Source organism: Patescibacteria group bacterium, from assembly GCA_038063375.1.
Lineage (GTDB): Bacteria > Patescibacteriota > Minisyncoccia > Phycocordibacterales > JANLHH01 > JANLHH01.
This window is the reverse complement of sequence record JBBTVG010000002.1, coordinates 1-54,550: the sequence shown is the minus strand read 5'-3', so window position 1 is coordinate 54,550 and position 54,550 is coordinate 1. Positions and strand designations below refer to the sequence as shown.

Below are 54,550 nucleotides of genomic sequence, written 5' to 3'. Positions count from 1 at the left end.
GGCCTGCCTCGACTGACGCGAGTCAAGGCGGGCCCAACCGCTCACCAAACCTCTCTATCACCGGAGAGCGCTTTGTCACCCTGCCGAACAAAGCCACACTGACTGCCATAGCCACTGATGATGGGAAACCGGGAGGCGCACTCACCTACCTCTGGAGTAAAACAGGAGGTCCCGGTTCCGTTACGTTCTCCTCTCTCACCGCCAACACCACCACTCTCACCTTTAGCTCTACCGGCACCTATCAGATCACTGCCACTGTCTCCGATGGCGACCTCTTCGCTTCGTATACCATAGGGATTATCGCCGCTCCTGCCTCGCCGAGTCAAGGCGGGCCCGCATCTACTCCCGCTACGACTACTCCTCCCGCCACCACCACGACTCCTACACTCCCCGCGCCAACGCTCTCTTTTACGGCAACGAAAACCACGCTCACGAAAGGCACTGCCACCACCCTTACCTGGAGTTCCACCAATACCACTTCCTGCACCGCCTCCAATGGCTGGACAGGCTCCAAAACAGCAAGCGGTTCCACCACCCTCACTCCTGTAATCACCACCACCTATACGCTTTCCTGTAAAGGAGGCGCGGGAGACGTGGTGGCAAAGTCCGTGACGGTGGTTGTGACGGCGGTTGAACCTGCACCGAGTCCAATACCGCAACCAATCGCCGGCGCTGACCTCAATGGCTATGTCGCCGAGTACGAATGCCGGAAAGGGAATCCGAATTGCGATGTGGATATTGAAACACTGACGAAGAAATCCTGCGATACGATTGTCTATCCCTCCGACTCCGACTGGAGCAAAATTGAAGATCATCCAGAATATACTACCTATTGTATTGCGGCGGGGGATCATACCAACAAGAACGTTCTTTATCTTCTGTTCTCCGGAACTTCCAACAATCGTAAGGTGCTCAGATATTATGATTCGCCGGACGATGGAGCGCATCCGGTACGCCAATCTCCCAATAAACGCGCGCGTCTTTTTGCCGTGCAACTTAAAAACAGCGCGAGTTACTGGCTGGTTCATCGGCTCACCTTTGACGCAGGAGGCGCAAATGTAAATGCGTCTGTTCGTTTTTCGTGGGGGGATGGAAATAAAGGAAGCAGTTTTAATATTTTTGACAGATTGCTTTTCCAAAACGATGAAGCACATTTCTTTCAGATGGGTAATAACGGCCACCCCGACAACACGATTCAAAATAGCGTGTTGAGAAACCCGGTCATCAGTCGTCAGTTTGAAGCGCAGTGTATCAACGCGTCAGGCGGCCCGAGGCTTCATATCGTCAACAACGAAATATATAATTGTCAAAAAGGCATAGCTATTGGTGATGGTGTATGGACGCATGAAGGACTTATTATTGAAAATAACGACGTGTATGCCACCACTGCGGCATATACTGATTGCAAAGGAAACTATAACGGGACCGGCCCGTGTGCCATTACCGAAGATCTCATTTCACTTAAAGCGGGCGGTATTGCAGAGAACCCGTCGCGCATCTTCAATAACCGATTATGGGGTTCGCGCAATGGAGATGATAATCTTGGTTTAACGCTGAATGGAAGTGGTTCTTCAATTGGACTTAGTAATACCGGAGTCTCGGATGGATTACAGGTACAACAAGGTTATTACGGAGGTGATTATGTGCGCATAGATAAAAATATAATATTTGACAGTGGCGAGGGCGTATCTCCCGTATTTCCTGTCGCAGACCACATTTCTATCATTGGAAATATCTTCTGGAAGATCAAAGGTAAAAATTGGGATTGGAGTTTTGATACCGTGACACTAGACTTTGGCGCCACTAATCTCGCGGAGACCTACTTTAATGCTTTTATAGATTCAGGAGTCTTGCATCGGTTTGGATGGGGGAACACTCATGACACGCAATGTAACCAATTCATTAATCTTGAAGGCGTGGTTGATGGTGATTTGCGGAGTGGCGTGGTTATTACCAAAAATGCTTTCTATAACACCCCTGCGTTCACCACGGCTTCCCCAGCGGAGGACATCACTCGCTCATCCGCCTCTGACTCAAAAAACACCGAGTACTGCTTCTATCGCAAACTCCTGACCAATCCCGAACAAGTCTGTATTCCTTTGGGAAAAACAACCACGGCAAGTCCCCATTACAATCAGTGTGCGACAGGAGTTGGGCAGAGAGCCGGTTTGGGTATCAATGATAAAATATGGACATGGGCCGACACCCTCTTTAATTTCTAATGCATGAAAAAACTCCTCCCCACACTCATCATCACACTCTCTCTCCCGCTTCTTTTGGGCGCCGCCACTGTTTCCGATATTGAGTTGCGTATCGCTTCACTGCTTTCCGAATTGCAGATACTCCAAACTGAACTTCAAAATCTGAAATCCGGAGAAGCTGCAGTGTCTGTTGTGGAGGTTCAAACATCACCGTCTGCCACTTTCTTCACCACCACCTTGGGAAAAGGAAGCGAAGGGAGTGACGTTACAAAACTCCAACAATATCTCGCCAAGGATGGCACTCTCTACCCCGAAGGTCTCATCACCGGCTACTATGGCTCTCTGACCGAAGCGGCCGTCAAACGCTTCCAACAAAAGCACAATATCGTCTCTTCCGGCACGCCTCTTTCTACCGGCTATGGCACCGTGGGTCCCAAAACGAGAACAACACTGAACTCTCTCCTTGCCACCCCGTTAGAGCTCACGGCTCCAACGGAGCCTAGCTCTAACGGGGCAAGCCCCAATACCCCCGCCCCCAACCGCTCACCGAACCTCTCCATCACGGGAGACCGTGTTGTTTTCCTTCCCAATGGCGCATCACTCTCAGGTCTTGCCACTGACGATGGTGTCCCGGGAGTTCCCCTCGCATACTTCTGGAAAAAAGCTTCCGGTCCCGGTTCGGTTATTTTTTCCTCCCTCAATACCAAAGATACTATTGCCGCGTTTTCTTCTCCGGGCACCTATCAGATCACTCTCACCGTTTCAGATGGTGACCTTTTTGCCACTTATACCATTGCCGTATTGGTTAAAGCGGCTCTCTCAACGCCAACACCTCTCCCACCTCCCGCACCCGTTACTCCTCCCACTTCTACGCCCACACTTTCATTCAGCGCTACCTCTTCCTCTCTCACGAAAGGAGAGAGCGTGACAATCACCTGGTCCACCACGAATGTCTCCACCTGTACTGCGGGGGAAGGATGGTCAGGCACCAAAGCCGCGAGTGGCTCGGTTGTATTCTCTCCCACCCAAACCACCACCTACACCCTTCTTTGCACCGGTACTGAAGGCGACACCATCGCCAAAGAGATCACGATAACGGTGACGGAACCTCCTCCTCCCACACCGCCTCCTTCCACCACGCCAACACTCTCTTTTTCCGCCAACACCACCACCCTTACCCAAGGACAATCCACCACCCTTACATGGGTCTCCACGAATACCACATCCTGCACGGCCTCCGGTGGTTGGACGGGTACGAAATCGCTCCAAGGTTCCAGCGCCAAGATACCTTCTCAAACCACCACATACACGTTAACGTGTATGAACGCTACGAATGAGAGTGTGTCCAAGAATGTGACGGTGACGGTGACGGCGCCGAGCACTTCTTCATCGGTACTTGGTATAAGCGGAGATAAATTTACCATTAATGGCACGCCAACATTTCTCCTTGGCGTCAGCTACTTTGATGCCCTCGACTGGAGAACCTCCGATCTTGACGGACTCCATGCGCGCGGTTTTAACCTCATCCGTATCTTTCTGGATTGGAAGACTGATAACGGTAACGACGCCGAGAGCATCTTCGATATGGCCGGGAATCTGAAGCCAACAGAAACGCAGACTATCCGTGATCTCATCCATGCCTCCGCCACGCAAGGCATCATCGTTGATATAACCATTCTGCATGCCCTCAGCGTCAATCTCCTGGGAAGCGATATGAAGGTTGCTATCCGCAACGCGGTTTCGGCCTTCGGAACCAAACCGAACGTTTTTTTTGACCTCGTCAATGAGCACAACTGTGGCAGTTGGAGCAGATCACATTCTGCCATGGGAGACCTTATGAATACTGCGCGCTCCGCGGCGCCGAACGCCATTATTACCTTCTCGAGCGCTTGCGAGCCGCACATTCTCACTGGTGGTTGGAATGCCGACGGCGGAAATATTAACGGGGAGGTTGCAACGGGGATTGACCTTATTGCTCCACATTTCCTGCGTGTCAGCAATTGGTATGATCGTGTTGATCAAAATGTGGCAGCAGTGAAAGCGTATTTATCTTCAGTCGGGAGTTTGATGCCCGTGTATGTTCAGGAAGAGAATCGCAATGGCTATGACGGAGGATACTTCACTGTAGCAGAACTCATTCAAGCCGCTGTTGAAGCACATAATGCGGGTGCCGCTGGCTATATCTTTCACACGGCGGCCGGGTTTGATCTATCTTCGTCAAGTTTTTTTGATAACCTTGATAGTGTTGAGCGCGGGGTGGTTGACGGACTCTCGGCTGCTGTATTCTAATTCTCTCATTTGATAATACATTGATAATGTATTATCATTCCTTTTGTGTCTGTTTGCCAAAACAGCTGTTTTGGCAGAATCTGACTGGTTACAGAAAAAACATAACGCCAAGATAGCTGTTTTGGCCCGCCTTGACTCGCAAGGCGAGGCAGGTAGGTCGAAAGTTAAATACGCCAAGATAGCTGTCTTGGCAGAATCTAACGGGCTGCGGAATGGGTATCATGAAAGAAAGTGCGCGTGCGAGGCAAACAACGCGCCAAGATAGCTCAGTTGGTAGAGCACATCCATGGTAAGGATGAGGTCCCGGGTTCAATTCCCGGTCTTGGCTCCACATAAAGTGAAAAGTCCATAAAGTTTGTAAAATCTATAAAGTGAATGCAAGTGTATTTACTTTCAACTGCATAAACTTTTTAACTTGTAACTTTTTTGTGCTGACGTAGCTCAGTTGATAGAGTAATCCCTTCAATCTCCGACCACTTCTGAATTTGACACCGGTTGACAACCTTGATACGCTTGACTCATGTCAAACTCTAGAAAATTTAGAAAACCATGTCTCGTTTGTGGCAAGGAACCAGCCCGTGCAGGATATAAGTACTGCAGCAATGTATGTCAAATGGAGTTCCAATATCGTGTGTATATTGAAGAGTGGAAAGTTGGGAAAGCGGATGGATTACAAAGCATAGGGACCGTTTCACCCTACATAAAGCGATATTTACGCGGGAAATTCATGGATAAATGTTGTTTATGCGGATGGGCAGAGAAAAACAAAAAGACAGGAAAAGTTCCACTGGTTGCGGACCACATTGACGGTAATTGGCGCAATAATATCGAAAGAAATCTTCGCCTTCTTTGCCCAAATTGCGATTCATTAACTCCGACATATGCCGCCCTCAATCGAGGAAATGGCAGAAAACATCGGGCATTGAGTAATAGGGTGAAAGAAGCCCGATCTTTGCTTGAGAGGAAGAAAAAACAGTGATAGTGTGTAATTCGGGAGGAAAGCCCACGTAGCTCAAATGGTAGAGCAACGGTATCGTAAACCGTAGGTTATCAGTTCAATTCTGATCGTGGGCTCCAGCGATTCCCCCGCACAGTAAACTCGTGAGAGGGGAACACCTAAGCCAAGGCAACTGCTTGCCTTAGAATATTAAAGAAAGAAACGGCCCTGACAAAAGGCCGTTTCTTTCTTTTTGAAATTCCGGACTATTTTGGTATAATCTTTCCATGAGCGGCACACGGGAAAGCGGGAAAGACAGCACCAAGGAACGGGTAGAGGAGATTGAACAGGCCATGGCGCAGTCTGATTTCTGGTCTGACAAGGTGGCCGCGCAGAACATGGTCAAGGAACTGCAGGGCTTAAAGGATGCCCTGTCCGGACAAGGAAAATATGATAAGGGCGGCGCGGTGATGACCATATTTTCCGGTGCGGGCGGCGATGACGCCGAGGACTTTTCCGCAATGCTCTACAGAATGTACCTTAAATTTTTTCAGAGGAAAGGATGGGAAACGCACCTCCTCCACAAAAACGAGAACGACCACGGCGGTTATCGCAACATCACGGTTGAGGTGCGGGGCAGAGGTGCTTACGGAACGCTCAAGAATGAATCGGGAGTGCATCGGCTTGTACGCATCTCTCCCTTCAGTTCAAAAAAATTGCGCCACACCTCGTTTTCCATGGTTGAGGTCATACCGAAGTTTGAAGAACGAGGCGCGATTGAAATACCGCCGGCGGAATTGAGAGTAGAACTCTCGCGCGCGGGCGGTCCCGGCGGGCAGAATGTGAACAAGAGGGAAACCGCAGTGCGTGTTATCCACATCCCGACAAATCTTTCCGCGCATATTGATTCAGAACGCAGTCAGGCGCAAAATAAAGAGAAGGCCATTGAAATTCTGAAAGGAAAACTTTATAAAAAGAGGGAAGAAGAACAAAAACAGAAAGAGGCCGGGCTTTCTATCAGCAAAACAACGGAAATAGAATGGGGAAATCAGATCAGGTCGTACGTGCTCCATCCGTACAAGATGGTGAAGGACCACAGGACGGGAGTTGAAGTGCGTGACGTGCAGAAAGTGCTGGAAGACGGAGATATTGACGAATTCATTAATGCCGAGCAACATGGTTAATTTTGAAAAAGAAGACGCAATGATTTACTTTGATAAAGTTTCAAAAAAATACAACGATAACACAATGGCGCTTGACCAAGTGAGCTTCAGCGTCGCGCCGGGAGAGTTCGTTTCCATCGTCGGCCATTCGGGTGCCGGGAAAACCACGCTGGTAAAAATGCTTTTAGCGGAAGAGCGCCCGACGGAAGGGGCGGTGTTTTTTGAATCCGTTGACATACATACGCTCAATAAAAGGAGCGTCACCGATTTACGCCGGCGCATCGGCATTGTGTTTCAGGATTTTCGGCTTCTGCCGAACAAGACCGCTTATGAAAACATCGCCTTTGCAATGGAAGCGGCGGGACGCACCGACGCAGAGATCGCCTCGGATGTGCCACAAGTGCTTGAGCTTGTTGATCTGGGAGAGAAGGTGTGGAACTTTCCTCATCAGCTCTCGGGCGGCGAACGCCAGCGGGTTGCAATCGCTCGTGCGATCATCAATCAGCCCGATCTTTTGATTGCGGACGAGCCGACTGGTAACCTTGACCCAATCAACACGTTTGAGATCATTCAAATACTGCAGAAGATCAATGACATGGGAACGACGGTCGTGCTGACGACGCACAATAAAGGGGTCATTGACTCATTGGAGAAAAGGGTCATCACGATGGAAGGGGGGAAGATTATTCGGGATGATGAGAAAGGCAGATACGTGCTATAGTAATATTATTATGTTTCTAACCAACACACGACGCGTTATACGCGCAGGATTCATCAGCTTCTGGCGCAATAGAGTAATTTCTTTGGCGTCAGTGCTGATCATGACCGTAACGCTTTTTGTGATCGGGTTTGTTATTTTTCTCGGCGCTTTGTTCCAGAGCTCCCTTGAGCAAATAAGAGGCAAAGTGGATGTGAATGTTTACTTTGTCACCGATGCTTCAGAGGAAGATATCTTCATCCTGCGCGATTCCTTAAGCGAGCTTCCCGAAGTGGCCTCCGTATCATACACATCGCGCGAAGAAGCGCTCGCAAATTTCAGAGAGCGGCACAAAGATGATTACCTCACCATTCAGGCCCTTGATGAGCTTGACGACAATCCGCTCGGTGCCTCCGTAGGCATCAAAGCAAAAGAAACCGCGCAATACGAAAGCATCGCGAAATTCTTGGAAGAGCAAAGCGTTCTCGCGAAAGGGAAGTATTCCATCATTGATAAGATAAATTACAAGCAAAACAAGGTGGCGATCAACAGGCTCACCAATATCTTAGCCGGAGCCGAAAAGATCGGTTTTGCGGTGACGATATTTTTGGTGCTCATTTCAATCATCATAACGTTCAATACAATACGACTCGCCATCTACACTTCTCGAGATGAGATCGCCGTTATGCGGCTCGTGGGTGCCGGCAACAAATATATACAAGGCCCCTTCGTGGTGGAAGGTATTATGTACGGCCTCTTCTCCGCGGCTATTACGTTGATACTGTTTTATCCGATCACCCTCTGGCTTGGCGATGTGACTGATAATTTCTTTGGCGGAATCAACCTTTTTGAATATTACGTTTCAAATTTCACCCAAATTCTTCTGATCATCACCTCATCAGGAGTGGTGCTCGGAACCATTTCAAGCATGTTGGCAGTGCGGAAGTATCTGCGCGTTTGATAAAAGTGTAAGCGGAAGAGCAACGTGAAAAAGAAACATACAACAGGAGGAAAAAGTAAAAGCGCAACAAAAAAAATCAACCGCAAGTTTATCTTCGTCATCGGAGGCGTCATCTCCGGCGTCGGCAAGGGAATAGCCGCTTCCTCTATCGGGAAGATCCTGCAGGCGCGCGGTTTCAGCGTGACCGCTTTAAAAATTGACCCCTATGTGAACGTGGATGCCGGCACCATGAACCCCACCGAACACGGTGAGGTTTTTGTATTGCAGGACGGCGATGAAACGGACCAGGACATGGGGAACTACGAGCGCTTTTTAGACACGACCCTGACCCGTCTGAACTACATGACGACGGGACGGATATATCAGTCGGTCATTGAAAGGGAACGCAATCTTGAATACAAAGGAAAGTGCGTGCAGGTGGTGCCGCATATTCCGCTTGAGGCCATTGCCCGCATCAAGAAAGCGGCGGAGCGCGCGCGTGCCGACATTGCGGTCATAGAAGTCGGCGGTACGGTGGGGGAATATGAAAATATTCTTTTTCTTGAAGCGGCGCGCATGATGAAAGCGGCGCATCCGGACGATGTGGCGGTGGTGATGGTCAGCTATTTGCCGACTCCGCCGAAAGTGGGCGAGATGAAAACAAAACCGACCCAGCACGCGACGCGCCAGGCGCAGGCGGCGGGTATTCAGCCCGATGTCATTATCGCACGCAGCGAACTTCCCCTTGATAAAAAACGAAGAGAAAAGTTGGCGACCTTTTGCAACATTCTACCGCGCCAAGTGATTGCGGCGCCGGACGTGAACAGCATCTATGACATTCCCATCAATTTTGAAAAGGACAAACTGAGCGATATTTTGCTTTTGCGCTTGCGCCTCAATCCAAAAAAGAGAAAATCAAATCTTGAAATATGGAAGAAATTCGTGCGCAGGATTCGTTCACTGAAAAAAGAGGTTCGCATCGCAGTAGTGGGAAAATATTTTAATACGGGAGACTTCGTGCTCTCCGACTCGTATATTTCAGTCATTGAGGCGATCAAATATTCCGCGATAGAGGCTGGAAGGAAGCCGGTGCTCTCGTGGCTTTCCGCGGTGGATTTTGAAGACAAGAGCAAACTGCGCGAACTCGGGAAGTATGACGGCATTCTGGTTCCCGGAGGATTCGGCGAACGCGGCATTGAGGGAAAATTAAACGTGATAGAGTACGCGCGCGAGCACAAAATTCCCTATTTCGGGCTCTGCTACGGCATGCAGCTTATGGTCATTGAATATGCGCGCAATATCTTGGGATTGAAGGGTGCCAATACCGATGAGGTGAATCCACATGCCAAACATCTCGTCATTGACGTCATGCCCGACCAGAAACAGAAGATCAAAGAAGGTCATTTCGGAGGCACGATGCGGCTTGGCGCGTACAAAACGATACTGAAAAAAGGCACTATTGCAGAGGGTGCCTACGGCAAGCGCAAGGTAGAAGAACGCCACCGCCACCGCTATGAGGTGAACCCCGACTACATTAAACGGCTTGAGAAGGGAGGTCTCGTTTTTTCAGGCACTTCCCCGGACGGGAAGCTGATGGAGATCGCGGAATTGCCCCGCGAAAAGCATCCTTTCTTCCTCGGCACGCAGTTTCATCCGGAATTCCAGGCGCGTCCCCTCAAACCGCACCCACTCTTCACTGAATTCATCAAAGCGGCGATCAAAAGGGAGCAGAAAAAGAAATAGTTGCCATAAAAAAAGCCCGCTTGCATGCAAGCGGGCTTACTCGTTACTCTTTGTTCCGGAGACCCTGGCGCAACGTTCTCCGTATTCTACGGTAGATGTTTCTTCTGGTCTCCTGTTTATATGTAAGGATCTCACGGGCGAGATGAGAAGACAATGCTTCCAATTTCTCTATCTCAAACTGGAGAGATTCGTCCGGATATTTTTTTTCGTACAGTTTGTTGATCCCCACATACCCGAGCATCGTAAGAAACGAGGCGAAGGTTTCAGCGAGGATATCGATTGTGGTGTCCAACGATGCCGCCTGCGCGTTGACATGAGATGTTTCGTCCAAATGAGCGAGATCCCAGGCTCCTTCGAAAAATTCCCACAGCACTCCCGTGAACGCGACTGCCGTGACAATAGCCATGACCAGAAACTTCTGGCCTCCGAACAGAAACCATCCGCGCAACGTGTAATTTCGGTACAGATACAGAAAGGTCAGCGTCCCTCCAAATCCGAAGCACGCGTGTCCGAGCGTATCAAAGAGCCACCATTCGCTAAAGAGCACCGCGTCGTTCCATCCCCAAAATCCCCATAGGGAGACGAAGACGGACCAATAGACCACCAATCCTATTGGAATGATCCACGTGTGTCGGCCTAAGACGATATTCATGTCATGTATCTCCCTAAAAATGTTCAACTACCATTATTTCTATACCTTTTCGGCATAAAAGGGAAGCTTTTACGAAGAGGAGCGAATGTGGTATTATCCATTCATTAGACTTGGCTCTGTCCAAGTTTTATCATTGCGGGATCATCGAAGTGGTGGGGATGAAAAGCAAATCGCTTTGCTTTTCATCCGATTCTTCGCTTTGCGGAGAAATTCTCGTTGTTCTTTGTGTCTATAGTTGCGGGATCGTCTAATGGTAGGACATCGCCCTCTGGAGGCGAGTATCTTGGTTCGAGTCCAAGTCCCGCAGCTGTGCACGCAAAAACAGAGAATAGGGTTCTCTGAAAGTTGTCATCTTGGTTCGAGTCCAAGTCCCGCAGTCATATTGAATGGGAAAGGTTGCTGTCCCTCCTGAACAAAATCCGAACTTTTTACCAAACGAATCCCGACGAATGAGGCCGCCTCGCCGCCGCTCGCTAATGCTCGCCGCCAAGCAAAACATTCTTCACTTTTCTACAAGGCTTTCCTCTCTTAATAAGAGCGTTGTCCACAGTCAATTATTGTTTTTTTGAGGGGTGGGGTATAATAAAATTAATCTTCCTATTGAAGATAGAAAGTTTTTTAACCCCTTGAAAATCAAAATTTGAGGCATTTGTGTTTTTATTTATTAATAATTAACTAGATTGCTTATGTCAAAAATCAGCACTTTCTACAAAAGAACAGGTCCCGTTTCTGTAATACTCTCAGTTATATTTTCCGTTTTGTTTGTGGTCACGGTGGTTCAAGCTGCAACTACCATAGGCACCAACATCAGCACCGACGGTACCGTATCTGTAGCCGGACTCTCAACATTCGGTAACGCCTCCTCTACGCAATTCTCTGTATTCAATAATGCATACTTCGGGGCAACGGCAACATCCACGTTTTCCTCTACAGGAGCGCTAACACTGGCTGGCGCGCTTACTTTAACTACCGCCTCATCAACCGGGTTGGCAACGCTCGATAGCGTCAAGGTAAGTAGTGTTGGCGACACTGTGGCCGATATTCAACACGGCACATGTACTGTCACCATCGGCTCTATAACGGCAAGCACCACGGCAATGACTACCTGTACCGCAACGGGTGTCACTACCAGTCATAAGGTCTTTGTCACTCCCTATATCACCAATAACGGCATCTTCATGGTTAGCGCTTCTTCAACGGCCGATAACACTATCCAAATAGCTGTACACAATGTCGGGTATACAGGTGCGGTAAATCCTGCAGATAATCTCTGGTCATGGATGGCGGTGCGATAGTGCTCGGTTTATTTCTCTACTTTTTGTGAAAAAGGCCCTCATTACAATTTTGTCGCTGTTCCTACCCGTTGTGGTTTTTGCTGCCACGAACGATTTTGTTGCAAACGGCAACATCACAGTAGCTGGGATTACATTCGGCGCAGGTACTGCAGATATGCTGATTCTGAGTGGCTCCGAGTCAGAAAGCTGGTTATTTTCAAGCGGGACTTTTACTGTTACTAATCCGGGGTCTGTGTTCCAAGTCGGATCATCCGATAGTGCGGTGAAATCAATTCAAGTCACGCAGGGAGGCACTACGCTAGTTTGTTCCGAAAATTCCACGCCAGGAACCTCATATGCCACCCTTCCGACGACAGCGGGGACGTATACCGTATCGCCCTCTGCGACCACCCAGTGTACGAGTTTGTGTACAGCATTATCAAATGTTGCTTCGTATAATTCCTTTCCAACGTGCGGTGCGGCGAGTTGTAATGCCGGATACAGACTATCGGGCTCTGGCGGCAGCGCAACCTGCGTTCCAGTTGGCGGCGGGGGCATAATTGTGCCTTGTGGCCCCGGGTATACGCTTTCTGGCGGGCTCTGCCATCCGAATACATCTACTCCTAATGTAACAACACCTTCGGCAACTATTCCTTCTACCTCTTCTGTTGCTTTTCTGAAAAATTTGTCTCTCGGTATGTCGTCGGAAGATGTGCGCCGACTCCAAACATTACTTGCGTCCGATACAGATGTGTATCCTGAAGGTACTATTTCCGGCTACTTTGGTTCTCTCACTCAAAAAGCCGTGGGGCGATTTCAGGTAAAGTATGGCGTTGCTACTCCGAGTGATTTGGGCTACGGCAACGTTGGTCCCAAAACCCGCGCAAAATTTGAAGAAGTATTTGGCGCGGCTACTCCTACTTCAACTGGTTCTTCGGTTCCAGCCGTAACCGACAATGCTTTGTTTACGGAAAATCTCAAGTTTGGTATGCGTTCTTCTAATGTCTATAGGTTGCAACAACTATTCGCAACTGATAACGAGATATATCCGGAGGGCGTTGTCTCGGGGTACTTCGGTCAAATGACCAAAGAGGCGGTACAGAGATTCCAAATCAAACACGGCGTTGTAACTTCAGACGAGGACGCTGGTTATGGTTCTGTGGGACCGAAAACACGCGCGAAGCTTCAAGAAATATTCAAATAATTTTCTCAAGTAAGAAATCGAAGCTACGCTAATGTAGACAAACGAAGAGTGGTAATACTTTGAGGCGTATTGGTAACTATTCCCAAAAAGCATACCCGATGAGTCCGATATTCAAAACAAAAAACTGCCCATAGGGGCTTTTTGTTTATGGTGGTATAATTATTAAATCAAATTGGGACATGAGGTACGTACTTTATTATTTTGTATAAAACAATAAAACTATGATTAAAAAAACCTTTTTAACATCAGTGCTCGCCCTTGCTTTGTTTGTGAGCGGCACCGTTTTTGCACATGGGGAACAGGCTGTGCTCCCGAGAGCCGGCCTGACACCCGAAAGCACATTTTATTTTCTTGACACATTCGGTGAATTTTTGCGAGAATTTTTCAGCTTTAACCCGGAAGGCAAGGCCCGACTTCAAATTGCTTTTGCCGCGGAGCGTGTAGCGGAAATCAAAGTTGTTTTGGAAACGAAAGGCGTGGATGCGAAAGGCCTTGAAGTAGCTCAAGCAAGACTCCAAGGAAACCTTGAACGAATCAATGCCATCCTTGCCGATCAAAAGGCCGATGGAGAAGACGTAAGCGCGCTCGCCAAAGAACTTGACGATGACTTTGATGGTCCAAAATCCGCGCTCAAGGAGGCTTTCAAGGCAGAAAAGCGCGCACTTGAAGCCAAAGAAAAAGAATTAAAAGCAAAGATTGTTGAAGCGCGACAGGTTGGCAATACCACTCTTGTTGATTCGTTAGTAAAAGAACTTGATGAGCTCAAAGTGCAAAAAGAACTCTTGGAACTCAAAACGGACGAACAAGAAGAAGCGTTAGAGAAAGAAGAAGAGCGACTTGAGGAGGAAATGGAGGATAAAGAAGAAGCGCAAAAGGCTATCAGCGAAGCTGAAAAAAAGAAACAGGAGATATTGAATGAAGCCGCCAAGGAAGGTGTTGCTGTGCCTGCTTCCGCATTTGAGAAATTTGACCGACTATTGGCTCAATCCAAAGAACTTTTTGACCGCGAAAATTATCAAGGCGCCAAACAGCTTGCCAAACAAGCCAAGAAAAGCCTTGAAGTCGTAAAAGATGCCGCTGAAGATTTAAAAGAGGCGGAGGAACAAGAAGAGGAGCTTAAAGAAGGACAGGAAGAAAAAATAGGTGAAAGGGATGAGAAAGAATCAGAACGCTTGAAAAAAGAACAGGAGCGCGCCGAAGAGGCAACCCAAAAAGCTGAAGAGCGTTTGCGGGACATTGAGAACGAGAACTGAAAGGGGGCTGGTCACTGTGCAATAGAGAACCACGGAATATATGTATTATGTTTATCTTCTCCAATGCGGTGATGGTACGATCTACACCGGCATAACGACCGATGTTGAACGGAGATTCCAGGAACATAAGAATGGCAAAGGCGGACACTACACCAGCTCAAGAAAAGCGGTAAAACTTCTCTACACGGAGAAACAAAAAGACAGAAGCAGTGCTCAGAAGCGCGAAGCCGAGATAAAGGGATGGCGCCGCGAGGAGAAGCTCCACTTTGTGCGAGAAGCCGCCAAAAGGAAGGGATCTTCGCTGGGGACATTGTAGAGCTTGCGATCACTGTTAGATAAAAAGGACCGCAGGAAACCAAAGAAATGCTTTGATCGTTACCGCGGTTTTGTGGCCCATGATCCTTACTCTCGCTTTTCTCTTTCAAGGGTGTAGTACTGGTATTTTGTGGAAAACGGGATATAATTAACTATAATGAAGAAGATAATCACGATACTCATTGTTCTGACTCTTATTTTTCTGGGCGCGTTATATTTCCTTTTCTTTTTCCCAATCTTCTGGCAATTGACGGAATACAATTAACTGCCATGAAGAAGATAATCACGATAATCATTGTTCTGATTCTTGTTTTTCTGGGAGCATTATATTTCCTTGGCGGCACTCCGGAGAATGGGAACATTATCTCCGATCCTCGCAACGCGACCTATGTGATCAACGGGGAATCCGTTGCGCTTTCGGGCGGCGTGTCTGAGACTCCGGCCGCGCCCGGCTCGGCGTCAAAAATTATCACGCGATATTTTGGCAACGAGGTGCGCCACGATCTCAATGAAGACGGCAGGGAAGACGTCGTGTTTCTCCTGACGCAAGAGACAGGCGGGAGCGGAACTTTTTACTACGTGGTCGCGGCGCTTGATACGCCCGAGGGATATATCGGCTCCCAGGGGCTGCTCCTTGGCGATCGTATCGCTCCGCAGACGACGGAACTCAGCCAAAACCCAAATCATAAAAATGTCATTGTCGTTAATTACGCGGATCGAAATCCGGGAGAAAGTTTTGCTACACCACCATCGGCTGGAAAAAGCATTTGGCTGAAACTTGATCCGAAGACTATGCAATTTGGCGAAGTCGTTCAAAATTTTGAAGGCGAAGCCGACCCCAGCCGCATGACGCTTGATATGCACACATGGAAGTGGATCAAGACAACGTACAACAATGACACCGAGCTGGTGCCGAAAAAAACCGAAACTTTTACACTTACTTTCAGGGAGGACGGATCATTCTCTGCGACAACGGATTGCAATACTATGGGCGGAACCTATGAGGTCAAAGACCACCAGATAACATTTAAGGATATTGTCGCGACGCGAAGGTTTTGCGAAGGATCGCAGGAACAAGCGTTTTCATCAATGCTCGGAGAAGTGCAGTCGTTCTTCTTTACCAGCCGCGGCGAACTGATCTTTGACCTGAAGTTTGATAGCGGGTCTTCCGTTTTTCGCTAACAATTGTTGCGGCTATATCCGAGTTCGCCGCCGCCTTTGCCATAACCAAGCCGCACCTCAATGAAATATTGCCAGGCGTTGCCATATCGGTAGCGCTTATGACATAGCCGTAATTCAATAAATAAGAGACTGGCAAACAAGGTATATGTATTATGTTTATCTTCTCCAATGCGGTGATGGTACGATCTACACCGGCATAACGACCGATGTTGAACGGAGATTCCAGGAACATAAGAATGGCAAAGGCGGACACTACACCAGCTCAAGAAAAGCGGTAAAACTTCTCTACACGGAGAAACAAAAAGACAGAAGCAGTGCTCAGAAGCGCGAAGCCGAGATAAAGGGATGGCGCCGCGAGGAGAAGCTTCATTTTGTGCGAGAAGCCGCCAAAGGGAAGAAATAGAGGGAACCACACGAGAATGAGCTGCTCTCCATTTCGTATTTTCAGTGAAATAGGGTACAGTAGGGGGATAAACGCGCCTTTTGCCGGGCGTTTTTTAAACCCCCTGCGCAATAACCTTTTCTACTGCAATGAGGAATTTTCGGCTGCAAACAACTCATCGTTCGTCAATGAATACGCTGTATTCATCTTCTCGCGCTTCGCTGTTTTCGCTCGAAAATTCCTCATTTCGTTACGAAAAATTATTACGCAGTGGGTCTATTTATGTCACACGGAGAAGTTATTGTCAGATTTAATGAGGTGTCGTTTGAGTACGGCCACAACAAGCCCATTTTAGATGAGGTTTCTTTTTCCGTACGCCGGGGAGCGAAGATCACCTTCATGGGACAAAATGGCGCGGGAAAGAGCACCATCTTTCAGCTCATAACCGAAGCGCTCAAACCCGAAGGAGGCGACATCCACATTGCGCCACGACTCTCCATTGCTGTTTCAAGCCAGGTGATACCGCGCGACCAAATGAATCTTACGGTGCGTGAATTTTTTGAAAAAAGTTTTAAAGACAAGGTGTATGATATTGACCCAAAGATAGACAATGTCCTGGAAGTGGTGAACCTTCACGCGCCGCGCGACCGTTCCATCAAATCATTTTCCGGCGGACAGCAAGCGCGGCTCCTCTTGGCTTCCGCGCTTATACAAGACCCGGATCTTCTTCTTCTTGATGAGCCGACGAACAACCTGGACAAAGCAGGCATCGCGCATCTGACGAAGTTTCTTGTTGAATATCCGAAGACCGTGATCGTCATTTCCCATGATGCCGACTTTTTGAACGCGTTCACCCATGGCGTGCTGTATCTGGACGTGTTCACTCGAAAAGTGGAGCAATATGTCGGCAACTATTCCGATGTGGTAAAAGAGATTACCGCGCGCGTGGCAAAAGAGCGGATGAAAAACGCGCAGTACGAAAAACAGATCCAAGCGAACAAAGACAAAGCGAACTTTTTTGCCATGAAGGGCGGACAGATGCGTATGGTGGCAAAGCGTATGCGGGAAAAAGCCGACGAGATGGAAGAGGCGAAGGTGGACGTGCGCAGGGAAGACAAGACCATTCGGGATTTCACTATTCCCGCGCAAGGAAGCTTATCGGGGGAGATATTGCGCGTCACTTCTCTTTCGGTCATGAGCGACCACGAGCCGGTGGAGCGAAAAGCAGACATTTCTTTAACGAAGAACAGGCATCTCTTTTTGACCGGCCCCAACGGCATCGGAAAAAGTACCCTGCTTGAATCGCTCGCGCATGGGGACGCGAAAGGCGAGGCGATAGCAAAAGGCGTTACGGTGGGATATTACCGGCAGGATTTCTCTACGCTCAACTTTGAGGATACGGTATACAACGCGCTTCTCTCGGTGATGGAAAAACCGGATGAAGAGAAACTGCGCTCAACGGCGGCGGGCTTTTTGATCACGAGCGAGCTCATGCACGCGAAGATCGGCTCTCTCTCGGAGGGGCAAAAGGGCTTGGTGGCGTTCGCGCAACTCGTACTGCAGAGACCGGGCCTCCTCTTTCTTGATGAGCCGACGAATCACATCAACTTCCGGCATCTGCCGGTCATTGCAAAAGCGCTTGATCTATACGAAGGGGCGATGGTTCTCGTTTCCCACGTTCCGGAATTTGTGCGTCAGATCCGCATCGACGAAACTCTTGATCTGGAAAAATTAAAACCGATGAAGAAAGCGAAAAAAAGCGCCAAGTAGAAGTGCGTTGATACTCATTTCTTTTGCGCGTAGATGGAGATGCTGCGGCGTTTGAATGCTCGTCCGTCTTTGAGATGGCGGTGCGAACGCACTTTTTTATGAACTGTAAAAAGAGAACCAAGCATTTCAGTGAGTTCTTTTTCGGTGAATACGTGTTCGGTAACGCCAAATACAGGATGGATATATGACCCCGCTTCTTTTCCCGGGTGCTCGCGCAAGAAGCGCTCGGCATGGCGGTCTTCATCAAGGAGAAATGTTTTCAAAAAAAGCCAGCCGTTCGGTTTGAGAACGCGCGCTACTTCGCTTCGCAGACGCGCGCGTTCTTCATTGCTTAAAAAGTGCGAAACCATCATATCAAGCACGAGCGTTTGCGATTCATCAGGGAGGGGGAGAGGTTCGGTGACAGAGCAGGCGCTATATGCAAGGGGCAGTTTCCCGCTCTGCTCTTTTGCTTGAGCGATCGCTTCCGCTGATATGTCGTAGCCCACTCCGTGCACACCGAATGTTTGCGCGAGATAGATGAGATTTCTTCCATTGCCGCAACCGAGATCAAGTACGGAGTCGGAAGGGTTGAGGAAATCGCCGCCGTATTCGCGTTTGAGCCACAGGGTGAATTTCACAAGGTCTTCGCTCTCACGCGTGGAAAGCGCGAGGTGTTCTCCTTGCCGGTACTCTTTATTCCAGAATGTCTTGCCTTCGTTCTTGACCCCCCTTTGTTTCATTGGTCCATTACAGCATAGAATAGGCGGCTGGTAAATGAGCTGGCCTCGCTTTTGTTGCTCTTTTTGATATACTGTGGCTTTATGGCAGAACAAAAAACTTACATTTACGGGAAGCACGCCCTAAAAGAAGCGTTACGCCACAAGCCGGAAGCAGTGGAAAAAGTTTTCCTCTCCCCGCAGGTTGATGATACGGAGCTTCGTCTGCTTATCTCCCAGGCGGGCATTACGTGCGGAACATTTGAGCCGAAAAAGGCACCCGGGGGTGTTAGTCCTGACGCATCTCATCAAGGTGTCATCGCCTCAATTTCTCCCTCAAAACTCATGCGCTCATATCAGTCTTTTGCACACAATCTTACTGTCGGGGCTGACACCGCCCTTGTGCTTCTTGATGAACTGCAAGACCCGCATAACGTGGGGGCGGTGATACGTTCTGCGGCGGCATTCGGCATCTCCGGCGTACTCATTCCCGAACACAACCAGTCGCAGGTGAGCGGTGCGGTGGTAAAGGTGTCGGCCGGCATGGTGTTTCGCGTCCCGCTTGTTTCCGTGGGGAACGTCAACACGGTGATCCGCGACCTCAAAGATAGGGGCTTTTGGATATACGGTCTTGAAGGGGATGCGCCGAATAATATTACGAAAGAAAAATTTGACGCGCCGACTTTGTTTATCGTAGGCAATGAATCAAAGGGCATCCGTCTTAAAACGCGCGAACTTTGCGATGTGTTGCTCTCTATCCCTACCGATCCCCGTTGTGAATCGCTCAATGTCGCGGCCTCATCCGCAGTGGCGCTGTACGCGTGGAGCGCCGAACATCCGGGTGCGTTAAAAGCGAAAGAATAAATATGAGCGCGGAGCACGCCCACGCATTCATTCATATGGCCACCAAAAAAGAAAAAACATCGTGGGGAAAAGTTGCTACATGGTACGACGAATATCTGGAAGGAGAAAAGGACAGTTATCAACGTCAGGTAATCCTGCCTAACCTTGTGCGTCTTGTCGCTCCTCGCAAGGGTTTGCGGGTGCTTGATATCGCCTGCGGACAGGGTTTTTTCACGCGCGCATTCCGCGAAGCGGGCGCGACAGCCGATGGCGTTGATATCGCTCCCGAGCTTATCGCTATTGCCCGTGCGCGAAGTACCGCCGGCGGAATTTTTCACATTGCGTCAGCGGATGATCTTTCTTTCGCGAAAGACGCGTCGTACGATGTCGCAACCTCCGTGCTTGCGATCCAGAATATTAAAAATCTTGCAGGCGTATGTCGCGAAGCGGCGCGAGTGCTACTCCCCGGAGGACGTTTCATTATTGTCATGAACCATCCGGCGTTTCGCGTGCCGAAGCGGTCAGATTGGGATTTTGACGAGGCGGAGAAGACGCAGTATCGCCGCGTCGGAAGATATCTTTCGGCTTTTGAAACGAAGATAGACATGCACCCGGGCAAAAAAGGAAGCGCGCAGACCATTTCATACCACCGTTCTCTCCAGGACTATTCAAAGATGATGGCGAAAGAAGGTTTCGCCATCGCCAAGCTTGAAGAATGGATATCACACAAAAGAAGCGAGCGCGGTCCGCGGCAGAGCGCGGAAGACATTTCCCGCAAGGAGATTCCCCTGTTTCTTATGCTTGAGGCAAAAAAATGCTAACATTAAACTAAATTAAAAAAGATAAAAAATATGTCAGAAAAAGAACTGAGCGGGATTATCAAAGATTTTTTAAACGGCCATCGCAAGGCGGTGCTTTCAACGGTAGGGGACGATGAACACCCGACCACTTCCCTCATGCTCTACGCTATAGATGACGACTTGAACGTATATTTCGGCACTCGTAAGACCTTCGGCAAGTATTCGGTCATCAAACGCCACCCGTATGTCTCGCTTACCGTCGTGGAAGAAAAACTAGACCCGCTTAAGGCGATTGAAATTCGCGGCAAAGTTGAATTTATCCCGGAAGACAAAACAGCCGAAATGCTTGGCTTTTTTGAATCAAAAAATCCGAGCAAATATTACGTGAAAGGCGCCCCGGATTTCGTAATGTTTAAAGTGACTCCTTCATTTGTGCGTTTTCTTGACGCTTCTTCCGGAGAGCTTGTTCTGGAACATATGCCGGTTGGCGCAAAGAATTAATTCGTGACCACGCCCTTGTGTATTTTTGAAGGCGGTATTATAGAATATTGAGAAATGGAAAATAAATGCAAAAGCAAGAAATAAATACAGAAAAAGCGATTTTTGGCGGCGGGTGTTTCTGGTGCACCGAGGCGGTGTTTAAAATGCTCAAAGGGGTGCGCTCTGTCGCTCCAGGATATGCGGGAGGAACAAAACCAAACCCAACCTATGATGAGGTTTCCGACGGCACGACGGGGCATGCTGAAGTGATCCGTATTGAGTATGACCCCAGTGTAGTTTCTTTTCGCGACCTGCTCACGGTTTTCTTTGCGACCCATGATCCCGGAACCGTAAATCGGCAAGGCAATGATGTGGGTACCCAGTATCGTTCGATCATTCTCTATACCAATGAGACACAAAAAGAGGAAGCGCTGCGTTTCATAGAGGAAGTGAACGCGTCAAACAAAGAGGGCCTCCCTGCGGTGACCGAAGTGAAGCCGCTTCTCGTGTTCTATGAAGCCGAAAGTTATCATAAAGATTATTTTGAACGAAATCCGGAGAATCGATATTGCCAGCTTATTATTAATCCCAAGTTGGAAAAGGTGCAGAAAAAATTTGCGGAGCTTCTCAATGCTAACGAAAAAGAAAAGTAATATGAAAGACAAAAAACCAATGCCAAAGACGGAAGCAGAGTGGAAGGAGATGCTCACTAGGGAACAGTACGAAGTGTTGCGCAAGAAAGGTACGGAAGCTCCATTTACCGGCTCTCTCTTAAAAGAGAAAAGAAAGGGAATGTATACATGCGCCGCATGCGGAAATGCGTTGTTTTCTTCCGAGGTAAAATTTGAATCCGGAACAGGATGGCCCTCTTTTACCGACGCGTTACCGGGCAGTGTGAAATATGTTTTAGACACGAGTCATGGCATGAAACGCACGGAAGTGGTCTGCTCAAAGTGCGGTTCGCACCTGGGACACGTATTTGACGACCTGCCTCGCCGAGTCAAGGCGGGTGGCCCAGCCGAGAAAGGCGGGAAAAGGCACTGCATCAACTCTGTTTGTCTGGCGTTGGAAGCGGAGGCGTAAATCCGTCACTTCTGGTATACTTTTCCTATGTCTACCAAAAAGCTCATAATAATAGGTGTCGTCATTGTCGCGGTTTTAGCGCTGGGATTTTTGTCTGCTCCGCGTATTGCGCCGGATAAAACCATACCTCCGGAAAGCCAAGTGTTTACCTGTACGCCCGAGCAAAGGAATGCGGAGGTCTGCGCACAAATCTATCAGCCGGTATGCGCAACAGTGAACATTCAATGTATCACGACACCATGCGACCCGATACAGGAGACTTTTCCCAACGCGTGTAGTGCATGCGGTAATCCGCTTGTTTCGTCGTATATCGCCGGCGAGTGCTCGGGAACCGACAATACGACAAAATGAACCCTTTACTTTGAAGAGGACGCGTTATCGCGCTCCATCTCTGACTTTATGTCCGACAAATCGTGCTCTATATTTTTGAGCACGCCCTGAATATCTTTTATTTGAGACTCCTCCTCTTCAACCTCCTCTCTTGTTTTTTCATCAATTTTTTTAGCGCCGGAGAGACCGGTAATGATAAGCTTGTTCCCGATGAAGGTTGAAACAAATACACCCGTCATGAGAAGGATGACCGTACCAACGACGACTGATACGGGGCCGTTTAAAAACGCAATGGAATCCGCCGTGTGCCAGACTCCGCGCCAGAAAAGCACTAATCCCACGCCGCCGATCAAAGCATAGAGAAGCGGCGCACGGCTTAATCGTGCCCTTATTTTGTCCTCCAGTTTGTCAAAAAAGTGGATAATCTTTTTCATCATATTTTTCTTTATTAGCGACGTAGGGCGAACGATACGCACGTGAATGTTCCTTTCGGGAACATTCACGTGCGTATTTGAGCCGAGGAGCTAATACAGGTTCAATACCGCGTGACTCTGCCCCGAGAACCTTTATAGTACCATATATTATTCCTTGGGTGTAGCCTCGTTTGGTACCCCTCCTCGGGAGTGTTACAATACCCTCTATGAATCCCGTTAGAGGCCACGACCGCTTTAATACAACAGAAATCATGATGCGGAGTCAAACACAACATTATAAAAATAATCGAGCATGGAGCGGTATAACCGCGGCCTGCCTCTAACGGGATGAAGCAAAAAGAAGCGCTCAACATACTCAAGGCGGGGCGGAATGTGTATCTTACCGGGGCTGCCGGTAGCGGGAAAACTCATGTTTTAAATGAGTACATCGCGTATCTGAAACACCGCGGCGTTTCCGTAGGAGTGACTGCGTCAACGGGCATCGCGGCTACGCATATTGGCGGTGTGACCATCCATTCATGGTCCGGCATTGGTATCAGAGACACGCTTTCTGACGCAGAGATCGAGGCGTTGGAACAAAAAGAATATTTATGGAAGCGGTTTGATAAAGCGAATGTGCTGATCATAGACGAGGTGTCCATGCTTTCTCCGCGGATGCTGGATAGCGTGGAGCGGGTGTGTCGCGCCTTGAAGCGGAAAGAAGATCCTTTTGGCGGGATGCAGGTCGTGTTGTCGGGGGACTTTTTTCAGCTTCCTCCCATCGTGCGTGACGGGTCGGAAGTGGAATTTGTGAATATTTCGGACGCGTGGAGATCCATGGATATTCGCGTGTGCTACTTGGAAGAGCAGTTTCGCCACGACGACCGCACACTTGAAGCGATATTAAACGAAATGCGCACCGGCGAGGTGTCTTCCGCTACGCGGGCAATGCTCACTACGCTTGGCAAGAAGAAGATGAAGGAAGATATCGTACCGACGCGGCTTTACACGCACAATGCCGATGTTGATGCCGAGAACGACAGGGAACTCGCGAAATTGCCGGGCGCGCTCCAGGTGTATGAAATGAACACCAAAGGGCGTAGCAACCTCGTTCTCACGCTAAAGAAAAGTGTTCTTGCGCCGGAGACGCTCCGTTTGAAAAAAGACGCAATCGTGATGTTTGTAAAGAATAGTTTTGACGAGGGATACGTGAATGGGACGCTCGGCATCGTGGAGGATTTTGACGAGGGATTGCCTATCGTCCGGACATTTTCAGGCACCAGGATTTCCGTGCACACGACACGCTGGGAGATTGAAGAAGACGGGAAGACGCTCGCTCTTGTGGAGCAGTTGCCGCTTCGGCTTGCCTGGGCTATCACCATACACAAGAGCCAGGGCATGAGCATGGATGCCGCGGAGATTGATCTCTCAAAAGCATTCGTGCCCGGACAGGGATATGTGGCACTCTCCCGACTTCGCAATCTGGCAGGGCTCTCACTCGTGGGTATTAACGATACGGCGTTTGCGGTGCACCCCCATGTGGCCTTTCTTGATAAACATCTTCTTTCCGAATCCGCGAAATGGGAACAGGTATTAAAAAGGTTTTCAGACGAAGAGCTTCAGGTCATGCATAAAGAGTTTGTCGTCAAGTGTGGAGGTACTCTTGATATAAAAGAGATAGCAAAGAACAAGGAAAAAGAAAGCGCGTTGCCGGAGAATCGTATTCCCACCCATGAAAAAACGCGAGAACTCATAAACGAAGGGCTGACTCTTTCCGAGATTGCGACAAAGCGAGGCATGACGGAAGGAACTATCATTGCGCATCTCGAGAAGCTGAAGGAGTTGAAGGCCGAGATCAACCTCAAGCCATTCAAGCCAAAAGCGAAAGACCTTAAAAAAATAAAAGAAGCGTTTCAGGCAACGGGCGATACGAAGCTTACTCCTGTACACAAAAAGTTGGGCGGCGCATATTCTTTTGAGGACATCCGCCTCGCACGATTGTTTTTGTCGTAGATTGAGAGACCAAAAGTTTTCCACACCCGCAGGTCGCTACTTTTTTTTTAAAAAAATAATATATAATGAAGGCACAATCTGATTAAATCGTAGGGGATTTTATTGTCGTTTTACTACGATGATTTAAGAGAATGGGTCGATATTGTTAACCAAGAAGCACGCGTCGCGGTAGTCGACGTACCAACCATTATGGCGAAAGGAAGAGACAAGCAGAAGAAAGAAACAAAGAAACCAAAGAAAGCAAAGAAGTAGCAACCATCCGGCCTGTCCGGAGAGGTTAAAAAAGAACGGCATTATGCCGTTCTTTTTTAATATGCCACCACACACCACAGGAGTACTTCTTGTTCTCTAATTCGCTCTGCTCATAAGAAAACAATGTCGCGTGCGCCAGAGGGGCAAAAACCTTCACTTTGTGATATAGTTCTACGAAAGAGCATACAGTATACTATGGCATTTGTAGATGAATTAAAAATATACGCAAAGGCAGGCGATGGAGGAAACGGCGTTGTTCGTTGGCTTCACGTGAAGAGCAAGGAATTTGGAGGCCCGTCCGGCGGAGACGGCGGGCGTGGCGGCAACGTGTATCTTCGCGCTGTTCGGGATGTGCATTTGCTTTCAAAATATCGCACGAAGAAAGAATTCTTGGCGGAGAACGGGCAGAGCGGACAGAGCGATAGCTGTCATGGAGCTGACGGGAAAGATTTGGATATTTTGCTCCCGATCGGTTCAATTGTTACCAATCTGAAGACCGGTAAAAAAATATCACTGCAAGAGGAAGGGGAGCGCCTCCTCTTGTTGAAAGGAGGTTTTGGCGGTCGGGGTAATGAGTCATTCAAAAGTTCAACCAATCGCTCCCCGGAAGACTGGACTCCCGGGAGACCCGGGGAGGAGGGAGAATTTTATATTGAAGTTGAGCTTATCGCCGATATCGGACTTATCGGATTGCCGAACGCCGGCAAGACAAGTCTCTTGAACGCACTCACGAGCGCCAGAGGAAAGGTGGGAGATTATCCGTTTACGACTCTCGAACCGAACCTAGGAGAGTGTTACGGCTTCATTATTTCGGACATTCCTGGGCTCATTGAAGGAGCCGCGGAAGGAAAGGGGCTTGGGCATAAATTCTTGCGTCACGTCAGGAGGACGAAGATACTGGTGCATTTGATCTCGCTTGAAAACGAGGACCCGATAGAGACGTACAAGATAGTTCGTCAGGAGCTCAAAGCGTTTGATCCTGAACTTCTCAATAAAAAAGAGATTATCGTGTTCACTAAGACGGACCTTATTGAAGACCCGGCAATCCTCTCCAAAATACTCAAAAAAATGAAAAAGATTGCCCCCGTCGTGTTTGCCATTTCTTTGTACGATGATGTCGCGATCAAGGGACTCCAGGATGCGATCCTCAAAGAGGCGGCTGCTCAAAAAAACTCATAGGGTGTATGCTAGAATAGAAACACACAGAAACTTTATTCGTTAATTGTGTATCAATACCATGAAAGGATACGTAATCAATATAGAAAAAGAAACGAAAGGGAATGAATATTTTAGGCGCGTGCTCTACACTGCCAAGAACAGTCAATTGGTTGTCATGAACATAAAACCCGGGGAGGATATCGGCGAAGAAGTGCATCACCTTGATCAATTCATCCGGCTTGAAGAAGGAAAAGGGGAAGCCGTACTGGACGGTATCTCGCACCCGATTGAGGACGATTATGCGATTGTTATTCCCGCGGGCACCAAACACAATATCATCAATACGGGGGAGGGCGATATGAAGCTCTATACGGTCTATTCTCCGCCGGAACATAAAGACGGCACGGTGCACAAAACGAAAGCTGACGCGCTTGGAAGCGTTGAACACTTTGACGGGAAGACAACGGAATAAAGGGTATTCTTAATATCAGCGCGTATCTTTGAGTGCCAAGCTGTAGCGGAGCCCAAGAAGCATAACGCCCGCCAAAACCAAGAAGAGAAAACGATAGTCAATAACTGCGAGTATTCCCGTAGCGAATAGCGGAGCGATAATATAGGCAAGCGGATATGTATTTCTAAAAAACCCGAGCAGGTTGGCGTCAGTAGCGTCTATCTGTTTGAAAAAATAGCTTTCCGTCATTATCTCAACGATGCTCGCGCCGATGCGTGTTATGAAAAGCAGTGCCGTCCACAGGATAAAGTTCGCATCGGTAATAAAAGCGAGTGTTCCCACCGAGAATGCCATGATCACAAAACCAATGGTCAAAAACTCTTTTTCTCCCCATGTGGTGTCTGCGAGCTTTCCGATGGGCATTTCAAAAAGCGCGAAGGGGAGAAGCATGATGGTGAACATGATGCCGATCACACTCCACTCAAAACCGATATGCTCATGGAGATATATGGGGGTATAAATGACCATCCACGCAAAGAAAAATTTAAGCAGGAAGTTCGCCATGAATATCTTGTAGATATTTTTGTTACGCCATACTTCCTTGAGAGTACTCCAGAAGGGGACGCGCGCATATTCCGGGTCCTCATAGTGTTTCAAATTTGATATCAAGAGAAAAAGCACCACCACCATGAAGATAGCCGCCGCAAGATACACCTTCCAGTAATCGCCATCGGTGAGTATGAAGCCCGCTATCATAGGGGAGATTACCCAAGCGACATTCTTCGCGGTAAGATACGCGCCCCGGATGCTTCCTGTTTCGCCGTCGTTTGAGTAACTTTCCAAAAAGATATCCGCCGTGAAGTCAATCAGCATGATGGCGACCAGGGAGATGATGAATATCGGTACAACGAGAAAGATAGACTTAGAAAATGCCAGCCCCAAGAGAAGTAGTATTTGAACGAACGTGAGAAATGTGGTGACGCGATAATTTCCAAATCTGCGCAAAAATATGGGAATAATCGCAAGAGCGATAATGATCCCTACCGACGAGACGGCGTAAATGATGCCCACAAATCGTTCAGTCGCGTACCCGCTCAAAAAGGTTGAGTTGATATACGCAGGCAGGGCCATGTGAACCGTAAATATAAACCCGAGCAAGTAGAGGACGTAGAACGCGTTCTTCCCGTTTTGGAGTCTTTGATTCATCTTTCACATTATACCCCGAGAAGCACCGGGATGACTATGGGGCGTTTGGCGGTTTTTTGAAGGAGGAATCGGGCTATGTCGTCAGACACCTTGTCTTTTACGTATTCAAGGTTTATCGGATGCATACCCACAAGCGAGTCTTCAATAGTTTTCTTGACGATATGGCGCGCGTCATGGAGCAGTTCCTGTGATTCCCTTAAGTACACAAATCCCCGTGAAATAATATCGGGCGACTTGCGCAGTTTGCCCGTATTGATGTCCACCGTTGCGATGACAACAAAGATGCCGTCTTGCGCGAGCATTTGCCGGTCTCTCAATACGACATCCTGAATGTCGCCGACGGAAAATCCATCAACCAACACGATGCTCGATGGGGCGCTTTCAGCGAGCTTCACCATCCTCGTGCCATTTTCAATGATCTCAATGACCATGCTGTTGTCAGGAATGATGACATTTTGCTCAGGCATACCGGCTTCCTTGGCAATATCAGCGTGGACGCGCAACATGTAGTGATATCCGTGGATCGGGATGAAGAATTTAGGTTTGATCTTTTTATGTATCCACAACGTTTCGCCGTGATTTGCGTGCCCCGAAGAATGCACATCAGACACCTGGTAGTGAATAATGTGTGCTCCTTGGCGCGAGAGATTGTCTTTCAGTTTCTGCACGCTTCGTTCATTGCCGGGCACGATGGAAGAAGAAAGGATGATCGTGTCTTTGGGAGTAATTTTGAGCTGTTTGTGGGTTTTGTTCGCCGTCCTCATGAGCGTGGCGAATTCATCTCCCTGCGCGCCTGTTGCCAAGATAAGGATCTTGTTGGGATCATACGCGTGCATTTCTTCTATCGTGAGCAGTGTGCCGTCTTTTGCTTTCAATATTCCCGCCTCTTTTGCTATTTCCACGTTTGTTTTCATGCTTCTTCCTTCCACGACAACCTTTCTGCCGTACGTCTCCGCGCTCTCAATGATCTTCATGATGCGCTCAAGTTGTGAAGCGAACGTTCCGATAATAATGCGCCCGCTCGTGTTCTTGATGATTTCATCAATATTTTTGTTCACCATGTCTTCCGGAATGGAAAAACCCGGTCGTTCAACGTTGGTTGAATCGGCCATGAGCAGGAGCACATTTTCTTTCTCAAATTTTTTGAACTCGTCCACCTCTTTCTCCGTGGGTACGCCATTCACATGGTCAAGTTTCAGGTCTCCTGTGTGTACGATACTGCCATGCGGCGTTTGTATGATGATCCCCATGGCGTCCGGAATCGTATGGGTTACGGCGAAGAATTTTAAGGACATAGTGTCACTGATCCTGATCGTATCGTCTTTTTCAACGATGCGAACGTCTGGCTTCGGCACATGAGGAAATTCTTCCTGGCGTTTTTTGATCAGAAGTGTGGTCAAATTACGCGAGTAGATGGGCGGATTTCCGATTCTTCCCAGAATATAAGGAATACCGCCGATATGGTCTAAATGCCCGTGGGTAATGACGACCGCCCGTACCTTATGTTTGCGGTCCTCAAGGTACTTGGTGTTTGGCAGGATATAGTCAATGCCCGGCGTGTCCGGCTCTTTGAATTGAAATCCCATATCAACCACGACGATGTCATTCTTATATTCAATGACCGTCATATTGCGCCCGATCTCTTCAACGCCCCCAAGAGGGATGATACGAATACTATCGCCGATGTCCGGTATGATATCTTCCTTTTTTGTAGACGTTTTCGCATACAATAACTTTCCGTGCGGTGTGGGTTTCCGCGATCCGCCGCCATGTGTTCTTCGCCGCGAACCAGCGCCTCCCCCAGTGGCTCCTCCCGCCTCTCTTCGCGGGTGATGTTGTCCGGTTTGCCCTGCGCGCGCCGCATGCACCGGCTTCCCGCTGCTACCTCTTCTGTGCCGAGCACTTTTGTGGCCGGATGGTCCCGGATTTCTTCCCGTGTTTTTGTCTTGGTTGTTCATAGGTATGTTGCGAATGCGATTCCCTCAGGGTTGTATGCCTAAAGAAACGTAAAAATTAATAAATAATATGCTTATAAATAATAAAGAATTGAAACTGTAGCTAGCGTACTCTCTACTTCACAAAAAACTTCCATATGTGATCGGTCTCAATGAACCACAAAGGTATGTTCAGAAATCTTTCCGACGGTGTCTTTACCGGACCGACGGTGATTCCTTGTATCTTTTCAGGGAGTACGTATATAAAGTCGGGAGCATAAATAAATACAGCCGGTATATCCCGCGCGATCTCCTTCTTGAATTCCTGATATTTTTTGATCCGTTCATCGGTGTCCGAAATGGTGCGCGCTTCTTCAAGGAGCTTGTCAGCGGTAATATTGGCGTACAATGCGACATTAAGCCCTGGGTCGTTTCTTTGTGACGAATGCCAAAAAGAAAAGAGGTCGGAATCGCGCCCAACGATCTCTCCAAACAAGAGCGCGTCATATTTTCTCGGTCGGATGACATTTTGGTTAAGGTCTCCTGTCCCGAATACTTTAAGATCAACGCGCGCGCCTATCGCTTCCCACTGTTTTTTCACGAGCTCGCCGGTCTCTTTCAATTCAGGGACGTCAGATGTGGAAAGCGCGAACGCGAGTTCGGTCGTTCCTGTCTTGGTCTTTTTCTCCATAACCCCTTTCTCTTCATTAAACGTCCATCCATTCCGTTCAAGAATGGCGCGCGCTTCCGCTACTCTCCCCGGTGTTTCGGGAGAACTCTCCGCCTCCACCTCTGCCAGAGTTTTGCGGCTGTCAGGGGCGGTATACCCGATGGATCCCGGTGGAATTGGGCTGTCTATCGGTGTGCCGTAACCGGAGAGCACTTCGTCTATGATACGTTCTTTGTCAACCGCCACGGAGAGTGCTTTCCTAACCGTAAGGTCGGTAAAAAGAGATGCTTGGTTTTGATTGAAGAAAACGCCAAATATGCGGGGAAGAGAAGAACGCTCTATGCGATACCCCTTTTCCTTCAGTGCTTCCGCGGTCTTGGGGGAGATCGCGTTAATGCTTTCAATCTCTCCTTCTTTGAAAGCATTGGTCAACTCTTCTTCGTTTGCGTAGAATCTGATGTGGAGTTCCGTAATATAGGGTTTCCCCTGCGCGTATTTTTTGAACGCGCGGAGGTCATAGGATGCCGGTATGCCGGAAGAATCTCTTTCAATGTTATCTACGGTATAAGGTCCCGATCCGACAGGAGTGATGTTAAATTGACTGAAACTGAATTGTTCCGGATCGGCTTTCTCCCAGATGTGTTTAGGCAGTATTCCTAACGTGGTGTTCTCCAAAAAAGGAGCATACGCTTGCTTGAGTCTGAATATAACCACCTTATCGCTTTCTTTTTCCACCACGACCCCGTCCCAATTGGCGCGTTTCGGACTTTTTAACACGGAGTCTTGCGCTTTGGTGACCGTAAAGACCACATCGTCAGCGGTGATGGGGGTGCCGTCGTGGAAAAAAATATTGTCTCGCAGAACAAAAGTATAGGTCAATCCGTCATCTGAAATGGAATATTCTTGCGCAAGGTCGGGAACAAGCGTTCCCAGAGCGGTCGCGCGCAAGAGACCCGAGTACGTGAGTATGGTAAGATCCCTGTCCGCATCGGAAATTGCCAAAAGCGGATTGATGAAACGAGGCGCTCCGATAATGCCCTCGGTGAGAGAGCCGCCATCCGCCGGAATCTCTATCAAAAATGCTTTGTTAATGTTCCATAATAGAACAAGGGAACCTATGGCGAAGATCCAAACGAATAGAAAAAACGCAATTCGTTCAATGTACGAAAAGGATGCAATAATACGGGTTATTTTTTGCACGAATGCGCTGGAGCGCACAGGTGAGTTGAAAAGATGATTGTTCACTATGGTAGGAAGAGCAATTGAGTAACGACCGTGTATTCTACCCACTGGAGACTTTTTGGGATAAAAAGCGAGCGGTCGTGGTCTTTAATTGCTCAAGATAAAAAGTTACACGATGAGAGCTAAGAGAGCCGAGGCGGCAAAAAGAATCGCTATGATGATTGTAGCGTAAAAAAGCACTTTCTCTGCGCCTCTGCGAGTGTGAAAACCGGTACTGTTGTCTGATCCTCCGAATGCACCGCCAAGATTTGCTCCTGTCTGCTGAAGCAAGATGGTCGCTATGAGAAGCACAGAGAGAGTAATTTGTGCCCACGGCAATATATTAGTTACCCATTCCATTTAAAAAGCATTATAGCAGGGTTTACGGGAAACGCAATGGGGACTGCGGATAGAAAAAGGGCGACACTCTGTGCCGCCCGTAAACCCGATTTGAACTATCTTTTGCCGCCACGCCAATGCCTGAATGTACCGCCTACCTCCGGACGCTCTGCAAGAGCGGTAACCTCTTTGGAGAATGCTTCTCGCTTCCGTTCCTCCTCGTACGCTTCTTCGGGAATCACGTAGTTGGGATTGATCATTTTTTCGATCTCGTGAGAGAAACACTTAATGTTCAAGCAGTGCTCCGGACACCAGAAGATCGGATTCTCCGAAAGATTGGGCCGGGGTCCTTCTTTTCCTCTCGTGGTATCTCTGCACACTCCGCAGATACAGCTCCCAAAACGTTCGTCTTGCCAGAAGTGTTTACTGTGGATCCATGCGAGGAGAACGAATGCTTTGACTAGATGCTGGGGAATTTCCTGCGGACTGTGATAGCTGTCTTTGGTACCCACAATCACCTCAATTCGCAGCATTTCCGCAAGGTTGGTGATCTTTTGTCCCTCGTTTTGCGTAGAGAAAGCTTTGACCTTGAGCACGTTTTCACGGACAAGGTGTGCGAGCATTTCTGTGAGCACTGTTCGCAGCCCGTCTTTGTTTTCTCCGAGTTTGGGGATAGAAAAACGCTTACCGTCCACAAAGATCCAAGAATCTTCCTGATTTTTCGCGGTTACCAATATTTTATAGGAAATCATTTCCAAATCCTCCTGTAGTGGGATGAGTGGGGTTTTGTATCTGTTGCTACAATAGCATGTCCGAAACGTGTTGACTATAGCCCAAAATGCCGTATAATTTTTCTACTTTTAGACTTTTAGCAATTTGTATAATCTTCGGCATTATGAGTATGAAAAAGATCAATGTTCTGCCGCTCGGTGAGAGGGTTTTGATAAAACCAAAGTCTGATGGCAGCAGTAAGAAAACGCTATCTGGTATTATCATCCCCGAAACGGTTAACAAGGAAAAACCCGAACAGGGTGTTGTCATCGCAGTAGGCGAGGGTCACAGAACGGATGAGGGCAGATACATTCCGCTTACCGTAAAAAAGGGGGACGTGGTGCTCTTCTCAAAATACAGTCCCGACGAAGTAAAGATTGACGGAGAAGAATATTTCATTATCAGCGAGTCAAACATACTGGCAATTATTAAGTAATCCTGCCTGCCGGCAGGTCTGTGGAGAATCACGTATGAGCAAACAAATTCGTTTTCACAAAGATGCGCGCGCCTCACTTTCCAAGGGGGTCAATATCGTTGCCGATGTGGTGAAGATCACGCTTGGGCCGCGAGGCAGGAATGTGGTGCTTGAAAAAAGCTACGGCGCACCGGTCATTACTAACGACGGCGTGTCTATTGCCAAAGAAATTACGCTTCCCGACAAATTTGAAAATATGGGAGCGGAAATCGTGAAAGAGGTCGCGAATAAGACCAACGATATTGCGGGAGACGGCACAACCACGGCTGTGGTGCTTACCCAAGCAATCATAGAAGAAGGACTTAAGCAAACCAACAAAGGAGTGAACGCGATGGGCATTCGGCTCGGCATTGAGGCCGCGGCAAAGGCGGTAGTAGAGGCACTGCGTGCTAGTGCCAAGGAGATCAAAAAATCCGATGAAATAAAACAAGTTGCCACCATATCCGCCGAATCGGAAGAGATCGGGACCATTATTGCCAAAGCGATCGGGAAGGTGGGGAAAGACGGCGTGGTGACCGTGGAAGAGTCGCAATCGTTCGGCATTGAATCCGATGTGGTGGAGGGAATGCGTTTTGACAAAGGATATGTCTCGCCGTACATGATCACCAACGCCGATCGCATGGAAGCGGAATATACCGATGCGTCAATTTTAATTACGGACAGAAAGATATCAACCATAAAGGAAGTACTGCCGCTCTTGGAAAAACTTGCAGGTACAGGCAAAAAAGAGTTGATCATTATCGCCGACGACGTGGACGGAGAAGCACTCGCGACATTTGTGGTGAACAAATTACGCGGTTCTTTTTCCATTTTGGCTCTGAAGGCGCCGGGATTCGGTGACAAGAAAAAAGAAATGCTCACCGATATCGCTATTCTGACTGGCGGAAAATTGGTCTCGGAGGATCTGGGTATCAAGCTTGAGAACGCGGAAGTTTCCATGCTCGGGAAGGCAAGCAAGGTGATTGCAACCAAGGATCACACGACCATTATTGGTGGCAAGGGCAAGAAAGCGGACATCAAAGAGCGGGTGGCGCAATTAAAGAGCGCGCTTCTCAAAGCCGAGAAGTACAGCAAGAACGCGCTCTCCGAGCGTATTGCAAAACTTTCTGGCGGTATTGCGGTCATTCGCGTCGGCGCGGCAACTGAAACGGAGATGAAGTATTTGAGAGATAAGGTTCTGGACGCGGTCAATGCGACCCAAGCGGCCATTGAAGAGGGTATCGTGCCGGGTGGCGGCACCGCGCTCGTAAAAGCGGCAGAGCAGGTGGCAAAGAAAAGACCGAAACCCCTACTCGCAAGTTTTGAAAAGGAATTTGAAATAGGCGTGGATATTTTATTGAAAGCGCTTGAGTCGCCGCTCCGGCAGATCGCGGAGAATGCCGGGAAGAGCGAAAAACAGCGCGTGGAAATTGTTGACCGCGTAAAGAGCGGCAAAGAACAAGCTGGCTACAATGCGCAGAGTGATGAGGTTATTCCCGATATGATCGCCGCCGGCATTATTGATCCGGTGAAGGTGACACGGAGTTGCGTGGAGAACGCGGCGTCCGCGGCGGCAATACTTTTGACGACCGAGGTGGCGGTTGCCGAAGAACCGAAACAAGAAAAAGAAGGCGCAATGGGCGGGGGTATGTCGGGCATGGGATATTAAAGAGCGCCTGCCTATAGACAGGCGCGGAATATTTAATTTAAAAAAACGCTCGACACAGGTGTCGAGCGTTTGGAGTTTATGGAGCGGAAAGCATTAGGTGAGCCGCGTCATTTTTGGATCACATTCGTGCGTATTTTTTCCCCGAAGCCGCCTGCAAATGGGGCATAGATCCCCGGCAGGGTGCGAGAGGGTCATCGTCTTACGTGTAGCGAATGTTGGACAAAAAACATGATAAAGCCCGGTATTTTCCGTGTCCGAGACCTCTTGCGTCTTCGGTGGCTGAAATCTCTGCGCTGTCATGAGTAGGTTCCTTATAATGGATGGTCTGTATCATGGAAACAAAGAACAAAAACTGTCTGCAGGATAACATGACACTTATATTTCGTCAAAATGTATTTCATTGCTAAAGAACGATTTGTTGTTGTATAATATAAAAATTATCAATATTTAATACTCTCTATTATCATCTATGGAACTCATCTATATTCTTGCGATCGCCGCCGTTATAATTCTATGGATCATTGCCGTATACAACAGTTTTATCCGGCTTATTACTCGTGCCGGTGAGGCATGGGCGGATATTGATGTCCAACTCAAGCGCCGCTATGACCTTATTCCCAACCTTATAGAATCAGTGAAGGGGTATGTGTCCCACGAGCGAACGACACTGGAAAAAGTGACCGAAGCGCGCACGAAGGCAATGGGCGCGCAGACGGTTGCCGAACACGCCGCCGCGGAGAATATGCTCACCGGCGCATTAAAATCCCTCTTTGCTGTTTCGGAGAGTTACCCTGATCTCAAGGCAAGCCAGAACTTCGTTGAGCTCCAGCGCGAACTTTCCGATACGGAAAATAAGATTCAGGCGGCGCGCAGATTCTATAACACCAACGTGCGCGATCTGAACATTAAAGTGGACACATTCCCTTCAAACCTCATCGCGAACATGTTCAAGTTCACAAAAAGAGAATTCTTTGAGTTGGAAGAAGGCGCGGAAGCAAAAGAGCCGGTGAAAGTAAGTTTCTAAATGCAGAAATACCATAAACTCGTACGCGATAATATTCCTGACATTATTCGTTCAAACGGAGAACGGCCGGTTACGCGTAAACTATCCGCAATTGAGTATAAAAAAGAACTTCTTAAAAAGCTTCAAGAAGAGGCAAAAGAAGTTTTTGAGGCAAAAGGAAAATTAGAGACAGTAAAGGAATTGAGCGACGTGCAAGAAGTACTTACCGCGATCTATAAAGCATTTGATATTGCGCGCGGCGATGTCACTAAAATGGCTCGCAAGCGAAGGAAAGAACGAGGGGCATTCACTCAGAAAATTTTTCTTGAACGAACTGAATAAATATGGCGACACTCTACACAGAACAAGACAGGAACATCAGAAAAACGTGGATGTTGATGACCGCGTTTTTGATCGTGGTCATCTTTATCGGGTGGGCGTTTTCTTATATTCTCCAAGCGCAAGGAATTCTGTATTTCGCGGTGATCTTTGCCGTCTTCATGAACGTATTTAGTTATTGGTATTCCGATAAAATTGTCTTGAAGATCTCCGGCGCAGCACCCGCTCCAGAGAGAGAGTATCGCGAATTGCACAATATCGTGGAAAATCTTGCTATCACCGCCGGGCTTCCGAAACCGCGCGTGTACATTATTACTGATCCGGCGCCGAATGCGTTTGCCACCGGACGCGACAAAGAACACGCAGTGGTGGCGGTGACCACTGGTCTTTTGGCGATATTGAATCGCACCGAACTTGAAGGGGTGATGGCGCATGAGCTTTCCCACATCGGCAACAGAGATATTCTTGTTTCCACTGTCGTAGTGGTGCTTGTCGGATTCGTGACGCTTCTTTCTGATTTTTTCATTCGCTCTACTTTTTGGGGGGGAGGCAGGGGAGGAGATCGTGATGGACGTGCGCAGGCAATTTTTATGATCATCGGCATTGTGCTCGCAATTTTGGCGCCCATTATCGCTACTCTTATCCAGCTCGCCATTTCGCGCAAGCGTGAATTTCTTGCCGATGCCTCGGGTGCGCTTCTGACGCGCTATCCGGAAGGGTTGGCAGCAGCGCTCCAAAAGATTGCCGCTGACAGTACAGAGATGCGGCGCGCCAATCACGCAACCGCTCATCTCTATATATCCAACCCATTCAAAGGGAAAAAAGCGGCAAGCTTTTTCGGCAAGCTCTTCATGACACATCCGCCCGTAGAGGAACGGATCAAAGCTTTGCGTAGCTAGTAGTAGGAATACGGATTTTCCTTTCGTTATTTTTTGCATTCGTCATTCCCATAGTGTATAACTTGATGATTGGAGGAGTGGCTGAGCGGTTTAAGGCGCATGCTTGGAAAGCATGTGAGGGTTTACGCCCTCCGCAGGTTCAAATCCTGTCTCCTCCGCCAGATGTCCTACTTTGAACCAAAGCAAATAAGGACATTTCAAATATATGGAAAAGAAAAATATTATTATTGGCATACTTATACTTTTATTGGGTATTTCTCTGTACTTAGCTCTTCAAAATAAAGGAGAGATTCTAACGACAACCACAATCATCACGCCCAGCGAGTCATTAAGATTTGCCTATGAAGAATCTTCACAACATTCCGCAATGGCAGATATCGCGGAGCTTTCTTGTTTCCCGGCAAGTCGGTTTGATTGCGGTGGAGGTAGCTGTACGGCTTCCGTTCCAGCAACTTACTATTTCGTAGATTATGGAACAGAGAGTGGAACCTATTTTAGGTGTGATGCTAAAGGATGTGATTCATACCCAGTTGAAGTAAATATTTCTGGAGAATTTACGCAATTTACTCCATCGCAAGGTCAAGCAATGATGTTCAAGGTTGCCACCGGAGATGTTCTGGATAACAAAGGAGAATTTATTGATATTGCTACACTCGGAACAGGAGTGATAGTATCTTCTGGAAAGTGCGAATTTAGAAAATAGTTTCTCTATGAAAAAGATCGTCTTTTATTCTTGGCAGTCAGATTTACCTAATGGTACAAATCGTACTCTTATTGAAGGTGTTTTGAAGGATGTTGCCAAAGAAATAGGGAGTGATGAAGATACTAATATCGAGCCTGTTATCGACAGAGATACTCAAGGTGTAGCTGGTGCACCAAATATTGCAACAGCCATTTTTAAGAAAATTGATTCAGCGGATATATTTGTTGCCGATGTCTCCATTATTGGAAGTGCGAAAAAGCGTGCAGTACCTAATCCGAATGTTTTAATAGAATTGGGGTATGCCCTGAAAGCATTGGGGCATGAGCGTATAGTGTTGGTTTTTAATACTGCGTTTGGTAAGATAGAAAAATTACCATTTGACTTAAGAATGCACAGAACTATCACGTATGAATGTTCTGAGTCTCTTGTGGACCGTTCTTCAATTAAAAAAGAATTGGCTAAAGATTTTAAGTCAGCATTACTTTCGGGTTTTTCCCATGAGATTCCAAGAGAAATATCTCCCAGCATAATTGATGTTATTAAAAATAACGTTCCAAGTAAAAAAATTGATTTACGGAAGTATCTGTCTGATTTATTGGTTAGATTGGAGAAGTTGCAACCTCCAATGTTTCGAGACGGTGGAACTGTGAAGGAATTGTTGTCAGCTATACCAACAACAGAAAATGTGGCTATAGAATTTGCAAGACTATCTGAAACAGTGGTGCTCATGAATGATTCTGAATCGGCAATGGAAATATTTCAGTGGTTTGGAAAGATTCTTACAAAATATGACCCTCCTGCAAATACATCAGGGAGAACATCAAACGCAGATGGTGATTTTTTTCGATTCCTGGGACATGACTTGTTTGTTTCTTTTGCAGTGCCTTTTTTGAGAGAAGAAAAATTCAAAGAATTAGGAATACTTTTAAAAGAGAACTTAAAAGTTGGTCCGACAAGCCACTCTCCGCAAGAAAGAAAAGAGAGATGGAATGAACTGGCACATTATTCTCCTCTACTTTCTGAGGAGAGTAAGAGAAGAAATCCACAAAGAGTATCACTGCAAGCTGATTTATTAAAAACTCGGCATGAAAAAGAAGAACTCTCGACCACTATTCCGTTTAAAGATTTTATGCAAGCAGATTTTTTTCTGTACTTACATGGCAAAGGAACCTCAAATGGTGAATATTATTTGAAATGGTATCCTCATTCCGTTATATACATGCAAGACACTCCAGTCTTTATATCAGAAGCTGTTGATTATCCGAAAGCAATGCAGTTATGTCATGCTTTGGAAATTACTGATACTGATGAATTAAAAAGACGACTCACTTCTTCACAAAAACTTCCGGATGTAAGGTATTCCGCAATTACTGATAGGGATATACAAGCTATTGGTAGCACGGGTGGTGCTCAAATTATTTACCCATCTGAGGAATAGTTGCTAAGTTATTTTTTAGTTAAAAAGTTGAGTAGATGACTTCATTCTTTCCCTTACCAAACTTTGGCTTCGACACTTCAAACCATTCAGGATGAACTTTGAATATAGCCCGTAATTGCTTTATAATCGGATCAAGGGTCCTGAAAGTTAAGTGTTTTATAAGAAGTTTTGGTTCAAAGTTTAGGACACCCTCTCCGCACTGGCTATATTAACCATACCGAATACTTGGAGGTATGGTTAATATAGCCAGTCGATTGTGGGGGGCTGGATTTGAAAGACGGAGGCGGAGAAAAATTTGAAAAATTTTTCATACCGCCGAGTCAGGGTCGTGAGCCGTATAAAATTAATGAGCGAAGTGAATATAATTTTAACGGATTCCTGACCAAATCCTGTCTCCTCCGCCACGTGTGTGAAAGCGAGTAAGATATATCAAGGGAAGATCTCTCCGTAGAGTAATTCTTTTTCTTGCGAACGCGACCGGACAAGGTCTCTTCCGGAGGGATCAATAATGCTTGAGACGCCGGTTTTCATGGCTCGCAAAAGATACTTCCGCGTGGAAACCGCGGCGAATTTTGCGATGATGTGATTTTGTTCCGCAACGAGAGGACTGTCAAACACGCCGTCGGTTCCTATGGCAACAATAAAGCGAGATGTATCGCTCTTGATAAGTTTAGGGAACAGAATTTCCGAACAGATGAGAGCTGAAACAGCATCTCCCTTTATGGTTATCCCTTTGGCGTTTTCTCCCTCCGCAAGCGCTCCGACTGTCTTAAAGGGAAACCAAGCGACTGACCGTTCTGAGAACGGGAACAGTATTCTTTTGTGATAGATACTTGTGATATGCCCACCCTCCAGCACTACCAGAGAGCTGTAGCGGGATTTGTCTTGCATGCTCACTAACCCAACAACGAACGAAGTGTCGGAGTACGTTTCCGACAGATCAATGAGGTGTTGATATGAGCTCCTTACCGCCGGTTGTGTTGTTTCCGTGTGTTTTTGAGGTTCCCCCGTATCTTCGTTGAGGAGAATTGAAGGAAAAGCACTTTCGGGAATGAGTATCATCGCGGGGTTTTTCCTCAGTGCTTTTGTGATATCTCGCAAGACGCGTGGCTCATTTTCGGCAACATAATCACGTCCCGGCTGTACGAGAGCAATGGACAGATAAGATTGAGGCAGTATGGTTGGGAGATTTTTTATTGAGAAGTACCCATACACGTTCGCAAAGAGAATAATACCTATGAAGACGTAGAGATGAGGATTCCGAAAGAAAGAGCCGCACATCGCGTGGAACAAATTGACGCCTTTCATTTTGCCGATATGATGCAGAGTTTCTCGGGCAATGAAAAAAAGAATGATATTCACGAAAACCACCAAAACACTTAACACGTAGACTCCTCCGAAAACTGAAAGCTGGAGAAGAAATGGAGAATCATGAAGCGCGTAGCCGAGATTTCCCCATGTGAATCCGAGGGATATTTTTGCTCGCAGGTATTCGAACAAGATCCAACACAGTGGCAGAATGGTCAGGGGGGCAATCGGAGAAAAGTCTTCCCGCGTGATCCTCTTAAAGAGAAGGGAAAAAAGTCCCAACAGTATGCCGCTGAATAAAACTGCCGCAGAGAGGATAAGAAAGAGGATCAGTATTTTGTTCTCCCAGAGGATTCCGCTGACTTTAAGCCACCCCCACGCGTTGAGCGAAAGGAGAGGGTACGTCACTTTTCCGAAGTAGATCACTCCGGCGACCACTCCGCCCCAGAATACTTTTTTGGAAGAAATGCCTGAAGTATTGATGAACAGAAAGAGAGGAATAAGAGAATACCACACCAGCCACGTGAGATTAAATGGCGGCAAAGTAAACGCGAGAAGAACGCCGGAAATGACAGGAAGGATAAATAATTTTCCGCCACCAAGTTCTTTAATGGTATGCATAATATATGAGAGCAATTATATCACGCGTGAATTTCACGCTCAATTCACTCTTGAAACATCTGCTTTCAAAAGCTCCGCACAAAGGATATAATACCTCAACAATACCGAAAAAAGCCCCGCGAACGTCCATGACCACAAAGAAAACAAATAAAACAAAAGGAATTTCTGCCAGAGAGGGATATACCTACAAAAGGTCTGCCGGTGGGATCGATGAATACACATTGAATTCAAATGGTCTTCGAGTGCTTTTGAAGGAAGATCATTTTGCTCCCGTGGCAACGGTGATGGTCACCTATCATGTGGGCTCACGCAACGAGGCCCTCGGCCATACCGGCGCGACGCATCTCCTTGAACATCTCATGTTTAAGGGATCCAAAAAATATAACAAGAAAAACAAAAAACAAATTTGGAATTTATTGCAAACCAAAGGGGCGAGATTGAACGCGACCACATGGCTTGATCGCACCAATTATTTTGAAACAGTACCGGTGCAGTATGTGGAAACCGCGATCGCGTTTGAAGCAGACCGGATGCGCAACGCCTTCATCAAAGAGGAAGACCGGCAGTTGGAAATGACCGTCGTGCGCAATGAATTTGAGCGCGGAGAGAACAACCCCATTGAAGCGGTTGATAGGGACATCTGGGCTTCCGCGTACCAAGCGCATCCATACCACCATCCGACCATCGGATGGAAATCGGACATTGAACATGTTTCCATTGAACGGTTAAAAAAATTCTACGACACCTTTTATTGGCCCAATAACGCGACGGTCACGGTCATCGGCGACATTGATAGAGTGAACATTTTGGCGCTGGTGAAAAAATACTTTGGCGTACACAAACGCGCGCCGCATGAAATTCCGGATGTGTATACCAAAGAGCCGAGGCAACGAGGGCAAAGACGGGTCAGAGTGGAACGTCAAGGACAGACGAACATTGTCGGTGTCGCGCACAAAACTCCCGAAGGCCTGCACAAGGACACGTGCGCGCTTTTAGTGCTCTCGCAATTGTTGGGAGGAAGCAAGGGGAGCAGGTTGTATCGCTCTCTGGTAGACAAGGGATTTGCCACGAGTGTGGATATGTCCGACCATCCATTTCGTGATCCGGGTTTATTTATCACGTACGCTTTTCTTACTCCAGGGACGTCTCCCAAAAAAGTAGAGGATGCGGTAGTGCGGGAGTACGAAAAAATCAAACACGAGGAGATCAGTTCTTCCGAGCTCAAGCGCGCCATCGCGCAGTTGCAATCAAGTATTTTATTTGCTCGGGACGGATCATACACGATGGCGGGAAGTCTCAATGAAGCGCTGGCAATAGGGGACTGGACATTCTTCACGAATCTTCCCGCAAAGATCGGCGCGGTGACCGCGAAACAGGTAAGAGATGTTGCAAGAAAATATCTCACAGACGATCAAAGCACGATTGGATATTTCGTTGCAAAATAACAGGTTTTTATGAAAGATCAAGCTACACAATCGCATAAAGGGGGAGTGCATATCTCCGAGCACATCAAGGAAAGTACTCCCGTGGAAGGAATGCACCTCTTTACCCTGAAAAATAGCGCGGAAAGGATCGTCATCATCATGGGGAGTATGTTAGGAGGGCGCATGTATAGCCCAAAAGAAAACCCCGCACTTGCTGACCTGGTGGTGGCGATGCTTGACCAAGGTACCGTAAAAAAAGATAAAAACGCCATCAATGATGAACTTGAACATTTTGGCGCGTCCATTCAATTTTCTTCCAGTGAGTTCAGGGTGAATTTTACGGTAAGGTGCATGAGCAAGGATATTGAAAAAGTGCTCGCACTCCTCTCCGAACAACTGCGCTCTCCAAAGTTTGGAGCGGCCGAGTTCGCGATCATACAAAAGCGGTTGATCGCGGAGCTCTCGCTTGCGAAAGAAGATACGGAAAAAGTCGGGGCTATCGCTCTTTCTCAATCGTTGTTTCCCAAAGATCACCCAAATTATCAATTAGGTATTCCAGAATTAATAACAGCGATCAAGCAGACAAAGGTGCACGCGCTCAAAGAATTTCATAAAAAGAATTATGGATTTGGATCAGGCAATCTTGTTGCTGTTGGCGACGTGTCCCATAAAGAAGTAGAAAAAAAAGTGAAACATATCTTTAGTGGATGGCGGCAATCCCCACTCGTGCCGCTTCAGGGTTCCTACCAGAGAAAAATTGTATCTCGCGGAAAAAAAGAGAGAGTGTATATTCCCGACAAGACAAGCGTGAATGTATTGATGGGGCAGTCTGTCGGTATTAATAATACTCATCCCGATTATTATCCCTTATTGCTTGGCGTGCAGGCACTTGGTGGAGATTTTTGTGCACGCTTGATGATGGAGGTACGCGAAAGACAGGGGTTAACATACAGTATTTATTCACGGCTTGTCGGTACCGAGAGTGGTGCTGACGGTTTCTGGTTCATCAATGGAAGTTTTGCTCCAGCATTGTTGCAAAAAGGAGAGGATGCGACAAGAGAAGAGCTCTCTCACTTTGTGAAAAAAGGAATAAGTGCCAAAGAATTGCGTGAACGCAAAGAAACCATAATAGGTTCTTTTGATGTGAGTCTTGAGAGCACGCACGAATTGGCCGCTCTTGTCTTAAACAACAAAGAAGAGGGCAGAGAGAGGGGTTTCCTTGACCATTTTCCAGCTCTCATCAACGCTATCACGCAAAGCCAGGTGAATCGCGCCATTTTGCGATACATGAACCCGCAACATGTGGTCCAGATCACCGTAGGGACGATCGGTTCAAAAAACAAGAAAAGGTAATGTCTTCAAAAACCGATGCGAATAACGCAAACAGAACAATGTGAAACAAAGAGGCGTCTTTACAGACGTCCCTTTTTATCTTTTGTCACTCATTTTTAGAGTTATCCACTTTTTTTACGGGAGCAACCTGCGATACAATGAGTGTACGAAACTCATTAATAATTAATTCTCGTCTGTTCAGTGCTCCTCATCCTTTCCGGGTAGTGGGGTAAGGGGAAGACACTCAAAAAGTATGGTCAAAGGCGTGGAGGCAGCGAAAAATATCACGAAGCTCTTAAAAAGGGTCAAAAAACGAGACGGCACTGTTGTCTCGTTTGATATCACAAGAATTTCCGACGCCGTTGGGAAAGCGATGAAAGTTACCGGGGAAGGAAACGAATTTGACGCGCACCGGATCGCTGAAAAAGTGGTGCTGCACCTTTATAAATCCAACATCAAAGACAGCCTCTACACTCCTTTGGTGGAAGAGATCCAAGACACGGTGGAGCGTGAGCTCATTTGGGAGGATTTTGCCGATACCGCAAAGGCGTATATCTTGTACCGCGAGAAAAGAGCGCAAGCGCGCGCGGAAGGGATCGCTGTTCCCGAGCACGTGCGAAAACTTACCGAAGAGAGCAGTAAATATTTTCGCAACCAACTTGCCGAGTTTGTTTTCTATCGCACCTATGCGCGATGGATTGAAAATGAGGGGCGACGCGAGACATGGATAGAAACCGTGGATCGCTACATGGACTTCATGAAAGAAAATCTTGGTAAAAAGCTCGAGCCGAAAGAATACAAAGAAGTACGCGAAGCGATTCTCAATCATGAAGCGATGCCGTCCATGCGACTACTTCAGTTTGCGGGACCTGCCACGCGCAGAACAAATGTGTGCGCCTACAACTGTTCGTTCATCGCGCCCACTAAACTGCAGGATTTTGGCGAGATCATGTATATTTTGATGTGCGGTACGGGCGCCGGATTTGCCGCCGAGAGTTATAACGTACAGCAGCTTCCGCAGATCAAATTCCAGACGAGCAAAAAATTACCGACTCATGTTATTCCGGACACGAAAGAAGGGTGGGCTGATTCGCTCGTGTATGGCATGAAGACGTGGTTTGGCGGCAAAGACGTGGACTTTGATTTTGGGAAGCTCCGCGCGGCGGGTGCGAAATTAAAGACCATGGGCGGGCGCTCTTCCGGACCCGAACCTCTGCGAAGCGTGCTCTCCTTTACGCGCGCGAAGATACTGAATAAACAAGGAAGAAGACTCTCCAATATTGATGTACACGATATTATCTGCAAGATTGGCGAAGTTGTTGTTGCCGGCGGCGTGCGCAGAAGCGCGCTTATCTCTCTTTCCGATCTTGACGACGTGAAGATGCGTGACGCGAAGAAAGGCCAGTTCTATTTGACGGAACCGCAACGCTCTATGGCGAACAACTCTGCCGTATACATGGAAAAGCCAACGAATGAGGAATTTCTGGACGAATGGATCGCGCTTATGAAAAGCGGTTCAGGCGAACGTGGTATTTTCAACAGGGGGAGTTTGCACAAAACGCTCCCCGAACGCCGCTTGAAGGCACTCAAGGGGGATGTGCGACCTATCGGCACCAACCCTTGCGGCGAGATATTGCTGCAGTCAAAGCAGTTTTGCAACCTCTCGGAGGTAGTCGCTCGTCCCGAAGATACCAAGGAATCTTTACTTCGGAAGATACGAGTCGCCACCATTTTGGGCACCTATCAGTCAACATTGACGTATTTTCCTTACCTTTCAAAAGAGTGGAAAGAGAATTGCGAGAAAGAACGACTACTCGGTGTCTCCATCACGGGGCAGTGGGACTCTCCGGTAGCGCGTGATCCGGAGGTATTGGCGAAACTCAAAGAGGAAACGATCAAAGTAAATAAAAAGTACGCAGAGCGTTTTGGCACCAATCAATCAACATGCATCACGGCTGTGAAGCCTTCAGGCACGCTTTCACAGCTTGTGGATTCCTCTTCAGGCATGCACCCGCGACATTCCGAATACTATATTCGCCGAGTGCGCATCGCCGCTCATGATCCGCTTTTCGCCATGATGAAAGAGCAGGGGGTTTTGTACTATCCCGAGGTTGGACAGTCAATGGAAACGGCAAATACCTATGTGATTGAATTTCCGGTCAAGGCGCCCGCACATTCCATCTTTAAAGATCACTTGTCGGCTTTTGACCAGCTTGACCACTGGAAAAAAGTGAAACAAAGTTATACCGAGCACAACCCTTCCATCACTATCTCGGTTGGAGAAAACGAATGGGTGGGAGTAGCCAACTGGCTTTATGAGAACTGGGATCTAATCGGCGGTCTTTCATTCCTCCCGCGTGATAATCATGTCTATCAGCTTGCGCCGTACGAGGCCATTGATAAGAAGCGATATGATGAAATGGTGAAGCGCTTCGGCACAATTGATTTTTCAAAGATCGTTCTCCACGAAAAGTCCGACGCCACGGAAGTGAAAAAAGAACTTGCTTGTGTTGCCGGCGTGTGCGAGATATAGATCAAAACGCAACATAGCGATATCAGCAAAAACCTCCGCCTTGCAGCGGAGGTTTTTGATAGTTATGTGTTGTATCTATAAGCCGAATTCTGTACCGAGCACCATTTAGGCACTATGTAGTATTGGTAAGACAAAAACGTAATAAGTTGTCTTGATACCAAAACTATATAAACGCACAAATGGTGCTCGGCGACAGTTATTTATCTGGGCCACGCATTACTGCGCGGCTCAAGCGGCACCCTCCGCTCTTAAAACAGCGGAGTACGGCCTTGCACCCGGGTAAGGATTTAGCCGTTTCACCCGAGCACCATCTCTATCTCTTGTGAGAGAGACACAGATGGTGCTCGGCTACGCTTCCTTATGGAAGCGCCCACACGCCTTTCGTTGTGTGGCGTCTCTGCTCGCACCTCTCGGATTGCTCCGGACGGGGATTACCCGCTACCTTGCTCCCCGTCTAAGACGGGGGAGTGTTCGGACTTTCCTCCCCGACAATGTCGGGGCAACTGCCCGATACAACGTAAACATTATACAACAAGATATGGAAATTGCAACTGTGTACAATATTACCGCTTTGCTCCGCACTTATATTCTTGTATAATGTACACATTACCTACGTTAATTTTTACAGGAAGATACCATGAATAAACAGAATAATTCATTTTTTCCCTTAGACGCGATTGCTCTCGGCTTACTCATCATCGCAACGTTCCTGCTTCCTGTTTTCTTCCTCTCCACCAACAGTTTTTCCGTTGATTTTGCCAAAGGGGGTCTTTTGGCGATACTGGTCTCCCTCTCTTTTTTCTTGTGGCTCATTGCGCGCTTACGAGAAGGGGTACTTGCCATTCCGAAGAGTTTCATTCTCTTCAGTATGGGCGTCGTCACCGCGGTATTTCTTGCTTCATCCTTGTTTTCTCCCGCAGTGAAAATCTCACTGCTTGGGCTTGGTCATGAGACGGGAACTTTTGCCGTTTTCCTTGTCTTATTCTTGCTTATGTTTCTTTCCTCCGTATTTTTCCAAAACATGGACAAGATACTGTACGTTTATTCGGCTCTCGTGATGTCTGCTTTTGTATTGGCATTGTATCAAGGCGCTCGCCTCATATTCGGTATTGATTTTCTTTCATTTAATACTTTCACTTCTTCCGCCGCCAACCTCTTTGGGAAATATAACGACATGGCTCTCTTTTTTGGGCTTACGGCAGTTTTTTCGCAAGTGACGCTTCAGTTGCTCACACTCCGCGGCAGTATGAAGGTAATCCTTCACGCCCTCCTCTTCGCCTCTTTGTTTTTCCTTGCTCTTGCCAATTTCTCCCTTGCATGGATATTGGTGGGGACATTTTCCGTAGTGATCCTCGTCTACGGACTCTCGTTTGAGAGAAGGCGTGCGCAAGAGACAAGCGATGTTCCCACAGCGGTCAACCACATACCATTTACCCCTCTTGCCGTCGCGATCGTTTCTCTTTTATTCTTGTTGCCGGGTAATCTTGGAAATATATTAAGTACGAGCCTCGGTATTTCGCAGGTTGAAGTGCGACCCTCGTGGGAAGCAACACTTGAAATTACTTCACGCACGCTTTCTCTCAATCCGGTGCTTGGGATTGGTCCGAACAGGTTTGAACAGCAGTGGTTTTTCTTGAAACCGGACGGCATCAACGATACGCCCTTTTGGGATACGGGATTTGCGTTTGGTATCGGCATGATACCAACCTTTGCGACAACGCTTGGTATAGCGGGAATCCTTGCGTGGATGCTGTTCCTGCTCTCATTTTTATATACGGGCGCAAAAGCGCTCGTTACTCCGCATAAGGACAGGATCACCAACTACTTCATTTTCTCATCCCTTTTGTTGGCTCTCTACTTATGGATCGTGGCGGTGTTTTATGTCCCTAATATCGTCAATCTGAGTCTCGCTTTTCTGTTTACGGGAATATTCGTGGCAATGTTCATTAAAGGGGGCCTGGCAAAAAACTACAGAGTATCAGCCATTGATAATCCCAGAATCGGTTTTATCATAGTCCTTCTCTTGATCATCATGATCGTTGCGTCTGCCGTTTTGGAATACTTCTTCGTACAGCGGTTTCTTTCCGTGCATACGTTCAGCAAAGGAGTTACGACATTTAATGTGAGCGGGGATATCAATACCGCAGAATCACATATGCTGCGCGCCAAGGAACTCTACGAGTATGACCTGTATCTCCGCTCGCTTTCCGAGCTGCAAACCGCGCGTTTAAGCAACATTCTTTCCACAAGCGACGTGAGCGAAGACGTATTGCGCGCGCAGTTTCAGAATGCGCTCGGCGAAGCCATCGCCTATGCGCGCCGGGCAACCGAAGTGGATGCCACCAACTATTTAAACTGGGTATCACTCGGAAATGTCTACGCTTCCGTTGTTTCGCTTAATATTGAAGGCGCGTACGACAACGCACTTGCCGCCTACGAGAAAGCATTGGAAAGAAATCCCAAGAGTCCGGCGCTCTATCTCACTCTCGCGCGTCTCGAGGTTGCGCGCGGCAATATTGAAACAGCGCGCGCACGCATAGAAGAATCACTCGCGCAGAAGCAGGACTACGCGCAAGCGATCTTCTTTCTTTCGCAGATCGAGGCAAACGAAGGAAACATCAAAGCGGCAATTGAATCCACGGAGCGCGCGTCTTTGATCGCCCCGAACGATATCGGCGTGTTCTTCCAGCTCGGATTTTTGAAATACAAAGACGGAAATTATGGCGGAGCTATTGCGGCGCTTGAACGCGCGGTCACGCTTAACCCTGTGTACGCGAATGCGAAATATTTCTTGGGATTAAGCTATGACCAGGTAGGGAGAAGAGAGGATGCGATCACTCAATTTGAAGGTATTGAACAGCTCAATCCGGAAAACAGCGAGGTGAAGAAGATTCTCAAGAACTTGCGGGGGGATAGAGAGCCATTCACAGACGTGGCACCCCCGCTTCCTCTGCCGGAAAAACGGGACACATTGCCAATAGAAGGAGAATGATAATAAAAGGCGTGGTTACTGTTGAGTAGCTAAGCGACCAAAGAGAGATATCAAACAGAGAACCCTAAACGCCCTGAGCCGTGGTTCAAAGAATTTTAAACATTTTCAATAAAGAGTTTACAGGGCTTCACCAAGCGGCATACCTGCTCGGTGCCTTTGCGCTCCTTTCCCAAGTGCTCGCGCTTTTCCGCGACAGACTACTCGCGCATGTCTTTGGAGCAAGCACTACCTTGGATGTGTATTATGCGGCATTTCGTATCCCTGATTTCATTTATATTTCAATTGCTTCGTTTGTGTCCATTACGGTTCTCATACCGTTTTTGGTGGAAAAAATAGACCAGAATTCAGAATATGGAGGGGAGCGCGCCCGTGCGTTCTTGAGCGACGTGTTCAGTTTCTTTTTTCTCACCATTCTTTTTGTAAGCGGGGTCGCTTTTTTCATGGCACCGTTCCTTGCGGGTTTTATTGTTCCGGGATTCTCCCTGGAAGAGAAAAAAATATTCGTTGATCTGACAAGGATCCTCTTGGTATCACCGGTACTGCTCGGTATTTCAAGTCTCTTGGGGTCCGTCACGCAGACATACCGGAAATTTTTTGTATATGCCGGAGCGCCGGTTCTGTATAATCTGGGCATCATTACGGGAATTATATTTTTTTTCCCGTTATTTGGCGTTGTCGGCATGGTGATGGGCGTTATTTTCGGAGCCCTCCTGCATCTTCTGGTTCAATTTCCCGTGGTCATGAAACACGGGCTCGTTCCGCGATTTAAATGGCACATGAACTTCTCCGACATAAAGCGAGTGGTGGTATTATCACTGCCGCGCACCATTGCTCTTTCATCCAATCACATCTCCCTGATCGCACTCATTGCCCTTGCCTCATACATGGTGGAAGGATCCATCGCTGTTTTTAACTTTTCTTTCAATCTTCAGTCGGTACCGCTCTCTATCATCGGGGTTTCATATTCTGTCGCGGCGTTCCCGACATTGACCAGACTTTTTTCAAACGGGGAACGAATGAAATTCGCGGAACATATTGTAGCCGCGACAAGGCACATCGTGTTTTGGACAACCCCCGCCATTATTCTCTTTATTGTTCTTCGCGCGCAGATCGTGCGAACCATTCTGGGCTCCGGAGAATTTGACTGGTCAGATACCCGTCTCACGGCGGCGGCGCTTGCCGTGTTCTCGGTTTCCATACTGGCGCAGGCGCTCGTGCTTTTGTTCGTGAGAGGATACTACGCGGCGGGAAGAACAAAAATTCCGCTCGTGATGAATACTTTTTCATCGGCGTTGATCATCATATTTGGTTTTGTGTTCATGAAAATGTTTCAAACAAACGAGATGTTCCGCTATTTTATGGAATCCCTTTTGCGAATTGACGACATTCCCGGAAGCGCAATCGTCATGTTGCCGCTGGCATATTCAATGGGGATGATCATAAACGCCACTCTGTTGGGACTGTTTTTCAGCAGAGATTTTAAGGAGTTCTCTCTTTCTTTGAAACGAGTCTTTGCGCACATCTTTGCGGCGTCGGTCATTATGGGTTTTGTGGCATACCGCTTTCTCTCGGTGTTTGGCAACATGTTTGATATCAACACGTTCTGGGGTATTTTCCTGCAGGGACTTTTTGCCGGAGGGCTTGGTGTTGTTGCCTGCATCGTAGTTCTCAAGATGCTCGGGAACAGAGAACTGGAAGAAGTGAGCGCCAACCTCAAACGCCGTCTCTTTAAGGTGCGTGTCATTGCGCCTGATCAGGAGGAACTGTAAGATGCCGAATGTGTTGACTTCTTGCAGATAGTGTGCTTTAATGGCGTTAGCACTTTGTTCTCACAAAAAGGAGGAGACATGAAAGACACGAAAGACGCAAATAAGCTGGCCACATGGTGTTCGTTGTTGTCCATCGCCAGTATTATGACCTCTGTCTGGTTTTTTTATGAAAGGCTTCATAAAAGCGGTATTGTACTGCTCGCCATTGCGCTCATCTTTTTTTTCGCAGCTGTCTATTACCTGTCCAACTCGGACAAAACAAAAGCCGACCGAAACGTTTTTAAATAGCGACTACGGAACCTTTTTACTTTTTAAACGGCGCGTTTCGCGCCGTTTTTGTTTGCATGTATCTATGATATGCTTGGTAGATATTATGAAGAATATAAGAAATTTCACCATTATTGCCCACATTGATCACGGCAAATCAACGCTTGCTGACCGCATGCTTGAGCTGACGGGCACGATTGAGGCGCGCAAAATGAAAGAGCAGGTCTTGGACAATATGGACCTTGAGCGCGAGCGCGGCATCACCATCAAGATGCAGCCGGTGCGTATGCGTTACAATTCCCATGGAGAAGAATATACGCTCAATCTTATTGATACGCCCGGACACATTGATTTTTCATACGAGGTATCCCGCGCGCTCAAAGCGGTGGAGGGATCCATTCTCTTGGTGGATGCCACGCAAGGCGTGCAAGCCCAGACATTGACCGTGCTTGCAATGGCACGCGAGCTGGGACTTGTCATTATTCCTGTTATCTCCAAAATTGATTCACCCCTTGCTCGCATAGAAGAAGTGAGAGGGGAGGTCGCGAAACTCTTGGAATGCGATAACTCCTCCATTTTTGAAGTATCCGGCAAGACCGGACAGGGGGTAGAAAAGCTTTTGGAGGAGGTCATCGCGCGCATACCGCCCCCGCATGAAGCATTTCCGGGGACAGACAGCGCACGAGCGCTTATCTTTGATTTCCAATATTCAAACCACAAAGGCGTTATTGTTTTTGTGAGAGTGTTGGACGGCACGATTGCCAAAGGATCCTTACTTACACTCATTCAGACAAAAGAGCATTTTGGAGCGATCGAGACAGGAATTTTTTCTCCCGCCCCAATCCCGAAAGACTCATTATCTGCGGGAGAGATCGGTTACATAATAACGGGGATAAAAAAAGCGGGGGCCGCGTCGGTGGGAGATACGATTACATTGACCAAAGCGCCCCTCCCGGCCCTTCCCGGATATATGAACCCGCGGCCTGTCGTGTGGGCGTCCATTTATACGGAGAGTCAGGATGATTTTCCGCTCCTTCGGAGTGCTCTCGGAAAACTTAAATTATCAGATCCGTCGCTTTCGTACGAGGAAGAAACGTCAGGGACGCTCGGCCGCGGTTTCCGGTGCGGTTTTTTGGGTATGCTTCATCTGGAGATTATCTCGGAACGTTTGAGAAGGGAATTTGACCTGGATCTCGTGGTTGCAACCCCGTCTATCACATACGAGGTGGAATATCTGGACGGCAAGAAAAAAATAGTTTATTCTCCCGCTTTATTTCCCGACCACGGAACATACAAAGAAGTGCGCGAGCCGTGGGTTTCGGCGCGTATCATTACTCCCGGTACATATTTGGGCGGAATCATGCAAATACTCCATGACCATGAAGCGGAAATGGGGAATTCGGAAACGTTCGGCGATAATCGTGTTTCCCTTGAGGTAGTTATGCCGCTTCGGGAGCTTATGCGGAACTTTTTTGATGAGATGAAAAGTGTTTCTTCGGGATTTGCGTCCCTCGCCTATGAGATCATAGATTCACGAAAGGCGGACGTGGCACGGCTTGATATTTTGGTTGCCGAGGAGGTTATGCCGGCATTTTCCCGCGTAGTGTCTTCGCGCCGTGCCGAAGAAGAAGCCAAAGAAGCGGTAGGGCGCCTCTATAAAGTGCTTCCTCGCCAATTATTTGTCGTAAAGATCCAGGGCAAAGTGCTTGGACGCATCGTCGCTTCAGAGACGATCTCCGCACTGCGAAAAGATGTGACGGCAAAGCTCTACGGAGGTGATATTACGCGAAAAATGAAATTGCTTGAAAAACAAAAAAAGGGAAAGAAAAGAATGAAGCAAGGAGGCAAGGTACACATTCCCCAAGAGGTGTTCCTGAAGATGATCCGAGGAGGGAACGACAGCTAACCTTACAGAGTCTTAAAGGAAGATAGGGCTGTAGAGAAGCACCATGCTAATAGCAATAAAAATGGCCAGAATTGACCAGATGACCTTGATGGTTTTTTTGTGTTTCTTGTTGAACATAAGGGAGTATTAAATGTATAGTATAAGATATACTATATAATATGCAATAGATATTTACCATGTTAGACTTCCAGCAAAAAAAGAAATTACGCAAAGCGATGTACTCAAAAGTGGTGCTATTCATATTGAGTATCGTTGCTCTGTTTCTGGGGAATGCGACATGGAATGTCTATCAGAAATACAGTGAAGCGCGGCAGAACGAAGAGATCGTCTCAAACGAAATTCAAAAGCTACAAGAGCGGGAACGTGACCTTTCTGTTGACATAGCGCGACTGAATACTGAGCGGGGCGTTGAGGAAGAATTGCGGAAACGGTTTGGGGTTGCCAAGAAAGGGGAAGAAGTGATGGTCATCGTTGAACCGACCGTTCTTGATGGGCAAAATATTGTCGACAATGAAGGGCAAAAAAAAGGATTTTGGCGTTCTCTCTTCTATGTGTTTACCGGTGGCGAGTGAGACATAATGGAATACGCGGATATAGTTTAGTGGTAGAATGGATGCTTCCCAAGCATCGGACGGGAGTTCGATTCTCCCTATCCGCACCAAAAGAGTACTTTTTGCAAATATAACGGCTGTGCTATAATACAAATCTATTAACAAATATTTAAAATGCATATGAAGAACGTAGCAATATACAGTACACCGACATGCTCGTACTGCAGGGCGGCAAAAGAATTTTTCGACGAAAATAAAATAGCATATACAGAATATAATGTTGCGTCTGATGCACAAAAGCGCAGTGAAATGATAGAGAAAAGCGGCCAGATGGGCGTTCCGGTGATTGCCATAGGTGACGAGTTGGTTATTGGTTTTGACCAGGAGAAACTCTCAAAATTACTCGGGCTCTAATCCTTCTTACGTATCAAAAAAACCGTTCCGATTATATCGGAACAGTTTTTGATTGTGGTGCCCTCGGCAGGACGCTTTGCTATCGAACTCGTCGCACGGCTCCTCTTTAAAAACCCGCGGTTTTTAATATTTTCCTCCACGGGGAACTTCCGTTCCCCGACCCCCTCCCGTTCGATTCCTGCCGAGAACAGTCGCTCACATGCGTTCACTTTATGCCCTCGGCAGGAATCGAACCTACATCGAGCCCTTAGGACGGGCCAGTTC

48 protein-coding genes, 5 tRNA genes and 1 other RNA gene are annotated in these 54,550 nt (G+C 47.7%); 44 read left to right on the top strand and 10 right to left on the bottom strand.

The features are described from left to right. The 8 genes from AAB523_00330 to AAB523_00295 form a co-directional block, all read left to right on the top strand. Window positions 1-2,222 (top strand): hypothetical protein (locus AAB523_00330; GenBank protein MEK7555714.1); only part of this gene is annotated, 2,222 nt, incomplete at its 5' end. Between the two features lie 3 nt (window positions 2,223-2,225). Then, window positions 2,226-4,490 carry a peptidoglycan-binding protein gene (locus AAB523_00325; GenBank protein ID MEK7555713.1) on the top strand — a complete coding sequence of 755 codons (2,265 nt, stop codon included), beginning with the start codon at window positions 2,226-2,228 and terminating at the stop codon, window positions 4,488-4,490. 255 nt (window positions 4,491-4,745) lie between these two features. Continuing rightward, a tRNA-Thr gene (locus tag AAB523_00320) sits at window positions 4,746-4,821 on the top strand. Window positions 4,822-5,491: 670 nt separating this feature from the next. Next, window positions 5,492-5,567, top strand: a tRNA-Thr gene (locus tag AAB523_00315). Between the two features lie 147 nt (window positions 5,568-5,714). After that, the gene (locus tag AAB523_00310) at window positions 5,715-6,611 is read left to right on the top strand and encodes a PCRF domain-containing protein (protein MEK7555712.1); all 897 of its coding nucleotides are present in this window, start codon (window positions 5,715-5,717) and stop codon (window positions 6,609-6,611) included. 19 nt (window positions 6,612-6,630) lie between these two features. Further along, a complete protein-coding gene (ftsE, locus tag AAB523_00305) occupies window positions 6,631-7,311 on the top strand; it encodes a cell division ATP-binding protein FtsE (GenBank protein ID MEK7555711.1) in 681 nt (226 codons plus the stop codon). Further along, the gene (locus AAB523_00300; GenBank protein MEK7555710.1) at window positions 7,283-8,248 is read left to right on the top strand and encodes a permease-like cell division protein FtsX; all 966 of its coding nucleotides are present in this window, start codon (window positions 7,283-7,285) and stop codon (window positions 8,246-8,248) included. Before ftsE ends, AAB523_00300 begins: the two co-directional genes overlap by 29 nt. A gap of 24 nt (window positions 8,249-8,272) precedes the next feature. Further along, a complete protein-coding gene (locus AAB523_00295) occupies window positions 8,273-9,970 on the top strand; it encodes a CTP synthase (protein ID MEK7555709.1) in 1,698 nt (565 codons plus the stop codon). 43 nt (window positions 9,971-10,013) lie between these two features. On the opposite strand, the gene AAB523_00290 is transcribed toward AAB523_00295, so the two are convergent. Beyond that, the gene (locus AAB523_00290) at window positions 10,014-10,622 is read right to left on the bottom strand and encodes a hypothetical protein (protein ID MEK7555708.1); all 609 of its coding nucleotides are present in this window, start codon (window positions 10,620-10,622) and stop codon (window positions 10,014-10,016) included. 236 nt (window positions 10,623-10,858) lie between these two features. Here AAB523_00290 and AAB523_00285 point away from each other — a divergent pair. The 8 genes from AAB523_00285 (at window position 10,859) to AAB523_00250 (ending at window position 18,002) form a co-directional block, all read left to right on the top strand. Continuing rightward, a tRNA-Gln gene (locus tag AAB523_00285) sits at window positions 10,859-10,929 on the top strand. A 379-nt stretch (window positions 10,930-11,308) separates the two neighbouring features. Continuing rightward, window positions 11,309-11,917 (top strand): hypothetical protein, encoded by a 609-nt coding sequence (locus AAB523_00280; GenBank protein ID MEK7555707.1) that lies wholly within the window; start codon window positions 11,309-11,311, stop codon window positions 11,915-11,917. A gap of 676 nt (window positions 11,918-12,593) precedes the next feature. Continuing rightward, complete coding sequence (locus AAB523_00275) at window positions 12,594-13,100, top strand: peptidoglycan-binding protein (protein ID MEK7555706.1); 507 nt, start codon at window positions 12,594-12,596, stop codon at window positions 13,098-13,100. A 221-nt stretch (window positions 13,101-13,321) separates the two neighbouring features. Beyond that, a complete protein-coding gene (locus AAB523_00270; protein ID MEK7555705.1) occupies window positions 13,322-14,353 on the top strand; it encodes a hypothetical protein in 1,032 nt (343 codons plus the stop codon). Between the two features lie 40 nt (window positions 14,354-14,393). After that, the gene (locus AAB523_00265; protein ID MEK7555704.1) at window positions 14,394-14,669 is read left to right on the top strand and encodes a GIY-YIG nuclease family protein; all 276 of its coding nucleotides are present in this window, start codon (window positions 14,394-14,396) and stop codon (window positions 14,667-14,669) included. 269 nt (window positions 14,670-14,938) lie between these two features. Beyond that, on the top strand, window positions 14,939-15,850 hold the full coding sequence (locus tag AAB523_00260; protein MEK7555703.1) for an META domain-containing protein: 912 nt from the start codon (window positions 14,939-14,941) through the stop codon (window positions 15,848-15,850). Between the two features lie 145 nt (window positions 15,851-15,995). After that, window positions 15,996-16,253: a GIY-YIG nuclease family protein gene (locus tag AAB523_00255; protein ID MEK7555702.1), complete on the top strand. Its 258-nt coding sequence runs from the start codon at window positions 15,996-15,998 to the stop codon at window positions 16,251-16,253. Between the two features lie 261 nt (window positions 16,254-16,514). After that, window positions 16,515-18,002: an ABC-F family ATP-binding cassette domain-containing protein gene (locus AAB523_00250; GenBank protein ID MEK7555701.1), complete on the top strand. Its 1,488-nt coding sequence runs from the start codon at window positions 16,515-16,517 to the stop codon at window positions 18,000-18,002. A 14-nt stretch (window positions 18,003-18,016) separates the two neighbouring features. Here the strand turns inward: AAB523_00250 and AAB523_00245 are convergent, their stop codons facing one another. Continuing rightward, window positions 18,017-18,724 (bottom strand): class I SAM-dependent methyltransferase, encoded by a 708-nt coding sequence (locus tag AAB523_00245; protein ID MEK7555700.1) that lies wholly within the window; start codon window positions 18,722-18,724, stop codon window positions 18,017-18,019. A gap of 81 nt (window positions 18,725-18,805) precedes the next feature. Between AAB523_00245 and rlmB the strand changes: the two genes are divergently transcribed. The 6 genes from rlmB to AAB523_00215 all read left to right on the top strand — a co-directional run bounded on the left by rlmB (window position 18,806) and on the right by AAB523_00215 (window position 22,257). After that, window positions 18,806-19,564: a 23S rRNA (guanosine(2251)-2'-O)-methyltransferase RlmB gene (rlmB, locus tag AAB523_00240; GenBank protein ID MEK7555699.1), complete on the top strand. Its 759-nt coding sequence runs from the start codon at window positions 18,806-18,808 to the stop codon at window positions 19,562-19,564. A gap of 2 nt (window positions 19,565-19,566) precedes the next feature. After that, on the top strand, window positions 19,567-20,364 hold the full coding sequence (locus AAB523_00235) for a methyltransferase domain-containing protein (protein ID MEK7555698.1): 798 nt from the start codon (window positions 19,567-19,569) through the stop codon (window positions 20,362-20,364). 30 nt (window positions 20,365-20,394) lie between these two features. After that, a complete protein-coding gene (locus tag AAB523_00230) occupies window positions 20,395-20,844 on the top strand; it encodes a pyridoxamine 5'-phosphate oxidase family protein (GenBank protein MEK7555697.1) in 450 nt (149 codons plus the stop codon). A gap of 65 nt (window positions 20,845-20,909) precedes the next feature. After that, window positions 20,910-21,476: a peptide-methionine (S)-S-oxide reductase MsrA gene (gene msrA / locus AAB523_00225; protein ID MEK7555696.1), complete on the top strand. Its 567-nt coding sequence runs from the start codon at window positions 20,910-20,912 to the stop codon at window positions 21,474-21,476. A gap of 1 nt (window position 21,477) precedes the next feature. Next, window positions 21,478-21,906, top strand: coding sequence for a peptide-methionine (R)-S-oxide reductase MsrB (gene msrB, locus AAB523_00220; protein ID MEK7555695.1), 429 nt, complete (start codon window positions 21,478-21,480; stop codon window positions 21,904-21,906). A 27-nt stretch (window positions 21,907-21,933) separates the two neighbouring features. Continuing rightward, on the top strand, window positions 21,934-22,257 hold the full coding sequence (locus AAB523_00215) for a hypothetical protein (GenBank protein ID MEK7555694.1): 324 nt from the start codon (window positions 21,934-21,936) through the stop codon (window positions 22,255-22,257). 5 nt (window positions 22,258-22,262) lie between these two features. Here the strand turns inward: AAB523_00215 and AAB523_00210 are convergent, their stop codons facing one another. Continuing rightward, the gene (locus AAB523_00210; protein MEK7555693.1) at window positions 22,263-22,673 is read right to left on the bottom strand and encodes a hypothetical protein; all 411 of its coding nucleotides are present in this window, start codon (window positions 22,671-22,673) and stop codon (window positions 22,263-22,265) included. Window positions 22,674-22,997: 324 nt separating this feature from the next. Between AAB523_00210 and AAB523_00205 the strand changes: the two genes are divergently transcribed. From AAB523_00205 to AAB523_00190, 4 genes are all read left to right on the top strand, one after another. After that, a complete protein-coding gene (locus tag AAB523_00205) occupies window positions 22,998-24,662 on the top strand; it encodes a helix-turn-helix domain-containing protein (GenBank protein ID MEK7555692.1) in 1,665 nt (554 codons plus the stop codon). Window positions 24,663-24,764: 102 nt separating this feature from the next. After that, on the top strand, window positions 24,765-24,914 hold the full coding sequence (locus tag AAB523_00200) for a hypothetical protein (GenBank protein MEK7555691.1): 150 nt from the start codon (window positions 24,765-24,767) through the stop codon (window positions 24,912-24,914). A 195-nt stretch (window positions 24,915-25,109) separates the two neighbouring features. After that, a complete protein-coding gene (gene obgE, locus AAB523_00195; protein ID MEK7555690.1) occupies window positions 25,110-26,093 on the top strand; it encodes a GTPase ObgE in 984 nt (327 codons plus the stop codon). A gap of 58 nt (window positions 26,094-26,151) precedes the next feature. Next, window positions 26,152-26,544 carry a cupin domain-containing protein gene (locus tag AAB523_00190; protein MEK7555689.1) on the top strand — a complete coding sequence of 131 codons (393 nt, stop codon included), beginning with the start codon at window positions 26,152-26,154 and terminating at the stop codon, window positions 26,542-26,544. Window positions 26,545-26,559: 15 nt separating this feature from the next. Here AAB523_00190 and AAB523_00185 read toward each other — a convergent pair whose 3' ends face one another. From AAB523_00185 to AAB523_00165, 5 genes are all read right to left on the bottom strand, one after another. Next, the gene (locus AAB523_00185; GenBank protein ID MEK7555688.1) at window positions 26,560-27,729 is read right to left on the bottom strand and encodes an MFS transporter; all 1,170 of its coding nucleotides are present in this window, start codon (window positions 27,727-27,729) and stop codon (window positions 26,560-26,562) included. A gap of 8 nt (window positions 27,730-27,737) precedes the next feature. Next, on the bottom strand, window positions 27,738-29,687 hold the full coding sequence (locus tag AAB523_00180) for a ribonuclease J (GenBank protein ID MEK7555687.1): 1,950 nt from the start codon (window positions 29,685-29,687) through the stop codon (window positions 27,738-27,740). A gap of 112 nt (window positions 29,688-29,799) precedes the next feature. Next, window positions 29,800-31,578 carry an ABC transporter substrate-binding protein gene (locus AAB523_00175; GenBank protein ID MEK7555686.1) on the bottom strand — a complete coding sequence of 593 codons (1,779 nt, stop codon included), beginning with the start codon at window positions 31,576-31,578 and terminating at the stop codon, window positions 29,800-29,802. A gap of 105 nt (window positions 31,579-31,683) precedes the next feature. Continuing rightward, entirely contained in the window at window positions 31,684-31,914 is a 231-nt protein-coding gene (gene secG, locus AAB523_00170) for a preprotein translocase subunit SecG (protein ID MEK7555685.1), read from the bottom strand. Between the two features lie 95 nt (window positions 31,915-32,009). Then, window positions 32,010-32,645 carry a hypothetical protein gene (locus AAB523_00165; GenBank protein MEK7555684.1) on the bottom strand — a complete coding sequence of 212 codons (636 nt, stop codon included), beginning with the start codon at window positions 32,643-32,645 and terminating at the stop codon, window positions 32,010-32,012. A gap of 149 nt (window positions 32,646-32,794) precedes the next feature. Between AAB523_00165 and AAB523_00160 the strand changes: the two genes are divergently transcribed. The 8 genes from AAB523_00160 (at window position 32,795) to AAB523_00125 (ending at window position 39,169) form a co-directional block, all read left to right on the top strand. Then, window positions 32,795-33,100: a co-chaperone GroES gene (locus tag AAB523_00160; protein MEK7555683.1), complete on the top strand. Its 306-nt coding sequence runs from the start codon at window positions 32,795-32,797 to the stop codon at window positions 33,098-33,100. Between the two features lie 34 nt (window positions 33,101-33,134). Next, a complete protein-coding gene (gene groL / locus AAB523_00155; protein MEK7555682.1) occupies window positions 33,135-34,787 on the top strand; it encodes a chaperonin GroEL in 1,653 nt (550 codons plus the stop codon). Between the two features lie 469 nt (window positions 34,788-35,256). Further along, on the top strand, window positions 35,257-35,811 hold the full coding sequence (locus AAB523_00150; GenBank protein ID MEK7555681.1) for a LemA family protein: 555 nt from the start codon (window positions 35,257-35,259) through the stop codon (window positions 35,809-35,811). Beyond that, window positions 35,812-36,132, top strand: a complete 321-nt coding sequence (locus tag AAB523_00145; protein ID MEK7555680.1) for a nucleoside triphosphate pyrophosphohydrolase — start codon at window positions 35,812-35,814, stop codon at window positions 36,130-36,132. A gap of 2 nt (window positions 36,133-36,134) precedes the next feature. Beyond that, window positions 36,135-37,028, top strand: a complete 894-nt coding sequence (locus AAB523_00140; GenBank protein ID MEK7555679.1) for a M48 family metalloprotease — start codon at window positions 36,135-36,137, stop codon at window positions 37,026-37,028. A 71-nt stretch (window positions 37,029-37,099) separates the two neighbouring features. Further along, a tRNA-Ser gene (locus AAB523_00135) sits at window positions 37,100-37,189 on the top strand. 44 nt (window positions 37,190-37,233) lie between these two features. Continuing rightward, window positions 37,234-37,731, top strand: a complete 498-nt coding sequence (locus AAB523_00130) for a hypothetical protein (protein MEK7555678.1) — start codon at window positions 37,234-37,236, stop codon at window positions 37,729-37,731. A gap of 7 nt (window positions 37,732-37,738) precedes the next feature. Further along, a complete protein-coding gene (locus tag AAB523_00125; protein MEK7555677.1) occupies window positions 37,739-39,169 on the top strand; it encodes a hypothetical protein in 1,431 nt (476 codons plus the stop codon). A 429-nt stretch (window positions 39,170-39,598) separates the two neighbouring features. Here AAB523_00125 and lnt read toward each other — a convergent pair whose 3' ends face one another. Then, window positions 39,599-41,098, bottom strand: a complete 1,500-nt coding sequence (lnt, locus tag AAB523_00120; GenBank protein MEK7555676.1) for an apolipoprotein N-acyltransferase — start codon at window positions 41,096-41,098, stop codon at window positions 39,599-39,601. Between the two features lie 5 nt (window positions 41,099-41,103). Between lnt and AAB523_00115 the strand changes: the two genes are divergently transcribed. From AAB523_00115 to AAB523_00105, 3 genes are all read left to right on the top strand, one after another. Then, the gene (locus AAB523_00115; GenBank protein ID MEK7555675.1) at window positions 41,104-42,543 is read left to right on the top strand and encodes a pitrilysin family protein; all 1,440 of its coding nucleotides are present in this window, start codon (window positions 41,104-41,106) and stop codon (window positions 42,541-42,543) included. Between the two features lie 9 nt (window positions 42,544-42,552). Beyond that, a complete protein-coding gene (locus AAB523_00110; GenBank protein MEK7555674.1) occupies window positions 42,553-43,875 on the top strand; it encodes a pitrilysin family protein in 1,323 nt (440 codons plus the stop codon). A 232-nt stretch (window positions 43,876-44,107) separates the two neighbouring features. After that, a complete protein-coding gene (locus AAB523_00105) occupies window positions 44,108-46,387 on the top strand; it encodes an ATP cone domain-containing protein (protein ID MEK7555673.1) in 2,280 nt (759 codons plus the stop codon). A 62-nt stretch (window positions 46,388-46,449) separates the two neighbouring features. On the opposite strand, the gene rnpB is transcribed toward AAB523_00105, so the two are convergent. After that, window positions 46,450-46,906: RNase P RNA component class A (gene rnpB / locus AAB523_00100), an RNA gene on the bottom strand. 118 nt (window positions 46,907-47,024) lie between these two features. On the opposite strand from rnpB, the gene AAB523_00095 reads away from it, so the two are divergent. The 7 genes from AAB523_00095 (at window position 47,025) to AAB523_00065 (ending at window position 54,286) form a co-directional block, all read left to right on the top strand. Beyond that, window positions 47,025-49,379, top strand: a complete 2,355-nt coding sequence (locus AAB523_00095) for a tetratricopeptide repeat protein (protein MEK7555672.1) — start codon at window positions 47,025-47,027, stop codon at window positions 49,377-49,379. An 80-nt stretch (window positions 49,380-49,459) separates the two neighbouring features. Further along, window positions 49,460-51,148 (top strand): murein biosynthesis integral membrane protein MurJ, encoded by a 1,689-nt coding sequence (murJ, locus tag AAB523_00090; protein MEK7555671.1) that lies wholly within the window; start codon window positions 49,460-49,462, stop codon window positions 51,146-51,148. Window positions 51,149-51,226: 78 nt separating this feature from the next. Continuing rightward, on the top strand, window positions 51,227-51,436 hold the full coding sequence (locus tag AAB523_00085) for a hypothetical protein (GenBank protein MEK7555670.1): 210 nt from the start codon (window positions 51,227-51,229) through the stop codon (window positions 51,434-51,436). Window positions 51,437-51,521: 85 nt separating this feature from the next. Next, window positions 51,522-53,321 (top strand): translation elongation factor 4, encoded by a 1,800-nt coding sequence (lepA, locus tag AAB523_00080; protein MEK7555669.1) that lies wholly within the window; start codon window positions 51,522-51,524, stop codon window positions 53,319-53,321. Window positions 53,322-53,497: 176 nt separating this feature from the next. After that, on the top strand, window positions 53,498-53,893 hold the full coding sequence (locus AAB523_00075) for a septum formation initiator family protein (protein MEK7555668.1): 396 nt from the start codon (window positions 53,498-53,500) through the stop codon (window positions 53,891-53,893). A 15-nt stretch (window positions 53,894-53,908) separates the two neighbouring features. Beyond that, window positions 53,909-53,982: transfer RNA gene (locus tag AAB523_00070), tRNA-Gly, on the top strand. 70 nt (window positions 53,983-54,052) lie between these two features. Then, on the top strand, window positions 54,053-54,286 hold the full coding sequence (locus tag AAB523_00065) for a glutaredoxin domain-containing protein (protein MEK7555667.1): 234 nt from the start codon (window positions 54,053-54,055) through the stop codon (window positions 54,284-54,286). Window positions 54,287-54,550 lie beyond the last annotated feature (264 nt).

What these genes read in the sequence shown, in the direction of transcription:
- AAB523_00230 (MEK7555697.1), top strand. Translation starts at nt 20,395, where the DNA reads ATGTCAGAAAAAGAACTGAGCGGGATTATCAAAGATTTTTTAAACGGC.
- AAB523_00150 (MEK7555681.1), top strand. Translation starts at nt 35,257, where the DNA reads ATGGAACTCATCTATATTCTTGCGATCGCCGCCGTTATAATTCTATGG.
- AAB523_00180 (MEK7555687.1), bottom strand. Translation starts at nt 29,687, where the DNA reads ATGAACAACCAAGACAAAAACACGGGAAGAAATCCGGGACCATCCGGC.
- AAB523_00270 (MEK7555705.1), top strand. Translation starts at nt 13,322, where the DNA reads ATGATTAAAAAAACCTTTTTAACATCAGTGCTCGCCCTTGCTTTGTTT.
- secG (MEK7555685.1), bottom strand. Translation starts at nt 31,914, where the DNA reads ATGGAATGGGTAACTAATATATTGCCGTGGGCACAAATTACTCTCTCT.
- AAB523_00065 (MEK7555667.1), top strand. Translation starts at nt 54,053, where the DNA reads ATGAAGAACGTAGCAATATACAGTACACCGACATGCTCGTACTGCAGG.
- AAB523_00095 (MEK7555672.1), top strand. Translation starts at nt 47,025, where the DNA reads ATGAATAAACAGAATAATTCATTTTTTCCCTTAGACGCGATTGCTCTC.
- AAB523_00250 (MEK7555701.1), top strand. Translation starts at nt 16,515, where the DNA reads ATGTCACACGGAGAAGTTATTGTCAGATTTAATGAGGTGTCGTTTGAG.
- AAB523_00235 (MEK7555698.1), top strand. Translation starts at nt 19,567, where the DNA reads ATGAGCGCGGAGCACGCCCACGCATTCATTCATATGGCCACCAAAAAA.
- obgE (MEK7555690.1), top strand. Translation starts at nt 25,110, where the DNA reads ATGGCATTTGTAGATGAATTAAAAATATACGCAAAGGCAGGCGATGGA.
- AAB523_00290 (MEK7555708.1), bottom strand. Translation starts at nt 10,622, where the DNA reads ATGAATATCGTCTTAGGCCGACACACGTGGATCATTCCAATAGGATTG.
- ftsE (MEK7555711.1), top strand. Translation starts at nt 6,631, where the DNA reads ATGATTTACTTTGATAAAGTTTCAAAAAAATACAACGATAACACAATG.
- AAB523_00085 (MEK7555670.1), top strand. Translation starts at nt 51,227, where the DNA reads ATGAAAGACACGAAAGACGCAAATAAGCTGGCCACATGGTGTTCGTTG.
- AAB523_00275 (MEK7555706.1), top strand. Translation starts at nt 12,594, where the DNA reads ATGTCGTCGGAAGATGTGCGCCGACTCCAAACATTACTTGCGTCCGAT.
- AAB523_00325 (MEK7555713.1), top strand. Translation starts at nt 2,226, where the DNA reads ATGAAAAAACTCCTCCCCACACTCATCATCACACTCTCTCTCCCGCTT.
- lnt (MEK7555676.1), bottom strand. Translation starts at nt 41,098, where the DNA reads ATGCATACCATTAAAGAACTTGGTGGCGGAAAATTATTTATCCTTCCT.
- AAB523_00205 (MEK7555692.1), top strand. Translation starts at nt 22,998, where the DNA reads ATGAAGCAAAAAGAAGCGCTCAACATACTCAAGGCGGGGCGGAATGTG.
- AAB523_00310 (MEK7555712.1), top strand. Translation starts at nt 5,715, where the DNA reads ATGAGCGGCACACGGGAAAGCGGGAAAGACAGCACCAAGGAACGGGTA.
- AAB523_00300 (MEK7555710.1), top strand. Translation starts at nt 7,283, where the DNA reads ATGATGAGAAAGGCAGATACGTGCTATAGTAATATTATTATGTTTCTA.
- AAB523_00260 (MEK7555703.1), top strand. Translation starts at nt 14,939, where the DNA reads ATGAAGAAGATAATCACGATAATCATTGTTCTGATTCTTGTTTTTCTG.
- AAB523_00190 (MEK7555689.1), top strand. Translation starts at nt 26,152, where the DNA reads ATGAAAGGATACGTAATCAATATAGAAAAAGAAACGAAAGGGAATGAA.
- AAB523_00160 (MEK7555683.1), top strand. Translation starts at nt 32,795, where the DNA reads ATGAAAAAGATCAATGTTCTGCCGCTCGGTGAGAGGGTTTTGATAAAA.
- AAB523_00105 (MEK7555673.1), top strand. Translation starts at nt 44,108, where the DNA reads ATGGTCAAAGGCGTGGAGGCAGCGAAAAATATCACGAAGCTCTTAAAA.
- AAB523_00215 (MEK7555694.1), top strand. Translation starts at nt 21,934, where the DNA reads ATGTCTACCAAAAAGCTCATAATAATAGGTGTCGTCATTGTCGCGGTT.
- AAB523_00245 (MEK7555700.1), bottom strand. Translation starts at nt 18,724, where the DNA reads ATGAAACAAAGGGGGGTCAAGAACGAAGGCAAGACATTCTGGAATAAA.
- AAB523_00125 (MEK7555677.1), top strand. Translation starts at nt 37,739, where the DNA reads ATGAAAAAGATCGTCTTTTATTCTTGGCAGTCAGATTTACCTAATGGT.
- AAB523_00110 (MEK7555674.1), top strand. Translation starts at nt 42,553, where the DNA reads ATGAAAGATCAAGCTACACAATCGCATAAAGGGGGAGTGCATATCTCC.
- AAB523_00255 (MEK7555702.1), top strand. Translation starts at nt 15,996, where the DNA reads ATGTATTATGTTTATCTTCTCCAATGCGGTGATGGTACGATCTACACC.
- groL (MEK7555682.1), top strand. Translation starts at nt 33,135, where the DNA reads ATGAGCAAACAAATTCGTTTTCACAAAGATGCGCGCGCCTCACTTTCC.
- AAB523_00145 (MEK7555680.1), top strand. Translation starts at nt 35,812, where the DNA reads ATGCAGAAATACCATAAACTCGTACGCGATAATATTCCTGACATTATT.
- AAB523_00075 (MEK7555668.1), top strand. Translation starts at nt 53,498, where the DNA reads ATGTTAGACTTCCAGCAAAAAAAGAAATTACGCAAAGCGATGTACTCA.
- AAB523_00115 (MEK7555675.1), top strand. Translation starts at nt 41,104, where the DNA reads ATGAGAGCAATTATATCACGCGTGAATTTCACGCTCAATTCACTCTTG.
- msrB (MEK7555695.1), top strand. Translation starts at nt 21,478, where the DNA reads ATGAAAGACAAAAAACCAATGCCAAAGACGGAAGCAGAGTGGAAGGAG.
- AAB523_00280 (MEK7555707.1), top strand. Translation starts at nt 11,309, where the DNA reads ATGTCAAAAATCAGCACTTTCTACAAAAGAACAGGTCCCGTTTCTGTA.
- AAB523_00130 (MEK7555678.1), top strand. Translation starts at nt 37,234, where the DNA reads ATGGAAAAGAAAAATATTATTATTGGCATACTTATACTTTTATTGGGT.
- AAB523_00185 (MEK7555688.1), bottom strand. Translation starts at nt 27,729, where the DNA reads ATGAATCAAAGACTCCAAAACGGGAAGAACGCGTTCTACGTCCTCTAC.
- AAB523_00210 (MEK7555693.1), bottom strand. Translation starts at nt 22,673, where the DNA reads ATGATGAAAAAGATTATCCACTTTTTTGACAAACTGGAGGACAAAATA.
- rlmB (MEK7555699.1), top strand. Translation starts at nt 18,806, where the DNA reads ATGGCAGAACAAAAAACTTACATTTACGGGAAGCACGCCCTAAAAGAA.
- AAB523_00265 (MEK7555704.1), top strand. Translation starts at nt 14,394, where the DNA reads ATGTATTATGTTTATCTTCTCCAATGCGGTGATGGTACGATCTACACC.
- lepA (MEK7555669.1), top strand. Translation starts at nt 51,522, where the DNA reads ATGAAGAATATAAGAAATTTCACCATTATTGCCCACATTGATCACGGC.
- AAB523_00165 (MEK7555684.1), bottom strand. Translation starts at nt 32,645, where the DNA reads ATGATTTCCTATAAAATATTGGTAACCGCGAAAAATCAGGAAGATTCT.
- AAB523_00140 (MEK7555679.1), top strand. Translation starts at nt 36,135, where the DNA reads ATGGCGACACTCTACACAGAACAAGACAGGAACATCAGAAAAACGTGG.
- msrA (MEK7555696.1), top strand. Translation starts at nt 20,910, where the DNA reads ATGCAAAAGCAAGAAATAAATACAGAAAAAGCGATTTTTGGCGGCGGG.